48 protein-coding genes (1 of these 48 running past the window's edge) are annotated in these 57,671 nt (G+C 40.6%); 10 read left to right on the forward strand and 38 right to left on the reverse strand.

All coding sequences use genetic code 11. From position 1 onward, the window contains the following. Positions 1-208 precede the first annotated feature (208 nt). From JQC92_RS02190 to JQC92_RS02200, 3 genes are all read right to left on the reverse strand, one after another. A complete protein-coding gene (locus JQC92_RS02190; protein WP_204998107.1) occupies positions 209-1,189 on the reverse strand; it encodes an alcohol dehydrogenase catalytic domain-containing protein in 981 nt (326 codons plus the stop codon). A 138-nt stretch (positions 1,190-1,327) separates the two neighbouring features. After that, on the reverse strand, positions 1,328-2,074 hold the full coding sequence (pdsO, locus tag JQC92_RS02195; protein WP_204998108.1) for a sortase-associated OmpA-like protein PdsO: 747 nt from the start codon (positions 2,072-2,074) through the stop codon (positions 1,328-1,330). Between the two features lie 320 nt (positions 2,075-2,394). Then, positions 2,395-3,762 carry a hypothetical protein gene (locus tag JQC92_RS02200; RefSeq protein WP_204998109.1) on the reverse strand — a complete coding sequence of 456 codons (1,368 nt, stop codon included), beginning with the start codon at positions 3,760-3,762 and terminating at the stop codon, positions 2,395-2,397. 191 nt (positions 3,763-3,953) lie between these two features. Between JQC92_RS02200 and pdsR the strand changes: the two genes are divergently transcribed. The 9 genes from pdsR (at position 3,954) to JQC92_RS02245 (ending at position 14,881) form a co-directional block, all read left to right on the forward strand. Beyond that, positions 3,954-4,643, forward strand: coding sequence for a proteobacterial dedicated sortase system response regulator (gene pdsR, locus JQC92_RS02205; RefSeq protein WP_204998110.1), 690 nt, complete (start codon positions 3,954-3,956; stop codon positions 4,641-4,643). Further along, on the forward strand, positions 4,640-6,811 hold the full coding sequence (pdsS, locus tag JQC92_RS02210; protein ID WP_204998111.1) for a proteobacterial dedicated sortase system histidine kinase: 2,172 nt from the start codon (positions 4,640-4,642) through the stop codon (positions 6,809-6,811). Before pdsR ends, pdsS begins: the two co-directional genes overlap by 4 nt. Then, a complete protein-coding gene (locus tag JQC92_RS02215) occupies positions 6,811-7,986 on the forward strand; it encodes a cystathionine beta-lyase (RefSeq protein ID WP_204998112.1) in 1,176 nt (391 codons plus the stop codon). Before pdsS ends, JQC92_RS02215 begins: the two co-directional genes overlap by 1 nt. Before the next feature lie 262 nt (positions 7,987-8,248). Next, entirely contained in the window at positions 8,249-8,818 is a 570-nt protein-coding gene (locus JQC92_RS22880; RefSeq protein ID WP_276315771.1) for a type II secretion system protein, read from the forward strand. A gap of 145 nt (positions 8,819-8,963) precedes the next feature. Then, positions 8,964-11,012, forward strand: a complete 2,049-nt coding sequence (gene ppk1 / locus JQC92_RS02225) for a polyphosphate kinase 1 (protein WP_204998189.1) — start codon at positions 8,964-8,966, stop codon at positions 11,010-11,012. A 49-nt stretch (positions 11,013-11,061) separates the two neighbouring features. Further along, complete coding sequence (locus tag JQC92_RS02230; protein WP_204998114.1) at positions 11,062-12,549, forward strand: Ppx/GppA phosphatase family protein; 1,488 nt, start codon at positions 11,062-11,064, stop codon at positions 12,547-12,549. A gap of 37 nt (positions 12,550-12,586) precedes the next feature. Continuing rightward, positions 12,587-13,249: a glutathione S-transferase gene (locus JQC92_RS02235; RefSeq protein ID WP_204998115.1), complete on the forward strand. Its 663-nt coding sequence runs from the start codon at positions 12,587-12,589 to the stop codon at positions 13,247-13,249. Positions 13,250-13,312: 63 nt separating this feature from the next. Continuing rightward, positions 13,313-13,564 carry a hypothetical protein gene (locus JQC92_RS02240; RefSeq protein WP_204998116.1) on the forward strand — a complete coding sequence of 84 codons (252 nt, stop codon included), beginning with the start codon at positions 13,313-13,315 and terminating at the stop codon, positions 13,562-13,564. A gap of 111 nt (positions 13,565-13,675) precedes the next feature. Further along, positions 13,676-14,881, forward strand: a complete 1,206-nt coding sequence (locus tag JQC92_RS02245) for a multidrug effflux MFS transporter (protein ID WP_204998117.1) — start codon at positions 13,676-13,678, stop codon at positions 14,879-14,881. Positions 14,882-14,916: 35 nt separating this feature from the next. Here JQC92_RS02245 and JQC92_RS02250 read toward each other — a convergent pair whose 3' ends face one another. Together JQC92_RS02250 and ndk are read right to left on the reverse strand one after the other, a co-directional pair. Further along, positions 14,917-17,076: a bifunctional metallophosphatase/5'-nucleotidase gene (locus JQC92_RS02250; protein WP_204998118.1), complete on the reverse strand. Its 2,160-nt coding sequence runs from the start codon at positions 17,074-17,076 to the stop codon at positions 14,917-14,919. Positions 17,077-17,818: 742 nt separating this feature from the next. Next, the gene (gene ndk / locus JQC92_RS02255; protein ID WP_129947916.1) at positions 17,819-18,250 is read right to left on the reverse strand and encodes a nucleoside-diphosphate kinase; all 432 of its coding nucleotides are present in this window, start codon (positions 18,248-18,250) and stop codon (positions 17,819-17,821) included. Positions 18,251-18,495: 245 nt separating this feature from the next. Here ndk and JQC92_RS02260 point away from each other — a divergent pair, with 245 nt between their 5' ends. Next, positions 18,496-18,690: a hypothetical protein gene (locus JQC92_RS02260; protein WP_204998119.1), complete on the forward strand. Its 195-nt coding sequence runs from the start codon at positions 18,496-18,498 to the stop codon at positions 18,688-18,690. 25 nt (positions 18,691-18,715) lie between these two features. On the opposite strand, the gene JQC92_RS02265 is transcribed toward JQC92_RS02260, so the two are convergent. From JQC92_RS02265 to JQC92_RS02425, 33 genes are all read right to left on the reverse strand, one after another. Further along, positions 18,716-31,219 (reverse strand): LPD38 domain-containing protein, encoded by a 12,504-nt coding sequence (locus JQC92_RS02265; protein WP_204998120.1) that lies wholly within the window; start codon positions 31,217-31,219, stop codon positions 18,716-18,718. Then, positions 31,209-32,474: a hypothetical protein gene (locus JQC92_RS02270; protein WP_204998121.1), complete on the reverse strand. Its 1,266-nt coding sequence runs from the start codon at positions 32,472-32,474 to the stop codon at positions 31,209-31,211. The genes JQC92_RS02265 and JQC92_RS02270 overlap by 11 nt, the downstream gene beginning before the upstream one ends. Before the next feature lie 11 nt (positions 32,475-32,485). Beyond that, positions 32,486-32,722: a YMGG-like glycine zipper-containing protein gene (locus tag JQC92_RS02275; protein WP_239480292.1), complete on the reverse strand. Its 237-nt coding sequence runs from the start codon at positions 32,720-32,722 to the stop codon at positions 32,486-32,488. Position 32,723: 1 nt separating this feature from the next. Beyond that, positions 32,724-33,173 (reverse strand): hypothetical protein, encoded by a 450-nt coding sequence (locus JQC92_RS02280; protein ID WP_204998122.1) that lies wholly within the window; start codon positions 33,171-33,173, stop codon positions 32,724-32,726. Positions 33,174-33,175: 2 nt separating this feature from the next. Continuing rightward, complete coding sequence (locus JQC92_RS02285; RefSeq protein ID WP_204998123.1) at positions 33,176-33,751, reverse strand: hypothetical protein; 576 nt, start codon at positions 33,749-33,751, stop codon at positions 33,176-33,178. Between the two features lie 9 nt (positions 33,752-33,760). Continuing rightward, positions 33,761-34,174, reverse strand: coding sequence for a hypothetical protein (locus tag JQC92_RS02290; RefSeq protein WP_204998124.1), 414 nt, complete (start codon positions 34,172-34,174; stop codon positions 33,761-33,763). A 30-nt stretch (positions 34,175-34,204) separates the two neighbouring features. Further along, positions 34,205-37,771 (reverse strand): phage tail tip fiber protein, encoded by a 3,567-nt coding sequence (locus JQC92_RS02295; RefSeq protein ID WP_204998125.1) that lies wholly within the window; start codon positions 37,769-37,771, stop codon positions 34,205-34,207. Beyond that, positions 37,764-39,383, reverse strand: coding sequence for a hypothetical protein (locus JQC92_RS02300; RefSeq protein WP_204998126.1), 1,620 nt, complete (start codon positions 39,381-39,383; stop codon positions 37,764-37,766). The genes JQC92_RS02295 and JQC92_RS02300 overlap by 8 nt, the downstream gene beginning before the upstream one ends. 61 nt (positions 39,384-39,444) lie before the next feature. Then, positions 39,445-40,098, reverse strand: a complete 654-nt coding sequence (locus JQC92_RS02305; RefSeq protein ID WP_204998127.1) for a hypothetical protein — start codon at positions 40,096-40,098, stop codon at positions 39,445-39,447. A 3-nt stretch (positions 40,099-40,101) separates the two neighbouring features. Beyond that, positions 40,102-42,945: a hypothetical protein gene (locus tag JQC92_RS02310; protein WP_204998128.1), complete on the reverse strand. Its 2,844-nt coding sequence runs from the start codon at positions 42,943-42,945 to the stop codon at positions 40,102-40,104. Positions 42,946-42,947: 2 nt separating this feature from the next. Beyond that, entirely contained in the window at positions 42,948-43,601 is a 654-nt protein-coding gene (locus JQC92_RS02315) for a phage adaptor protein (protein WP_204998129.1), read from the reverse strand. After that, the gene (locus JQC92_RS02320) at positions 43,601-44,167 is read right to left on the reverse strand and encodes a hypothetical protein (protein WP_204998130.1); all 567 of its coding nucleotides are present in this window, start codon (positions 44,165-44,167) and stop codon (positions 43,601-43,603) included. Before JQC92_RS02320 ends, JQC92_RS02315 begins: the two co-directional genes overlap by 1 nt. A 2-nt stretch (positions 44,168-44,169) precedes the next feature. Beyond that, positions 44,170-44,616 carry a hypothetical protein gene (locus JQC92_RS02325; protein WP_204998131.1) on the reverse strand — a complete coding sequence of 149 codons (447 nt, stop codon included), beginning with the start codon at positions 44,614-44,616 and terminating at the stop codon, positions 44,170-44,172. Positions 44,617-44,683: 67 nt separating this feature from the next. After that, positions 44,684-45,067, reverse strand: a complete 384-nt coding sequence (locus tag JQC92_RS02330) for a hypothetical protein (protein WP_204998132.1) — start codon at positions 45,065-45,067, stop codon at positions 44,684-44,686. Between the two features lie 71 nt (positions 45,068-45,138). Next, positions 45,139-46,347 (reverse strand): N4-gp56 family major capsid protein, encoded by a 1,209-nt coding sequence (locus JQC92_RS02335; RefSeq protein ID WP_204998133.1) that lies wholly within the window; start codon positions 46,345-46,347, stop codon positions 45,139-45,141. A gap of 12 nt (positions 46,348-46,359) precedes the next feature. Next, positions 46,360-47,448: a hypothetical protein gene (locus tag JQC92_RS02340; protein WP_204998134.1), complete on the reverse strand. Its 1,089-nt coding sequence runs from the start codon at positions 47,446-47,448 to the stop codon at positions 46,360-46,362. A 141-nt stretch (positions 47,449-47,589) separates the two neighbouring features. Beyond that, complete coding sequence (locus JQC92_RS02345; protein ID WP_204998135.1) at positions 47,590-47,796, reverse strand: hypothetical protein; 207 nt, start codon at positions 47,794-47,796, stop codon at positions 47,590-47,592. A 2-nt stretch (positions 47,797-47,798) separates the two neighbouring features. Beyond that, positions 47,799-48,203 carry a RyR domain-containing protein gene (locus tag JQC92_RS02350; protein WP_204998136.1) on the reverse strand — a complete coding sequence of 135 codons (405 nt, stop codon included), beginning with the start codon at positions 48,201-48,203 and terminating at the stop codon, positions 47,799-47,801. After that, positions 48,203-50,299 (reverse strand): portal protein, encoded by a 2,097-nt coding sequence (locus JQC92_RS02355; protein ID WP_204998137.1) that lies wholly within the window; start codon positions 50,297-50,299, stop codon positions 48,203-48,205. Before JQC92_RS02355 ends, JQC92_RS02350 begins: the two co-directional genes overlap by 1 nt. Positions 50,300-50,303: 4 nt before the next feature. Then, positions 50,304-52,043, reverse strand: a complete 1,740-nt coding sequence (locus tag JQC92_RS02360; protein ID WP_204998138.1) for a terminase large subunit — start codon at positions 52,041-52,043, stop codon at positions 50,304-50,306. Next, complete coding sequence (locus JQC92_RS02365) at positions 52,040-52,807, reverse strand: hypothetical protein (RefSeq protein ID WP_204998139.1); 768 nt, start codon at positions 52,805-52,807, stop codon at positions 52,040-52,042. The genes JQC92_RS02360 and JQC92_RS02365 overlap by 4 nt, the downstream gene beginning before the upstream one ends. Next, positions 52,807-53,142, reverse strand: a complete 336-nt coding sequence (locus tag JQC92_RS02370) for a phage holin family protein (protein ID WP_204998140.1) — start codon at positions 53,140-53,142, stop codon at positions 52,807-52,809. The genes JQC92_RS02365 and JQC92_RS02370 overlap by 1 nt, the downstream gene beginning before the upstream one ends. Beyond that, on the reverse strand, positions 53,142-53,636 hold the full coding sequence (locus JQC92_RS02375; protein ID WP_204998141.1) for a hypothetical protein: 495 nt from the start codon (positions 53,634-53,636) through the stop codon (positions 53,142-53,144). The genes JQC92_RS02370 and JQC92_RS02375 overlap by 1 nt, the downstream gene beginning before the upstream one ends. 11 nt (positions 53,637-53,647) lie before the next feature. Continuing rightward, a complete protein-coding gene (locus JQC92_RS02380) occupies positions 53,648-54,076 on the reverse strand; it encodes a M15 family metallopeptidase (protein ID WP_204998142.1) in 429 nt (142 codons plus the stop codon). Positions 54,077-54,266: 190 nt separating this feature from the next. After that, on the reverse strand, positions 54,267-54,506 hold the full coding sequence (locus JQC92_RS02385; protein WP_204998143.1) for a hypothetical protein: 240 nt from the start codon (positions 54,504-54,506) through the stop codon (positions 54,267-54,269). Continuing rightward, complete coding sequence (locus JQC92_RS02390) at positions 54,503-54,868, reverse strand: hypothetical protein (protein ID WP_204998144.1); 366 nt, start codon at positions 54,866-54,868, stop codon at positions 54,503-54,505. Before JQC92_RS02390 ends, JQC92_RS02385 begins: the two co-directional genes overlap by 4 nt. A gap of 74 nt (positions 54,869-54,942) precedes the next feature. Beyond that, positions 54,943-55,509, reverse strand: coding sequence for a hypothetical protein (locus JQC92_RS02395; protein ID WP_204998145.1), 567 nt, complete (start codon positions 55,507-55,509; stop codon positions 54,943-54,945). Positions 55,510-55,515: 6 nt separating this feature from the next. Further along, positions 55,516-55,932 carry a hypothetical protein gene (locus JQC92_RS02400; RefSeq protein ID WP_204998146.1) on the reverse strand — a complete coding sequence of 139 codons (417 nt, stop codon included), beginning with the start codon at positions 55,930-55,932 and terminating at the stop codon, positions 55,516-55,518. Continuing rightward, complete coding sequence (locus tag JQC92_RS02405) at positions 55,929-56,231, reverse strand: nuclease domain-containing protein (RefSeq protein ID WP_204998147.1); 303 nt, start codon at positions 56,229-56,231, stop codon at positions 55,929-55,931. Before JQC92_RS02405 ends, JQC92_RS02400 begins: the two co-directional genes overlap by 4 nt. After that, entirely contained in the window at positions 56,232-56,708 is a 477-nt protein-coding gene (locus JQC92_RS02410; RefSeq protein ID WP_204998148.1) for a DUF1367 family protein, read from the reverse strand. Then, positions 56,701-57,015 carry a hypothetical protein gene (locus JQC92_RS02415; RefSeq protein WP_204998149.1) on the reverse strand — a complete coding sequence of 105 codons (315 nt, stop codon included), beginning with the start codon at positions 57,013-57,015 and terminating at the stop codon, positions 56,701-56,703. Before JQC92_RS02415 ends, JQC92_RS02410 begins: the two co-directional genes overlap by 8 nt. An 8-nt stretch (positions 57,016-57,023) precedes the next feature. Further along, on the reverse strand, positions 57,024-57,341 hold the full coding sequence (locus JQC92_RS02420) for a hypothetical protein (RefSeq protein ID WP_204998150.1): 318 nt from the start codon (positions 57,339-57,341) through the stop codon (positions 57,024-57,026). A gap of 1 nt (position 57,342) precedes the next feature. Then, positions 57,343-57,671, reverse strand: partial view of a hypothetical protein gene (locus JQC92_RS02425; protein ID WP_204998151.1) — the 3' portion only. Its footprint extends 100 nt past the window's final position; only the last 329 of its 429 coding nucleotides appear in the window; its start codon lies off the right edge, out of view — the gene reads right to left on this strand; the stop codon is at positions 57,343-57,345.

The raw sequence follows: 57,671 nt of genomic DNA on the forward strand, positions 1-57,671 counted from the left end.
GACATATGCAATGGTTGCATCAATATCAATGCCACTAACTTTCAAAATAAGCTACAACTCAATGAATGATATCAACAGCATGACATGATGATTAGATCGGTCAAATGATCGTGAAAAATAGTGTGTTGAGTGCAGGTATTTTGTTCATTTAACTTTCAGAGTGCTGAATAGTTACAGCAAAAGGTTGATACAATTCAATTTAGTACAACTAAAACTTCACAACAATTTTTCCAACTGTACGTTTTTCTCTAAGTTGTTTTAAAGCGGCGGGAGCATCCTCAACTGAAATTATTTTGAGTTGAGGTACCTGTATTCGACCTGTATTAACAAGATGTGTAAAGCGCCTTCCTGATTTTAAAATACTCTTTCGCCCCTTATCACCATGAGTATGACCGGAACCCAAGCTCACTTGATGGAAGCTTAGACCTCTACCAAATGAATCGTTATATTCTGAAGGCCTAATTGTTGATACCAGTTCGAGCATATGTCCTTCGTAATCAAGAGCATTTGCGCATAAAATATCATTATCACCACCAACACAATCCATTGATGCGTGAACTCCTTTTCCGTCTGTAAGTTCAAGCACTTTTTCTAATACATCATTACGATAATCAACGGTATGGTCGGCGCCTAGGCTTAACGCATATTCGTGATTTTTGCTTGAACAAGTCGTAATAATATTATCGACACAAAAGTGACTGGCTAATTGCAACGCAAAACCACCGACACCGCCAGAACCACCCGTTAATAAAAAGCTTTTACGAATATCAATATGAAGCTTATCAACCAGAGCATGCATGGCTGTCCAACCCGCACATGGTGTTGCCGCTGCAACTTCAGGAGCGACAATTGGGTGTTCAACAAGTGTGCGGCTGTCGTGAACTGCGTACTCAGCGAATGCGCCATGTTTGCGCCGCATATCACCATGGTAAAGCACTCGATCGCCTACTTTCCACTCTGTCACAGATGATCCGACTTGAGTTATTTCACCTGCTACATCAAGCCCAGGGACAAAATCATCATCCATATCCTCAACCATTCCATGCCAAAAATTAATTTTAGCATCAACCGGATTTAAGCCAGCCGCCAGCACTTTAACGACCACGTCATATTCAGTTTCAATTGTGGGAATGGGTAGGTTTTTAAGAGTAAACTCATCTGATTTTTTTTGATAGACAATCGCTTTCATACTTCATGGAAATTAAATAGAGTTTATTTAAACATACGCTTTTTAGAGTTTTTTTCAAATCAAATACAAGAATAAAGCTCGAATAAGGGGAGACTCGAGCTTTACCACTGGAAGGATTAAGTACCTAATTGGTAACCTTTAATTTTTGGCCATAACTCTTTCTTCAGCTTCTGGTGCGATTTTTAAGGTTACTCTTCGATCGAAAAAGTTATCCTCTAATGTAGCTTCGGCAGACAGCGGGGCTGTGTCGCCATAAGCTTGAGTTGTTAAACGATTATCTTCGATGCCACTTTTTACAAGGTAATCCTTCACTTGATGCATGCGTTTTTCAGATAATTGTTGGTTGAACTCACTGCTGCCTGTTCTGTCAGCGTAACCAGACAAATCAAGTTTCAAGCTTGGTGAAGATTTCATAACTTGTGCCACCTCATCCAGTTGGGTTTGGAAAATCGGCTCTATTTCAGCTGAGCCAGTCTTAAACTGTACATTCATCCCAAGAGCTAATTCATTTAATTTAACTTGATCAGCCTGGCTCAAATGCATAAGTTTTTTCTGACTGATGCTGTATCTATGCGCAAGATCATCATACTTTTCACTTTTATGCGTCAGCCGTGCAAGCCTCTCTTGCTGTTCCGAAATTTTAGCCTGTTGCATATCTAGCTTTGAATCATCAGCGACGCTTTTTCCTACTACACCACCAGTAAAGGCTCCAATAACCGCACCAACAGGTCCACCGACTACGGCTCCGAGCACAAGGCCTGAGCCAAAACCGATCAGTTGCTCATTTTCACCATGCTTTTTATCTTGGTCTGCTGACTGAGCAAAAGTGTTTGATGAAACTAAAAGGCTGCTGATTACAATTGTTGTGATTGCTAACTTTTTCATTTTGAACTCCTAGTTCTTATGTTGAATCTTTAAATTCGTTTGCTGTATAAGTACCTGACCATACGTTTCTTAAGATTTTATTGTGCCCAGTTTTAGCTCTCTACGGCGTTGCAACTCCAGTTACAGAGCTACGGCTATGCGCCCTACATTGCGCTTTGTATAGCACCGAAGCTGAACACAATAATTTTCAAAGAACTTATCGTCAGGTACTTATCGTTTCGATGAAGCTATTAAAGCAACAGAATTTGGCGTATTTCAGGAGCAAAAAAGGCAAAGTGAAGAACAAATGTGGCTAAAAAGTGGCAATCGTTTAATTATCCTTAGCCACGAAGTGTCATTCCTAGAAGTGGAATCACATCCTCTGAATAATCTCTGAGTTTAAAAAATTTTACTACTTTCCATTCCGAGATATTTAACTCGGGAATCATAGGTACTAAAGTTAAATAACTCGTTGGTCCTCTGCGGTACATTGAACAAACACTAACATGCACGTTAAATATTTTTTGTTCACCCAATTTTGCACCGCTGATACAAAGCGGGCACCTATAAGCTATGGGATCTATTTGATTTAGATTTACGAGTAAACCGATTCTTGGACTTGAAATAGGCTTGTACGCCCTTACCCCAACAATGCTCGGCTGTATTAATGGCATTGTGTTGTCGGTTCGTGAGGGTTCATATTTAACAGGCATAACTTGAAAATGAGATACTTGAAGTCGATCTTCATCCATGTATTCCAATGGGGGGCTTGTATTATCTAAGTGTACATCTGTTCCGGATGAAATTAACTCACCAGTGCCTTCATCAGTTTGATTTTGAGAAGCCTCCTGTTCATCTTCAGCTAAGGAAGTAGAACTATTTTTATCTTCAACCGCTCTATCCTCACTATTACTTAAGGCTTCTTCAAATTTAAAAGCCTCCCCTAGTGCTTCTAACCAGTTAATTTTTGCTAATAGATGAATAAACTTTTGCGATCTCACATCAACAATTTGGCTTGTCTCCATTAGTTCAAGGCAAGATTCCACTTCAAATTTTAGCCGTTCATCCTTTAAATAATATTGCCAATGTTCAGGGTTACCGTCTACTTTTTCACTCTCTTTAAGCAGCTCTAACAATGATATTTCTTCTTCTTTAAATACAGGTAATTCACACAGTTTTTCTTCTGTGTCTTTAGTAATTTCTATTACTCTCTCTTCACATTTCAACGTGTAAGGGACGAATGCAATTTGTGTTTTTTTTCTACAACTGTAATCGACAACCAGTAAACATAAGATTGATTGCTCTTCTTTATTTGTCATCAGCTCGACAACAAAACAATGTCTTGATGATGGGAAAAGATCTCTTAACCTATCTCTTAATTTAATAAGCTCGGTTTCATCACTTGGGTTAAAATAGACATTATTTATCGCCAGTGTCCTAGCGACACTTTCCTCAGATTGATTAACCGAGTAAGAAATTGGTTGCAATCTGTTTTCATCTAAAACTTCTTTTGTAAAAATAAACGCTTTATCTGATCGCTTAAAAAATCTTTCCCATAAGCTTCCAATTGGCTTTTTTGATGCTTTTTGAAAAACTTCATAATCATTTAATCTTTCCATTTCAACTTTTTTATGGGCAGGCAAAGCCTCAACATCAATTGCGATAAATTGAGTGTAATTTCGACTTGTTGAACTTAAACTTTCAGCCATAAAATAAAATTGTACTTAACCTGCGATATAAAATAACAACTAATGATGACTACATTGGATGCATTAACATAATTTAATTCTGTCAATTGGATGATCAAATGTGGCGAAAAAATGGCAATTAACGCTTTGTTATGAATTTTCAAATTGATTTGGGTATAGTTTGCTACATATAGAACTACGACGTATTGAAAATGAAAAGAATTGCCATAGTTGAAGATGAAGCAATCATTCGAGAAAACTATAAAGAGCTACTAGAAAGCCACGGTTATCAAGTTCAAGGCTTCGCTAATAGAAAGCAAGCGGTTGAAGCGTTCAATATCCGCTTACCTGATATAGCCATTATTGACATCGGACTTGAAGATGAGCTCGATGGAGGCTTCTTGTTATGCCAAAGTTTGAGAGCGCAATCTGCCACACTTCCAATCATCTTCTTAACGGCGCGTGACAGTGACTTTGATGTCGTGAGTGGACTGCGTTTAGGTGCTGATGATTATTTAAGTAAAGACACCAGCTTCCCACATCTACTCGCAAGAATAGCGGCACTGTTTCGAAGATCTGAAGCTGCATCCCAACCTGCCCAAACAGAAACAATAAGGCATCATCAACTGTTAATTGATGTAGATAAAATGCAAGTTTTCTGGGCCGAACAGCTTATTGAGTTGACTGTTACTGAATTTTGGATGGTTTATGCTTTAGCAAAAAGGCCTGGCCATGTTCGTAGCCGTAATGATTTAATGTCAGACGCTAAGATTTATGTTGATGACAGTACGATTACCTCCCACATTAAACGAGTACGAAAAAAGTTTATAAAAAGTGACTCAAAGTTTGACTGTATCAATACAGTTTATGGAATGGGTTATCGATGGGATCAATCTTCATGATCCGTTTTAAAAAATTACTTCATCCCAGAATCAGTATCAGAACCAAGCTTTTTATCATCGTTATCTTTTTTGCTGTGCTCCCTTGGTTTGGGTACCGATACCTTTGGGAAATTGATAATTATCTAAAACTCAGCCAACAACATTCGTTAACGTCAACAAGTCAGGCCGTTGCAACCGCTTTACATCAACGCCCTACTCTATTTTCTCAACTGAACAGAAATTTAGTCCAACAAAGAGAAAAGGATTTCTATAATTACTCATTAAAACAGGCCGTCTTTGAAGGTTCAATCGACAAGTTACTGCTGACGGGAAAAGACAAATTTAAATACTTTTCGTCCAGCTTCATTACTTACAAAACCAAAACAGTAAAAAAAGAAGATTATGCAATTAACGCCATGATTGGAAACTTTGATACTGATTCATACCTAGTTTTATCCGTAAAAACACCGAGTATCTCAACACAAGCAAAAGGCAGTTTTCGTTTCGATGTTGGCGACCACTTGATCATTGCAACAACAGATAAGAATGAGAATCTTAAACGCTTTATCGTCTCAATAAATCAAAATAAATCACTTAATTTAGCATTACTTCCAACGAACCCAGCGATGATCGTTCCTCAAACATTGCAATCTGACTACCAAGGTTTTTGGCGTGAGACGCCTATTGGCTTTGATTTAGTGTTGAGCATTCCCTCAAAAGAATTGGGCGATAAGTTTTCATTCTCGGCGTATTTTGCAAATAAAAACAACCCAACTGAAAGCAACGCTGTCTTGGCATCAAGTCCGATAAATTCAGTTCATAACTTAGGAAATTTAAACAAACCTTCAGAAACCATCGAGTCTGTTGTCAACGCTTTAAGCTACACAGAAGCCAGAATTTGGGTATTAAACAGTGTCGGTCAAGTGCTCGCTTCTGGAGGCAGTATTCATGATGCACAAAACAGCTGGAATACTGCAACCAATATTAAAAAATCAGAAAATTATTTAAGTGCTATGCTTGCCCCACTCTTCCGATTATTCGAGCAAAATACTGACACCAATTTTGTGGACCCATTCAACAACGCTACTCACATTGACTCACCAATCGTGAACCGTGCCATGAGTGGATTTACAATAAGTGAGAAGTATTATACTCCCGATAACAAAGCTGAAATTTTGGCATCAGCAACCCCGATTTGGCAACAGAATAATGTTGTCGGCGTTGTGATAGCAGAACAATCAACAATGGGAATTAGAGCATTACGTAACAATGCGATGCAATCTTTACTCAATACGGTATTTATCGTATTACTGCTCGCTAGCGCCGCCATTATACTTTTTGCTTCTAACATTTCAAACCGGATAACTCGGCTCAGAAACGACGCTAAAGATGCCGTTGATCATAAAGGAAAGTTCAACGATTTCACCTACCAATCTCAGACTCAAGACGAAATTGGTGATTTAGGTCGCAGCTTCCAAGAGGTACTTCAACAACTTGGGCAATATAACCTTTATCTTGAAAAAATGAGCTCACGGCTCGGACATGAACTCAGAACACCAATTACAGTAGTTCGTTCATCACTTGAGCACATTCAACTCACAGGCTCAAACCCACAAGCAGATAAATACATCGTTAGAGCACAAGAAGGTTTAAAAAGATTAAGTCTAATTCTCAACAGTATGACAGAAGCTTCCCGTATTGAATCCAGCCTACAAAACGAAAATAGAGAAGTGTTCAATTTAAGCGAGGTCGTAAACGGTTTAGTAGAAGGATATCAATTGGGATTTCCTGACTCTCTCTTTACGCTAACCAATAATACAAAAGTTGTTTATGTAGATGGTGTTCCCGAATATTTCGCACAATTATTAGACAAGCTCATATCCAATGCGATAGACTTCTCAACATCTAGACGTCCAATAGAGATTTCCGTAACTCAGGATTCTGATGCCGTTATTGTTTCAGTCACTAATGAAGGGCCAAAATTACCTCTTGGAATGGAAAACGAAATCTTTAGCTCACTCATTTCGATAAGAGAGAATAACTCAAATTCCCCCCCCCATTTAGGGTTCGGATTGTATATCGCTAAATTAATTGCCGAATTTCATAATGGCAGTATTTCAGCTAAAAATAGAACTGATGTTGACGGAGTTTTAGTTACCGTTTTGTTCCCAAAATATAGAGAATCATAATGACAAAAGAAAAGCACACTAAACAAACGAAAATTATCACTTCTGGTCGAAACAAAGACTGGAATAAAGGTGTGGTTAATACGCCTGTATATCGTGCCTCGACTGTGCTTTTTGATACTCTAGACGAAATGTATAACGCCGTTAAAAATGGTTCTGAGAATAAACTCGCTTATGGGCGCCGAGGAACCCCAACTCAATTCGCTCTTCAAGAAGCGATTGCTGAATTAGAAGGCGGTCATGCCACTGCGTTGTACCCTTCTGGTGCAGCTGCTATTAGCTGTGCTTTATTATCTTTTTTATCTGCGGGTGATCATCTACTAATGGTGGATAGTGTCTATGAACCAACAAGGCATTTCTGCGAAACAATTCTTAAAGATTTTGGTGTAGAAACGACTTACTACGACCCTATGATTGGCTCCGCTATAGGTACATTAATTCAACCCAATACAAAAATTTTATTTTTAGAATCTCCCGGCTCTTTGACGATGGAAGTTCAAGATGTTCCAACGCTTTGTAAAATTGCTCACCAATATAACATCCTCACGTTTTTAGATAATACTTGGGCATCACCTATCAATTGTCGTCCCTTTGAACTTGGTATTGATGTTTCAATTCAAGCTGCGACTAAATACATTGTTGGTCACTCAGACGTGATGATGGGAACAGCAACAACAACTGAGACGTTATGGCCACAGCTAAAAGCTCGATCTTATGCGCTTGGTCAATGTGTATCGCCTGACGATGCTTATTTAGCTCACCGTGGTTTAAGAACTTTAGCCGTAAGAATGAATCAACATGAACGCAGTGCGAGCGAAGTAGCTACTTGGCTACAAAAAAGGCCTGAAGTGGATCATATTCGCCACCCCGCTTTCGAATCTTGTCCAGGACATGAGTTTTTTAAACGTGACTTTTCCGCTTCAAATGGATTGTTTTCTTTTGTATTAACAGGAGTGTCGAAAACTCAATTAAAGCACTTTGTTGAAGGTATGACGCTATTCAAAATGGGCTTCTCTTGGGGCGGTTATGAAAGCCTAATCATCCCTGCTTTTAATTTATCGAAAATTCGCTCTGCAACACCATGGCCAAAAAATAGCTTTGTTGTTCGATTACATATTGGTTTGGAAGACCCTAGAGACTTAATTGCCGACTTAGAAGCTGCTTTCAGTCGATTATAAATTAGAAAGTTCTAATCAACAGAAGTTTGATCAATATCAGAATGCTTTAACGTTCATTTTGTAAAAATAACAATGTTATAGCTTATGAGGTTGTTAAAATGGAATGGATACTCTGGGCAACAAAAGAAAATCCACTTGTTGGCTTATCAATCGGACTCATTCTTTTTGTATTTCTTTTTTTGTTAAAGCCTGCTGTAATGTGGTTCTACAGTAAAAAAAATATTGGCAAGGATAGCTAAATAACGTTTATTTGAGGTTAGATTTGTCAATACGTGGTTTTACTCTAATCGAGTTAGTCGTAGTCACTTTGATACTCGGTACTTTAAGTGTAACCGCACTCCCAAAACTTGTTTCTATCAATTATGATGCGGGTTACTCCACAGCTAAACATGCATTAAAACAATTTGAAGTCGGTGCTTTGCATTTCAGGTATAAATGCATTTCTGCAGGGCTTTTAGGAATTAATTATAAAAATAGTGATCCTGGAAATGCCGAATTTGTCCGTAAAATTCATGAAGCCGGACTTTTAAGTCGGCCTAGCGGTCATAAAAACTGCTTTCCCGAAGCTGAAATAAATGATGGAAGAATAAACAGTTCAACCGACTGTCGAGTTACATTTAATGCGGTTGTTGATACTGAACTGAATGTCGTAAATTATGACCAATCAGTATCAAACTCAAACGGAGATATCATTGCGCAGTACGCAGGAAGAACAAGCCAATGCAATTTTTATTATAAAAAAGGATTTGAGAACTTACCTGATTCCAAAGTTCCTCACCTTTTTTATAATGCTAAAAACGGAAGCTTTACTCTACTAGGTTTCCCTGAATAAGCTAAAATTGTAACAAATGCATCATAATGTCATATTAGTGTAACGATTAAAAAATAGGATAAAAGTATTAAAAACAATAAATAACCATAAACGATACTCTATTAAGGGAGTCATTGTAGTGTCTAACTCTGATCATGTACAACTTATGCCAAAAGAGCTTTCCTGGTTATCATTCAACGAGAGAGTCCTGCAGGAAGCTTGCGATGAGAATGTACCTCTCATCGAACGAGTACGATTTTTAGGCATATTCTCGAGTAACATGGATGAATTTTTCAGGGTGCGAGTTGCAGCTGTTCGACGTGCAATTCTTATCGATTCAATTGAATCAAAAAAAGCCCATCACAACCAAACTTTAATGGCTCGAATTCAACAGAAAGTATTAGAGCTACAAGTTAGATTTGATGAAACATACAACATTTTAATGAGGGAATTGATCAGGAAAAACATCTTCCTGATAAGTGAAAAACAACTTTCAGAGTTTCAAAGTATCTGGTTAAAAGGTTATTTCAATGACCAGCTAAAACGTCATATCACCCCAATTTCTGTAAACAAAAATAGAGATTTAACCAAGCAGATGTCTGACACAATGACCTATCTTTTTGTCTGCTTACATAAAGAAAAAAAGCACCAATATATACTAATAGAAGTACCTACAAAAAGTGTACCTCGATTTGTATCCCTGCCATCAGAAAGCAGTAAATCAAAGAAATACCTTATTTTACTCGATAATATTATTCGTCATTGTGCAGATGAACTTTTTAAGCCTTTTTTTGATTATGATGATATCGATGTTTATTCGATGAAGCTTACCCGTGATGCAGACTTCGACATCACAGATGAGCTTGAACAAACTCAGCTAGAAAAAATGACTAAAGGCGTAAAAAAACGTCTTACCGCTGAACCCGTCAGGCTGGTTTATGACAAAGAAATGCCAGAGCATATGCTGCTGATATTAAAAAACCAATTAAACATTAGCTTAACTGAATTTCTAGTACCGGGCGGGCGTTATCATAGCTTCAAAGATTTTATTGCTTTTCCTAACCCAAGCCGTAAGCATTTAGAATACGATAAAAAAGTCGCATTAAATTCGGCCAGATTTGATCAATCAGCTAACGCTTTTGAAGCCATCGCAAAAAGTGATATTCTTTTAAATTATCCATACCATAAATTTGCCTACTTCACCGAACTCATTCGTCAAGCCGCCTATGATCCTGCAGTGAAGTCGATAACAATTTCACTTTATCGAGTTGCAAAAAAATCTCGTGTTATTAACTCTCTTATTGATGCAGTACGTAACGGAAAACAAGTCACGGTAATTTTAGAATTAACAGCCCGTTTTGATGAAGAAGCGAATATTGAATGGACAAAATTACTTGTAGAGGCCGGAGTAAAGGTACATCACGGAATTCCGAACTTAAAAATCCATGCAAAACTATGCTTAATTCATCGTCAAGAAGATAAGCAAACAAAGCTCTATTGTCATATTGGCTCTGGAAATTTCAATGAGAAAACGGCAAGAATATACACTGACTTATCTTTATTTACGGCTAACGAAGAAATAACAAAAGAAGTTGAAAATGTCTTTGACCTCATCCAACATCCATATAAACACTACAGATTCAACCATTTGATTGTTTCACCATACAACTCGCGAAAACGCCTAAATCGATTAGTTGATGATGAAATAAGAAGTGCTAAAGATGGGTTGGAAGCCTCGATAACTTTAAAGCTCAATAACCTCGTTGATAAGCAACTTATTAAGAAGCTATATGCAGCTGCGTCTTCTGGTGTAAAAGTAAAACTCTTAATTAGAGGAATGTGCTCTCTATTACCATGCAAAGATTCTGTGTCAAAGAACATTGAGATATACAGTATTGTTGATCGATACCTAGAACACTCTCGAGTGATGATATTTCATGGTAATGGTAAACAAAAAATGTACTTATGCTCTGCTGACTGGATGACACGAAACATTGATAATCGAGTTGAAGTTGGCGTGCCTATTTACAGTGAAAACTTGAAAATGATGATTCAGTCATTGATGAACATACAATTTAGCGATAACACTAAGTCCAGAATTCTCGATCATGCACAGTCGAACCCATACAAAAAACGAGGTAATAAGAAAAAAATAAGATCTCAAGAAGTTGTTTTCGAATTTTTGAGAAATCTAGAAAAGTCTACCTTGATTTAAAATCATTTTAATTCAAGAATGAGTGATATGGCTTTAATTTGGACAACAAATGACAGAACTTAAACATCGGCATAAACATTTTGTTGCCATTGACATGGGTTCCAATAGCTTTCACTTGGTCATTGCCCGTGAGCAAGATGGCAGTTTGCAAATTCTTCACAAAGAAAAAAAGCAAGTGCAATTGGCTCAAGGGTTAGATGAAAATAACAATTTAAGTAAAGAGGCCATTGCTAGAGGGATCAATTGCTTAAAAGAATTTAGATTAAGGTTCTCTGAGCTCACGGAAACTCAAGTTAAGCCTGTTGCAACACACACTTTAAGAGTTGCTAACAACGCCCACGATTTTTTAGAACAAGCTCTAGATGTCTTTCCTTATGAGATTGAAATAATTTCCGGTCACGAGGAAGCAAGACTCATTTATAGTGGGATTGCTCATAACCAAGTTTTAAGGCCTAAAAATTTAATTATCGATATTGGTGGTGGTTCTACAGAAGTTGTTATAGGAAAAAAAATCACTCCTACTCGCCTCTCCAGCTTAAAATGCGGGTGTGTAAGCTATCACGAACGTTATTTTCGAACAGATGAGTTAACAAAAGACAACTTTAAAGCTGCAATGATTGCGGCAGATAGCGAACTTTCTTCATTGTCAAAAGATTACCTTTCAGGCAATTGGGATTTGGCACTTGGTAGTTCTGGCTCAGTTAAAGCCGTCGCTACTGCATTAAAAGAAAAGTATCAACTTGACCACATCACTTTAAAATCGTTAAAACAATTAAAAACAGATCTCATAGCCGCTGGGCACACAAGTAACATTACCTTTGAAAATATTGACGATAGACGCAAAGTCCTACTGCCAGCTGCTATCGCAATTCTTATCAGCTTTTTCAAACGATTAAATGTAAAAAAACTCGAATTCTCACCTTTTGCGCTTCGTGAAGGCGTTTTATTCGAGCTCGCCAAAATTGGGCAATATCATGATGTGCAAATGAGGACGGTAGACAGCATTGCGCGTCTATACCATATTGATATGCCGCATGCAGGAAAGGTCTGTAACACCGCAATGGAGTTATTTGAACATGTTGCTGACGAATGGCAACTCAGGGGTTTTGCAAGGCTGTTACTTTTTGCATCTACTTTGCATGAAATTGGTATACACATCAACTCAAGACAGCATCATCAACATGGTGGCTACATAATACAGAACAGTGACTTACCTGGTTTTAGTGAACCACTACAGCAGCAGTTATCAGTATTAATTCGCAATCATCGAAAACGCCCGCATTTACCTTCTTTTGATGAACTTGATCCCGAATTAATAAAGAGTACTCGATATATATCCTCAATTTTACGCATTGCAGTATTACTGAATTTAGGGCGAGTGAGCCTTAGGTTTGATTTTAGAGATGCTAAGGCGATTGAAAATAAACTATTTTTAACGCTACCTAAAAATACTAAAAAAAACACCCTATTAATTAACGATCTACTTAGAGAGCAAAAGTCGATTGCCGATTTAGGTATTGAGTTGCATCTACTTTAAAACTAAACTTTGATCACAATTTAAATAATAAAACTCTATGCACACTAATATTCTTTATTCATTCAGACGCTGCCCTTATGCCATGAGGGCCCGACTTGCGATTCTCTTTGCAGGAGTAAAAGTTACCTTACGAGAAATTGAGCTTAAAAATAAACCTCAAGCAATGCTTGATGCATCGCCTAAAGGCACTGTTCCTGTGTTTGTAAAACTTGAGGAAAACACACCGATTCTAGTTATCGACGAAAGCTTGGATATTATGCATTGGGCATTGAACCAGAATGACTCGAGTAATATACTCAGAAAAGGGGATGGTCAACGTGTCATCAATATGGACAGCTTAATCGCACAAAACGATGCAGAATTTAAATTATGGCTAGATAAGTATAAGTACTGTGACCGTTTCCCCGAACAACCTCAGGAATATTATCAAGAACAAGGTGAAAAATTTTTATCTAGATTAGAAGCCTTGCTAGAAAACAATGTTTTCCTATATTCTAAACAGCCTTGTCTTGCAGATATTGCCATTTTTCCATTTGTTAGACAGTTTTCTCTCGTCGATAAAGCTTGGATTGAATCCCAGGAATTTCCATATTTGAAGAAGTGGTTAGCGTATTGGCAATCATCGAAAGAGTTTGAAATTGCAATGGAAAAATTCGAACCATGGCTTATGAATAACAAAGAATATTTATTTGGAAAATAAGCCAAATAAATGTACATTGTAAGTGGTTTTATTATCAATTGATCATATACGGAACTTAAGACAATGACTATGTTTGGAAATGTGGAGCTTCAAATTTGGTATATGGTCGTTTTTCTTTTAATACTCCATGCCATTTTTGCTATAAAACCCGCTATATCTGACGCTCCAATTCCACCAAGCAAAAAATTAAAGTGGTCTGTAATGGGAATTTTGTTCGGTCCAATAGGGTATTACATATACCAAGCATCTCTTCCTTTCGAAAATATTGAAAACCCGGCTGACTTTTTTAAGATAGAAGACAAAAAAGATCACTAATCATCAGCCAGATTTAAGATATAATCCTACCCTTGGATTTCAGCCCTAATAAACGCTTATTCCTCTAAACTAGAAGCGTTATTCGTTTTATATTTCTTTCTTAGAGTTTTTATGACTAATCTCCAATCTTCAAACCAACTTCCTAGATGGCTGCTATTGCCGTTACTTGCCAGTATTGTGGCAATTACACCTTTAGCTATAGATATGTACTTACCAGCATTAACCGAAATAGCTCGAGAGTTTGGTACCGACGTCACAATTGTTCAGCAAAGCTTGAGCACCTATCTAGCAGGATATGGTTTAGGAATGCTCTGCTTTGGGTATTTAGCGGATAAATTTGGCCGAAGGCCACTCGTTATTTTTGGTTTAAGCTGTTTTTGCCTCATCAGTTTGGCCTTAAGCTTTAGTAGCAATATGGATGTGTTTTTCATATTGCGATTTTTTCAGGCATTTGTTGGTGCAGCAGCTACGGTAGTCATTCCGGGTTACATCAAAGAGACATATAAAGAAAATACCGCTAAAGGCATGTCGTATGTCAGTTTAATCATGATGCTAGCGCCATTGATTGCCCCAGCAATAGGCACGTTAATTTTAGATGTTTTAAATTGGCATTGGATTTTTAGAATTCTATCGATTTACGCTTTTGTCCTATTGTTTTTTGTGCTTTTCAAACTAAAAATGTCGAGCGACAAAGATAAATCAGTAAGAACTGAGAAAAGCTTTTTAGGTGCATATAAAACAGTATTCACCAAACCAGGCGTCAGAGCATACATCGCTTCAGGCGTTCTGACTTCATTTGCATTCTTCTGCTATCTAACAGCATCATCATTTGTGTTTATGGAAGTTTTTAAAGTTGATAAGCTGACGTTTTCAACTTTATTTAGTCTCAATGTTGGTTCGTTAATGTTTGCCAATGTCATTAACTCCCGTCTATCTCCGAAATTTGGTTCTAAAGTCATGCTAAAAGGGGGGATAGTTATCGGGTTAATCACTGCGAGCGGACTAACGTTAGTTAATTGGCTGCAATTAGATTATATCTACACTATGGTATTCTTGATGCCTCTAATGGGTTCATTAGGAATTATCTCTGTAAGTTGTGACGCTATCGTATTGCTAAAATTTAAGAATGAAACCGGCACTGCTACGGCAGTAATCGGGACGCTGAGATTTGGTTGTGGTGCTCTTGCAGGCCCAATTCTCGCTATCTTATATACTGGAACAGCCGTTCCTTTTGCTGGAGTGATGCTAACATCCATTTTTATCATTGGCTTACTTCAATTCTTTTACAAAGGCAATAAAACAAAGATGACGAAATAAATTCGTCACCTTTAAACGTAGTGCTCTAATAACCTTTATTTAGGTTGAAAAACGAGTGTTGTGTTTTTCTCAGTGCTCGGAACAAGCTCTGTATCGCCTAGTGCTTTACTAAAGTTAATAAATGACTGAGCGTCGGAATCACAAAAGGTATTACCACTGCACTCAGGTTCACCCACAGGTGTGTAAGTTGTTTTGCCATCTTTCTCAGTAGCAGTCATTGTGACCGACTTGACAGCTGGCGTACGAACACTAGTCTTAGGATCTACGTCAAAGTACACATCTTGACGGTTCGTAGTTGTGCCATCGCCTTTTGCTTCAGCTTTTGCTAATTCACTCCAACCGTCATTACCATTAGCATTATAATTGCCTACTGCAATGGTATATGAGTCAGCGTCATTAATATTTTGCCATGAAACAGTACCATCCTCACTTGTTTGTTTCAGTTGCAACTGAGAGAAAGTACCTATTGTATTATCACTGGCTGACTGCACAAATGTATATCTCATACCTGCGACATATGGGAACTTACCTGCATGCGCAGTAGCATCTAATACAGGTGCGATCGTCGACATCAAGACACTTTTCAGTTCAGCCCCTGTAATCGTCATTACTGTTAAATGGTTTTTGAACGGCAACATCTCTAAACGGATATTCCCTTCATAAAACGCACCCGATTTTATATTGGTTCTCACACCACCAGCAGCAACTAGAGCAACATCTACATGCCTTCCATTTGTGGCATCAAGCGCATTTTGAACATCATCTGAGTTGAGCCAATCTAAGAATGCTTGACCAACAAGAGGAGCGACTTGTGAACCGTGATAACAACGTAATTTAGAACCTGTTGCTGAACATTCATTCACCGTAGTATCAATTGGTTCTTGATAGTTGCCAACTTCACTTAAATCACCAGGTCTACGTACTTGATAAATAGTATGCGCAGATACGCCAATTTGTGAGCCTATGGCATCTTGATATTGTTGGCTGTTCTTATAATCAGTATCTATTTGTGAGCGTAAATCAGGGTTTTCAGTTACTATTTTTAAATCTTTATTTTCTAAACCTGAAATATAATTTTCAATTTCAGCTTTAGTTTCATCTGTGACTTTAGTCTGTTGCGATTCATCACTATAAAACTCATCCGCTGAAAGTAATGTATTGTGACCTTGGCAAGTCTCGACATTTCCATCTTTATCAAATTGAACTTGAACTTCACCTACTGCTTGAGCATTGCTACCGGCTTGTACAATACAGGTCTTAGCATCACCCGTTTTTTGCGACAACATTTCTGCGTATTCACCGTTATCGGTTAAACCGATATTAGTAAAGTCTCCCAATAAGGTATGAGAATGCCCTCCAACGATTAAATCAATACCTGTTGTACCTTGAGCCAACTTTTTATCTGCCGCTAATCCAATATGAGAAACCACAACAACTTTATCAACCCCCAATATTTTTAGGGTATCAATTTCTTTTTGAGTGCTTTCAATTTCACTGCTGAACGTCACACCCGCAAAATTACTATCACTTACAAAGTCACCCATATTTTCAAGAGCAACGCCAATGACAGCGACAACAACTTCACCGCTTTTTGCATCTGAAACATTGCCTATCTTTCTCTTGCTTGCGCCTTTATATGCAAACAACTGATAAGACTTTATGGAGGAAACATCTTTTAAGTCATCGTTTTTAGATGCATCCATGTTGTCAGCCAACATCGGAAAGTTAACGGTAGTTGCTAGCATTTTTAGAGCGGGTGTACCTAAATCAAACTCATGATTACCTACTGCCATTGCATCGATCTTCATATTTTTCAGAAGATTGGCATTAGCTTCGCCATTAAATGTTTGGAAATAAATACTCCCTTGTAAAGGATCACCAGCATTAAGAATCAATGATGCAGTTTGTGACTTATCACTCGCAGCAATATCGTCATTAACTTGTTGCAACACTCTCGGGTAACCACCAAATGTAGTGTAAAACTTCTGTTTATTAACAGAGTCTTTCCCCATTAAAAACTGTCCATCAACGCCATCAAATTGTGAATGTAGATCATTCATATGAATGACATTCAGCACAAATGGTTCTTTAGGGTTTGGAGCGGGGTTTTTATGATGTTTGTGACTGCTGCCACAACCAAATAAAGCAAATACGACTGCCGTCGCCGTTAATGTTTTTATCAATTTCGTACTCATTTGCAAAAACCTCTTGGCTAAATAGCCTTGTTTTTAAAAATAAGTCAGCCCTGACATAGAGAATCTGAGTCGTAATCCATTAACTTAATTCAGTTCACAGTTCACGCTCAGGTTTAGTTGAAATTTTTCTCCTTAAGCTCTCCAGAGAGCTCAGTTTGTTGAAACTTTACATCCATGACCGGATTCATCTTCTGTATTGGGATAAACGATATCACTATCAACCAAGGGATAACCACTGACATAAATTGTATTGCTCGGAGCGCTAGCTTCAGACTAAAAGAAGTTGGAAAGCTTGCCCATATAAAAGCGATAAATTTCTGAAGTAGCTAGCCTTGACATAAGAATTCAATTAATTGGTTGTTCTTTAACTCGTCCAGATGAAGAACATAAGTGTTGACGAAAAAAATTGAATTCTATTTAGGGGAAAAATACTAACAGATGCCAATCAGGGATATGAGTAACAAAAAAGGCCATACCGTGTCACAGATCACAGTTTAGAAAACTAAATTACAGCGCTTACATTATCTTTAAATAAGGTTAATACTATTTGATACTCAGCATTACTTTTAAGATACATATTTCGCAATTTAAAAAAAGCATGTGGTACTTAGAAACACTCTAATTAGAATGTTGTAATCAAGATAAATAATCGTAGTGACTGAGTTGAATAAAGACAAAAATTAAGACGCATTAAATAAAAAACCCACTAAAAGTGGGCTTTTAAAAATTTATAACTCAAAAATTAACGAGTGCGTGGCTTGATTTCTTCTGGGCTGAAGAAATAAGCAATTTCACGCTCTGCAGAAGCAAGAGAGTCAGAACCGTGAGCAGCGTTCTCATCGATGCTGTTAGCAAAATCAGCACGGATAGTACCTTCAGCTGCTTCAGCTGGGTTTGTAGCACCCAAGATTTCACGGTGAGCTAAAACTGCGTTTTCACCTTCTAAAACTTGAACAGTGATAGGACCAGAAGTCATGAATTCAACTAATGCACCAAAGAAAGGACGCTCGCTGTGCTCAGCGTAGAAACCTTCTGCTTGCTCTTTAGTCAGGTGTAGCATTTTTGCAGCAACAATTTTCAGACCAGCGTCTTCGAAACGGCTGTAGATTGCACCGATTTTGTTTTTTGCAACAGCATCTGGTTTTACGATAGAAAAAGTACGTTCGATAGCCATGGTTAAGCTTCCTTTAAATAGCATGTTTTTGTAATTCGCGCGGATTATAAAAGACAACTTTTCAAAATGTTGTAAGTCATTGTATAGACTATAATTATAATCAGCCAGTTTAGTGATTTTGGTAAATATGTACTCAAATATGTACACACTTGAATTTTTGCCCTTAAAAATGATTTCGCCACAGCGATCGTTTTAAGGCGTGGTATTATCGGTTAGTTCTCACAAAATTAAAAGGGAAAGACAGGATGGATGAACAGAAAGACGGTTTTTTAGCTTATATAAAGGTGATCTTCTATTTCCCGTTGTGTTGGGTAGTCGGTGGAGTGCTGGCAATATCACTATTGCACTTTTTGGGAGTAAGCGAAAATCTGAAGATAGCCGCTTATTTTCTGGTGGGTATTGGTGGAACGGTATGGTTTGCACTGGACAAACAAAAATAGAGCCGCATCCTTGCGACCTTCCTATTTATAGATCTTTAATGCCTAGTTGCTTTTTCTTTTGAGAAAACTGCAATGACAATTCAATTTTCTTATTGTCGATTTTCTCTATCAGCTTTTCTTTCTTGGCTTCGTCCATCTTAGAACCCTCAATTTTACGTTTCATTTGATTAAGGTTTCTAAGCTGCTTTTCCAGCACATGACCATACGCATGCAACTTCAACTGACGATCATACTTCTGCTTATAGGCTGAACGCTCACTAGCTGGTAATGTTTTATATTCCATCTTGTAAGCATCGAGTAATGACTTATCATCATAAAAGTTACTGATGTTAGTTCGAGGATCTACTGCCTTATAAAATCTACGACTAAATGGAATGTCTCTGCGATCAACCTCTTCACCGCTTGCCACTTTTGCCGTTGAGCTTGTGGTTCTGGAAGCGAACTGGAATAAACCACCACCAATAAATTTAAGCATGTGCTGAATAGATTGCGGTGCAATACTAATCCCACCTTCTCGATATTTCGAACCACCAGTATTGTCATTTAACCAGGTAGTCATATCACTGAGCCATTGCCAAGTGCGATTATCCCCTAAATGGCCGTCCGACTTCTTCACCTTGTAACCCGATTGCTCAGGATAGATATTGCTCCCGAAGAAGTTTTCATTAGCCACTAACTCAACAATTGGCTTTCCAACCGTAGGCATTGCCGTTTTAAGTAAACCCGTTTCAATGTTTTGGCTATCGCTTGAGCCAATAGGCGAAAACACCGAAGTAGCTGTAAGCATTAATCGACTCGCCACTTTACCAACTGACTTGCCACGTTGAAGATCATCAAGCGCATGACCGATATTTGCAAAGATGTTGTAACCATAAGGCATAGGGATAGCAACATAATCCTTGCCTTCACCTAGCATGATCACAAAGTTGTTTGCTTTTACATAGTCAGGGATTTTGTCATAGTAAGGTTCACCATCTTCATCATCACCGCCAATCATGCGCATTAGGTGTGAAGCCGCAATCGTAGCCATAACGGTACCAAAAGCGATTTTTTGTGAAAGGTTATAACGTGCCGGATTCAAACGAGACTTGGTTACGTCTTTAGGTGTCGCAATCGCTCTAAGCATGTTAGCCGTACCCTGCACACTGGCATTAGCAAACATATATAAAGAGTTGACCGTGTTACCCCACTCGCCCTTGCGGTTAAAGTTAACGGTTAAGTTTTTGGCTAAACTGGCGGCTTGCTTTGCACTGACACCTTGCTTACGAGCATGATAGTAGGTACTGAAACGAGTAGCGTTCTCTACAATGTCGTTATAGTCAGACACAAAATCAATCACGGTATTGAAATGCTTTCTTGCTTTACCAGTAGCCGTATCACTAGCAGCAGCTATAGCACCATTTAATTGTTTGCCGAGTTCGTTAATGTCTTTTTGATTAACCCAACCCGTTTTTGCACCATGCTCTAAAAACTCTTTTAAATAACTGCCCCATTCACCTTCAAAGCTATTTTCTCTAAAGGCTTTTCGAAGTGTCACCATTGCTTTAGGTACAGACTTGATCATCTTCTTAGCAAGTTTCTCAGTGCCTTTCGCTTTACCGTCGGCAATTTGAGTTTCAGCCAATACATTATAAATAGCGGTCTGAATATCACGACTGAAGTTAGTCAGCATAAATTCAGGGTTCCACGTTGTCACCAGTGCGGACAATGTGCGAGTCACTTTACCTAAGGTTTGAGTAATGACATTGGTTTGCTCAACACCTAAGTTATTCATGGCTTTTAATATCAATGGATCCTTAACCTTGATATAACGCTCAACACCATCAATTTTAGTGGTGAAGTAATTATCAACGTCTTTAGCCATTTCAAAGCCTGACATTGGTACTTGTTCAACTTGAGTTTGACCGTTTACTTTTCTGGTACCTCGCTTCATATCTGGCTGTTCTTCGGTGAACACTTGCCAAAAGTCTGAATCAGGGTTGTCTTTAACCATTTTTATGAAAGTGTTACCAACTTCATTTTTTCTGGCCCTAATAATTGCCCTAGAAGTATCTGAAATAGTATGAAGCAACGGAGATTCAGCCAAAGACCTACGGCCTAATGCTTTTATCGTTTCACGACCTTTAACATTAAATCCTTTGCCAGTGCCGAACCTCTTACCTTCTTGTGACTTGGCATCATCTACAGCATAACCTTTCAATGGCACATAGTATTGATACTGCTCTTGCCATGAATCAATTGCATCTTGCGCTTCAAGGCCAGAATCAACCATACGTTGACGAGTTTCAGTCAGCATTGCATAAACATGGTTCGCCACTTCTTCTAACTGCAGTCGTTTACCTTCAAATACGGCTTTATCTAAAATGGCTTGCGCATCTTCGTTACTCATGCCTGAACCTTTACCCTGTAGCTCAGGGTTAATGGTATCTATATATGCGTTACGTTCTTCGGCATGTTTAGCAATCAGATATAGGTCAACTTCCTCTTGAGTCAGTTTATGTTTTGCCATTGATTCAGTGATTTTATCAACGTGGTTAACTTCCATTTCTCGCAGATCTTCGGTTACTTTACCGTGAAATGCTTCTTCAGCCTGGTAAGTATTATTACTTTCAGTGATAGAAAGCTTACCTTGTAAGACCTTTAACCTTCTAAATTTATCCTGAATTTTACGAATGCCTGCATCAACAAGCTTTTCATCAGCTAAGACTATTGAATCATCAGATCGACTAAACATATCCGTTGACGGTTTAAAACCGCCCTTTGGTGGTGGGTTATTATTCCCTACTTTGCCATTACGGATATTTTTAGCGATAGTTTCACCGAGTCGGTGCAGTTCGCTAGTTGATACTGGATATTTACTTAAGCCAATCTTCTTAAGTGCATGACGCAACCAAGAGGTAATTACATCATAAATACGTTGCGCTTTATTGCGTTTAGCCTCTACAACATGCGCAAACACTTCTTCGGCTTGCAATTCTTTGGATAATTTTTTGTAATGCTTGTTGTGTTCAATTAAAAGCCAAAGTTTTTTCAAGCTTGGCTCATTTTTAGAATCAATTATTTTCTGAAGAATATCTTTCTTAACATTTTCACCAAATAAGGTGAGTCCGTAGTGTCCGAGGATTTCGTGTCTGAGTGTTTCTCTCGCATCAGCCCTATCTGACAAATTGGCTGTGGCAATGGCAAATACCCCTCTTTCTCGATTGAATGAGCCTTTGATCCGTCCTTCTTTTTCGATGGTGTATTCTGGTCCATAGATTTCCTCCTGAGTTTCTTTTACTACATAATCAAGCTTAATGTTGCCATTGTAGTTATCAAGAAACTCCTTAACAATCTTTTCGCCTTCTGCAACACTAATACCTTTAGGCTTGGTCTTGTTTTTAGCTTTTACAATGCTAGGGATAGAGCTTTTTAACGCTACCTGTTCAATGTCTTGCTCTGGTTGCGGTTTCAACTTATCCAAGAAAGCATAATCCTGTGCCGGTATAGAATCAGGCTTTTTCTTAACTCCTTCAATAATGAACTCAGAATCTTCGCCTAAAATGTTCTGACCAACTAAGTGAACATAATTACCGTCTTTATCATAAGCTGGTTTAACTTTGCCTTTAGTGGTCTGAATATCTAAGCCTAATGTTTCAAAGCTTTCTCCGTTAAAAGTTACGGTTTCAGGCTTAATGCTAACGTCATTCGCTGCGGCCTTAACATTGCGAATTTCTTCTTTATCAATAAATCTGTTTGGCTTTTCGCTTCTGCGGATCTTGTCTTTAATATCGGCAATTTCCGTTTCTACTTCTAACCAAAGGTTTTTATCTTTCTCAGAGGTTAACGCTTTATCACTAGGTGCATTTTTCAAAGCTGGTTGAGCGTTTTTATAATCGCTTTCTAAACTTGAAAGGTTGCTTTTCGCTGCATCAAGATACTCTTTAATGGTTTTCTCAGTAACTGCAGGGTGAAGCGCAGAAACAACTTTAGGCGTTTTAAAGTCCTTTACATTGCGGCTTTCAGTTAAAGATATATTCGCTTTACCAAGTTTTAAATAAACTTCAGAGTTATACGTTTTATCTTTCTCACCAATAGAAGCCGTTTCAACACTAATACCAATAACAACATTGTCATCCAGTTTAAGCTCTTGCTCGATAGACTCACCTAAACGTAAGTCAGTGTCTTTTAAAGCCTGAGAAAGCGGAGCAATTAACTCATTATTAAGCGCCTTAGAATAACTGTGATTATGAGCATATATATCCTTTAGCTTTGGTCGAACTGGCTTTTTGACCTTTTTCTTTCTCGCATCAGACAGCATTTCCCATGCAGCATCCTCAATTTGATAAGCTTCAGCATCATTTGATTGTTGCTCAACGGCATCGGCAAGAACTTTCTTAAATCCAGCCATATCAAAGTGGTCAAATTTGATCTTAGATACCATATTAATAAAGCCTGATAACTTAGCCTTATTCTTGTCGTAGTTTCTAACCGTCTTATTGGCTGCGTCATACTCCATAGATTTAGAGGTGAAATCAGTCTCTAATCCAAGCAACTCACCGTCAGAACCAAGCTTCATCTTATAAATAGGATTGCCCGTAGTTTGCGCCTTAAAGTTTGCGTAACTATCCGCATCACTGTTTTGATCTTCTACAAATTCATCAATATCACCATTGCGGAATTGCTCAATCGCTGCGGCTTTTCTTTCCAGAATTTGCCACATAACCGGGTCGCTAGAACCTTCAGTAGAATAAGCATTGATCACAACTTCAAAAGATTCAGGCTTTCCTTTAGCTGCGGCTTGCTCATAAAACGAATTACCCTGACGAATAATGCGCCCTTCACGTTGTTCCATATCAGACGGACGCCAAGGCGCATCCATGTGATGAAGTGCAACCAAGCGTTTTTGTACATTCGTACCAGCGCCCATTTTAGAAGATGAACCAATAAGCACACGAATATCGCCTTCATTTACTGCGTCAAATAGTGCATCTTTTTTAGAAGGTGTGTTGTAGTCATGAATAAAAGCTATTTCGTTTTCAGGAATGCCAGACTCAATAAGTGTCTGTTTTAAATCATCGTAAACACTAAAGCCAGTATCAGCGGTTAATGTTGCCGCTTCCAAGTCTCGGATCATATCTTCCGCTTTTTCGGCCTTGTCTGCGTCAAGATCATGGTTACTTCTCACCATTTCAACGAGCTCTACCAATGTACTGGTATAAGCATTTTCCTGAGATTTAAGCGAAGTAGTTACAAATGACCGAGCCTTTTTATCGTCCATGACCAAAGCTGCCAACTTAACTAAATCAGCTTTGGCGTTACCCGCTGCGGTTTTAGTCGGTACGCCCATATCAGAGAAAACAAGCTGAGTACCTTTCTCTTTAGTCCACTTGTCGTAATTTTCTTTAATCGATTTAGCCGCACTTTTTACCTTACCAGTAGGATCTGCTTGCAGTGACGGATCAACTAAGCGAACATCAAGCGAAGCTTTACGGGCATCACTCAACACCCAAAGCGGGTTATCAATCTTAGCGTATTCTTTTCGCGCTTCACGACCAGAGATAGATTCAATACCTTCCATTCTGGCAATAAGATAATCATTGAATTCTTTTTGAGTTTCTGACGCTTTAGTGGTAACTAACTGCCTGCCGCCATTAGCAACATTAGGGATAGGGAAGCGGGTAGTTTCATTCGTACCTTCTCGCTCATTGCGCTCACCTACATCTTGAGCATAGATATTAACCATATCAGCTTGAGTAATAACATCAGCAAACTGTTTGTATTTAGCAATCAGCTCTTTAGCACTGTTTAAACCTTTTAATATACGTCTTTCTTTAACCGTACCTGTAGGCGTGTACTCGAGTGCAACCTGAGTATCAATAAACGAACCTGAAAATGCATCATAATGAGAGATATGATTCTCTTTCAGCATATCGTGACCGAGGTAATACATCATTGTATAAATCTCGACTAAGCTGTTTGATACTGGTGTACCTGTCATAAAGGTTACACCACCATTTTCAAGACCTTGAACACCTCTAGCCTTTATAAGTAAATCAAGCGCCTTATCACTACCTTTAGGGTCATTCATGCCCACAACACGATCACCACGGGTCGCATACATTAAGTTTTTAAACTCATGCGCTTCATCCATTACCATGTAATCAATGCCGAGATCAGAGAAGCTAAACCCTATACTGTCCTTTTCTTTCTCAAGCGCTTCCTTCTTAGCTTTAAGTTTATCCTTTAGCCCGGTAATACTCTTTTCCATTTGCGAAACAGAAGCACCACGCCCGCCCGCTTCCTGTTTCTCTTTTTTGGCTTTTTCTAACGCTTCTCTTAGTTCGTCAATTTTCTCATTGAACACCATTTCAGTGGATTCAAAATCATTAGGTAACTTTTTAAGATGAGAATGACCAATAATAATCGCATCATAATCACCAGTAGCCATTTGTGAGAAAAACTTTTTACGGTTTTTGGCATCCATCTGTTTATCAGATGCCGCCAAGACTCTAGCACCAGGATAAAGTTTGTAAAAATCTGCGGTAAACGAACCAATAATATGATTAGGCACAACAACAAGTGGTTTCTTGCTCATACCTAAGCGTCTACGCTCCATCACGCCAGTAATTGCAGTAAAAGTTTTACCCGCACCAACAGTATGATCAAGTAATGCGTTAGGCGTTTGAATCATACGCAAAGCACCGTCTAGCTGAGTTTTACGCATATCGATTTCAGGATTCATACCTACCGTTTGAAGATATAAACGTCCGTTAAACTTTCTAACCGTATGCGTGTTGACTCTATCGTTAAAGTTATCAGTTATCTGCTTTTTAATATCAGGGTTGCTATTCGACCAAGTGGTAAACAGATCCGCTAACTTGTTAACTAGCACATTGGCTTGACTGGTTTTTTTATCATTCTTAACTGAAGTTTTAGCATCGATGCGATCATAAATAACCAATGCCTTACCCGTTGCTGCGTGTTCAAATAATTTGCTAACACTTAAACCAATACCATTGTTAAATTGGTTAGCAAGCGTGGTTTTATCGGCTGCTGAGTGTTTTAAAATTTTGATTGAACCAATTGAGCGATCAACGGAAACATTAGCATTTACACCTAAAGCAGATAAAAACGACTCAAATACTCCTTCGTCCATCCAAGTCGCACGAATGGAAGGTTTAACCTGTTCTGTGGTTTTATCTTTAGGTAAAGCCGTTTTCAATAATTCTGCGTTTTTGTCTAAACCTGCATTTTCTGCGGCGGCAAGCTTGGCTTTAACATTCCCTGACAAATAATCATCAACAAATACATAATTGCCACTTTCAGGATCTTGAAGTAAATACGGCTTATCACCTTCAGTTAATAGCTTTTTCGCTTCAATCTTAGACTTACCCATTAAGTCAGCGATATAAGCTACATCAACAACGCCTTTCTCTTTCATCGAGAAGTTAACTGCATCATCAACATTATCCGCAGATTCAGGCTTAACGTATGGCTGAATCATGCGCTTATCAAAAATAGCGTGTTTAGTCACTTTCTTAGATGACTTAGAGACACTATCCAAACCAGACTCAATGTCTAAGTTTCCATTTAATAGGCCTAAGTTTTTCTCAATACTTTCAGGTTTAGACTTAGTCCCCATAGAAGCAAGCGCATCATAATCTTTATTAAGCTGCGTTCTCAGTGCTTCAACATTACTTAGGTTTTGCTTTTCAGCTTTTAGAAGTGCAAGCGCAGTATTACGGATCTTAAGAATCGCTTTAAGGCGCTTAAACTTATTAGGACCTAATTGAGCATTACCCAAGGCTTTTAATAGCTCACCTCTGAACTTGCCAAAAGGTACAGTGCCGTTTAAATACCCCTCAATCGCTTTAAAGGCATTAGTCTTATATGAGCTTTTTAATTTACCTGCAGCATTGAGCAAATGAGTTTTAGCATAAGCAGCAATACGCTGCTTATCTTTATCAAACGTCTTAATCGCTTCTAAATGCTTGCCGTTTTCAGTCCATACTGTATCTGGTGTAACTTTGGTTAATACTGCATTGCCTTCAATGTCGTCATCTTCACGTAATACAACATTATCGTCACCGTTAAGCACCATACCGCCAATAGACAAGTCACTTTCAGTTAAGGTAACTTCACCGCCAACTTTGTCTAAAGTTTCATTACTTACGGTTAAATCAACATTATCAGCCAGTTTAGCAATCGCATTAGACAGCGACTTACCAATATCAGCATGTTCAGCCGTTGGGTTAACCGTCAGTTCGCCACCTTCGGCACGACTCGCATACATAGTGCCTTGGTTAGACACTTCACCGAGGACATATTGCGGGTTTTGTTCGAACCATTTATTAATGCGAACCCCGTTAACCTGTCCTTGGGTATCATTCCAAACGGTATTGGTAGCCTTTTCACCCTCTTTAAGCTTACGGAATATCACCACATCGGTAGTAACCTCCGTTCCCGCATTAGACTTAAAGGCCGTATTCGGTAAACGAATCGCACCTACAAAATCCATAGTTTTAGACAATTCACTATGGTTAGCGTTTTTTGTGTCTAAGAATCGGCTAGTGATCACCATCATCATTAAACCGTTTTCGTGCAACAGCTTTGATGTTTTAGCAATCATGTAATTGTGAATAGATAAACCTGAAATATCTTTGAATGTGCTATCTGTAACAGTGAAAGCGCCAAACGGCGGGTTACCAATCGCTAAAGAGAAAACGCCCTGTTTAAACTTAGCATCTTGATAACCTTTAACCTGAATGTCTGACTCGTCATAAATCAGCTTGGCTAAGTTACCAGTGATTGGGTCAATCTCAGTAGCCGACCAATGCGACTGTTTGCGTAAATGTTCAGGTTGCCAGCCAATAAAGTTACCACTGCCGACACTTGGCTCAACCACATTCATAGGCTTAGTGCCAAGGCCAAACGCTTCAACGCCGGACCACATAGCCTTAACAATATCTTTAGACGTATAAAAAGCGGTTTGGATCGACTCCCTAACACCTTCATACTCTGAACGGGTTAAAAGTTTTTTAAGCTCAGCGTGTGCTTCTTTAGCGAATTTCTTGCGGGTCTGAGAATTGAAAACATCTTTTAAACCGCCCCAGCCAACATAACGGGCAAGAATTTTCTTTTCTTCAAGTGTAGCGGGTCTATCTTCTGCTTGAATTTGTTTAAGTAAGCGGATCGCTTCTAAATTGGTAGCAACTCGCTCACTTTCAGTACCGTTTGCAATGTTATCAACATCGTCAAGGTTTAAGCTTGATGTTCCAGAATGGTTTTTAGTGCTTGGCTTTGTGCTTCGTTCTTTTCCACGCCCACTTGTTGCAGCGCTTCCATTTCCTTCACTGTCATCCTTGCCAACGCCGCTGTCTCTACTTCCAACTCGTCCTTGCTCATTGCTTGATAAGTCGGGTTGCTGTCCAGTACGCTCTGTTTGATTATCGCTTGCAATTGTTTCATCTTGTTTTGATTCCGTTACTTGCTTAGTTTCAGTATCGGCTTTTGTTGCTGAGTTTTCAACGGCTTTAGCTTTAGCATCAATCACCCTGCCAAGGAAATCTCTATAAGCAACTTCGATGATAGGATCAAATTTACCATTTTCTTTCTGCCAAGCTGTATCGAAGTCGTCACCAAGCATCATATTGGTTTGGATTTCAGAAGAAAGCTTTCTAATGTGTGTAGCCATGAAGTGACCAGTAGCCGTTTTTCCTGCAAGTGCAATGTGAGTATCTTTTACGTCATCAAAACTTGGCTGGTTACTTGCACTCCGCTTTTCTTCAATTTCACCGTCTGAATTTTTAGCAACAGGCTTATGCCTAGATGTAGGTTTGTTTTCTATATTAGGCTTTTCCTGTTTCGCATCAACAGTAATGCCACGTTCTTTTTCTGCCTTAACCTCAGCACCTTTAAGTAGCTTATCGTTATGCTCATTAATACGTTCTTCACGAATAAACCAACCGTCCTTACCTTTGCGGAAGGAAAACGGATCAATCGCCTTAGCTTCATTGCGAGTTAAATTGTTATCAATAATGCCGGTTAACTCTTTACCCTTTTTAGTGGTATGAGTTACACGCTCAACACCATCAGCATATAAATCAGGTTTTGACTCGGCTTTAAGCTCAACGGGCTTAGTAGTATCACCGTCCTTAGCCCATGCCTTAAAATCATCAAGTGACATTTCAGCAATAGAGCCCGTACCTTTCCAGCCTTTAGAGTAATTCGATAAATAAGCCTTTTCAGCTTCCGCTTTAGTCTCAAAACCAAGCATGATTTTATGTTCGTCAAACTTTCTCGACTTTGAATCTACCTGGTTAACAACAAACACCTTATTGCTGTTATCAGTTGAAGGCTTAACGAATACATCAAGCGCATCTCCGTCTGCACCTTTAGTGCCTGTAATATCACCATAATGATGATTCATTTTTACAGACCATTCTTTACCGTCAGAATCAACACCTTTGCGGTCACTGCCTTGCGGGTTCTCGATGCCAATATCAAAACCACTGTGTTTAACTCGGCCTAATTTATAGTTATTCGCTTCTTTTTGCGCTTGAGTAGGTTCAGGTAAATCATTAAGTGGAGAAGTGGCCGCTTCGTGAGCTTGTTGGTCGATATTGGCTGAGCTGTCAGAACTTGCAACATCAAGCAATTTGCTCAACTTACTTTTTATATCTTCTGGTACTCTCGCCTTATTTATAGCTATTTTAATCGATTCAACTTTTCTTTGCTTAGCCTCGCTGTTTTGTTCTTTATCTAAGTTTTTAATTCTAGCAACAGCTTCTCTAGCGTTCTTTTGGCCTACAGAAGAAAGTCCTTCATAAGAAAAGTCATATTCCGATTGCAGTGTAGCTTCGTCAACTGTTTTAGGTTTAACTTGCTGATCGCCAGATACAGAAACGGCCTCTTGTGAGGCCGCTTGTTGTTCTGGTTTTACTTCTTGATTAGGTGGTGATTCATCTAATGAACTGTGGTGTAAATCGTTTCCAGATGATACAGAAGCAGTTTCTCCACTGTCTGACTCAACTCCGCTGGTATCGGCATTTCCTTGCTCATCAATTCCTGTTTGTGGAAGTATATCGCTACTTGGTGCGCTTCCTGATTGCTGATCACCTTCTTCGATAACGCTTCCAGTATCCAAGTTGGCGGGAGTAGCGCTTGCTGCTTCATCATCTGTTGTTAATTGCTCTTGGCTATTATCATTGGCGAATATTACACCCTTATCCTCAATGGCCAAAGGCTGCGAATTGACTTCATCGGCGATCTGCTGCTGGTATCCTTTGATATTTTGATCCTGTTCAAACGCTTGTTGTTGCTCTAATTCGCTCGCAAATGGATCATTAAAGTCTTTAGCTTCACTCAATAAATCGTCAACACTTGAGGCATTATCACCCGCTAAAGATTCCTGAACCTGACCAAAACCACCCTCTACACGTTGTTGGTGTAATCGCTCATTCATTGCAGCCCTACGGCTGGCAACATCATCAGCAACAGGCGTAAAGACTTCGTGATCAATATCGTATTCAAGCTTCAACGTTCGGCTTGCTACCGCCTCGGCTTGGACTTCTGTCATACCTTGCTTTATGGCTGAATCAATCAACTGCTGCCTAACTTGCTCAATCGCTTCATCCATGGGAACGCCTGATTCAACAAGCGATTCAATACCCGTTTTAGCAACTGGCTGCGCCTTTTTCTGCCAATCCATAGCAAGCTGAGCTGACTCTGAACCTGCTCTAATCGTGCCACCGACAACAAAACCGCCAACAAAAGCCTCGTCAAGATGATTAATCTCGCTTAAGTCTTTACCTGCGCCCCATTGAGCAAGTGCCTCTTGGCCTGTTTCTGTTGCACCTTCAATGGCAGCACCAAATAACACTCTACGTCCAAACTCTAAAGCAGAATCAGGGCGTTTATAAACTTCGGCAAACTCACCTTTACGAATACGTTTAGCGGTATTACGCAAACCTTCTTTTTTTACTGCGTCGTAAATCTGACCTGTAGAGCCTTTTAAACCAATGCGCTCTAATGCCATTTGACCAAAGCCAGAAGTAACAGCTCTAGTTACATTCTTTTCATCTTCTGGTTGTGAAGAATAAGCTTCTTCAGATAAACCACCACCCATGACAAAAGCACCTGCACCAGTAGCCGCACCTGCCATATAAGGCAAAGAGTTAGAAACTAATTCACCAGTGTATGAACCTAAGTCACCAAGTGAATCAATATCTTTATAGCTCTCGACCGTTGGCTTATACGCTTTTTGTTCTTCTTGGTTGCGCTTAATACCTTCATCAGCCCATTGTGACAACGTACCGCCTTGACCAATGGTTTCAGCAACAGAGCGACTAAATGAACCTTCTTCATAACCCTCTGTATTTTCGCCCGTATCAGTAAAACCTTTAACCGCACGATAACCAATCTCTTGCAGTTGATCGACACCAGCGCCAAAAGCGGCAACTACACCGCTTTCTGCTTTAGGTTGAGCAAATGGATCATTAAATTCAATTTCTTTTTCTGCAAACGGGTCATAGAACTTATTCGACATTCGATAAATATCCTTGTGAAACTGCGGCTTTGATTGCTTGATCTTTGGTCATGCCTTTGTTGCTTTCCATTATTTTCTGGATCACGTTATCTGGACTATAACCGTCTAGCTTACTTTTTAACTTGCTAGTATCAGGTGATTGTTCGGCTGCGCCTGTTTGCTTCTTCTCTTTAGGCTTAATCCCGTAACTTTCATCAATTGCCTTTCTGCGCTGCGAAAACACTTGCTCAACTCGCTCAACGGCTGCACTGCGACTTTCATCATCCATGTGATCATCACTGCTCATAATCTTCGCTTTCTGATTAGCTAAATCACGCTCAATAGCTGAAAGCTCTTTACGATAAGCCGCTTCAGTTTTATCAGAAGAAGAACCACCACGGCTACCAGCGCCCATTTTGCGACCAATACCACTCCAATAATCTGGCCGTTCCATCATATCGGCCATAACCGTTTTCGCTTTCATAGTCTGGATTAGCTCTTGCGGAGACATAACCTCTGGCGGATCTTTAGGGTCTGCACTTCGACCTTTAGACATTGCCTGTACGGAGCTATCACCGTTTTCATAATCAACCTTAAGCGCAAAGGTAACATCACCTTTTTCACCTACAGGAATGAAGCCATGAAAGTTAACGTCTTTAATGTTAGTGCCACGAACAGAATCAAATTCACCAACACTTCGCTTAATGCGATCTGAATAAATTTCATTGAACGCATTAATAACATCAGGCGAGTTGGCTTCTGACAGTTTGCCTGACTTGACGATTTCATTTACCCGCTTATCAAGGAACTTAACTTTTTCTCGATACTCAGGTTTCATAAATGTCATTGGAGAATAACCAGCATTACGCTCAAACATTTCTTTGTGCTCTGGTGAGATGTCACCATTTTGCATAAAGTAATCCCAACCAGCGCCCATCATCTGTTGATCTTGCTTCCACTGATCATTACGCTCAGTTCGTGATTTTTGCCAATCACGATTCTCTTTTGCCGCTGCTTGCTGTTGCTCACGATAATCAAGCGTATCTTGATAGCGATCTTCGTTGCGTTTATCCATTAGTGAGTATCGCTTTTGCGAGTCTTGATAGCGCTGCTCATTTCGGCTGTCAATGTCGGCTAGACGCTTTTGAGAATCAGCATAACGCTGCTCATTTCGAGCATCTATATCAGACAACCGTTGTCGTCTAAATTCGCTCTCCTTGTGGCGCTCAACAAGGTTGTAGCCACGTTCCAAACCCCTAAGTAATCCACCTGCCATAAAACTATTCCTTATAATGAGCCAGCAATGCCACCAATAACGCCACCAATGACCGCACCCCACGGGCCACCAAATTGAGCACCAATCATTGCACCTGTACCAACACCACCAAGAGTTGATTGCTTTTTCTGTTGTTTAATATTTTTATTCTGCGCTTCACGGTTCGCCTCTAAGTCAGACAAAGTTTTAAGCGACTGCTGAGCCTGATTCTTTGTGCTTGCGCCCATGCTCATGATTGAATATGACATATTAATTTTTCCCTATATCAGCTAGTTGAGCTCTTGCAGCTCCCTGTCCAGTGATGATCTTGTTTTGCAAGTCATCAACAGCTTGGCGGGTTTCATTGTTTACTGAGGCGGTTGTCAAACTTTTAAGCAACTGATTATTGTTCTTGCTCTGCTGCGTATCCAAATTACTAAGGCCATAGCGCCCCATTCTAATGGACTCGTTCTGTTCGGCACTGTTAAAAGAGTTTTCTATATTGGTTTCATTTCTAGCCAACTGCTCAGTTAATAGCTGGTCATTCTGCGAAAGCTCAAGTAACTCATTTTGTACAGGTAAAAAGCGATTTTTATAATCTTCCCATTGCTCACGGGTCAGATCTGCCATTGCATGTTGATACTTGTCCGTTCGAATGCCAGCGGAGCTTTGATTAGTATCGACTTCTTGATTTTGTTGGGTGAGTATTTTTCCTAACATGATTAATTACCCCCTTCCTTTTTCTTTTCAGGCTTATAGTAAGAGGCTGCTGCACCACCCAATGCGCCTACCGCTTCAAGTGTTGAATCACGGTTTTGCGCTGCAATACTTGCATCATGTACTGCTTTACGTTGTGAATTAATTGCAATGTCACTGAGTGAAGAAACAGCTTTTGTTGATTGACCATCACCCATAGCCATTACATTGCCCATTTTGTCTAAATAACGCTCTTGCCCTGAGACTTGCGCCCTGCTTGCCGAATCTGCTGTAGCTACCGCCTCCATATCTGACAGGCTATTTACAGCATTTTTGAACTTGCCACTATTAGGGTTCACACCACTTGCTGCGAGATTAGTCGCTGTTTTTTCACTGGCTTGTGCAAAATTGCGCTTATTGCTCAAATTCACATCATCAGCAATACTTTGGTAAACTGAAGCATCATTGCTGCTTTTTGCATCTTCAATTATCTGATTTTCAAACGGAACAATATTGTTTTGATAGTAATCCCACTTTTCTGAGTAGACTTTTCCAAGTTCTTTCTCAAATTCAGTTTCTTTGATTTCATCATCGCCACCCATGCGAACTCCTTAATTTAATTGATAACGCCAGATGGCGAGGTTTCTGTGACAACCAAACTTTGACCACCCAAGCTTTAACGCAAGGCGATCAAACCCTTTTCGTGCGGTATAAAACTGAACAAACTCAGCCTTACCCATACGGGATAGATTAATAACTTCACCTTGATATCGTTCCAACGCCTTACCGCCTTCGCAGTAAGCAACTGGAACACTGATAAATGTTTGTTGTCGGCAATGTCTAGGCCTTAGAACGATAAAACCGTCAGGCGCAAGAAATAAAAAAGCCCGTTCATCAGAACAGGCTTTGTTTATGGTTTCAAAAAGGTCAGGTTCGGCAGACATTCGGCCTATAGCTTGAATTTTCGGTTTTAAGCGTTCTCGATGTTCAAGCCAGTTTGAAAGGGTTAAAACGGATTTTTTCATATTGATAAAATAATATACGATTTTGGGGGGTTAGACAATGAAGCCGTCACTTTTACGGAATATATACATTGTTAAATGCGTTGCAAAACAACCAACTTCACTCGTTCCGACATCTTGTGTTAGCTTGATTTTTATTGAGACACTAAAGCTCCCAGAACCTTTAGGAATCACAATAGATTCCTTCCCTTGCTGACCATTGTTCAATCTAAAGTCACACGCAGAGTTTCCATATGTATAATTAAGATACTGTGGACTTCTTATCGCAGAAAATGGAACTGTTAACACCTGATCAAAGTTAGGGTTGCGCTTTACTCTGAACACAATTAAATTGCGCCAAGCTATTGGTTTTGCAGCAACTGCTGTTTGAGGAATGTAAAGCACATCCGCATCAACCAAGTCACCTTCAATCTTATTAGCGTAAATCTTGCCTGTAAAAATCGCACTACCGCCAAATAAGCTGTTGATGTGAGCACTATCAATGAACGTGGTAACTGCATTTTGCAAGCCACTAACCTGAGAAGTTGATACGCCGTTTTGAGTTGCCAAAGAACCCAAGCCACTCACTCTTCCATGAGAGATGCTGCCACCAGATGACATGACAACACTTCCGCTATTATCACGAATAGTTACACTTTTTAATTCAGCGTGATTACAGTGCATAGTGCCATTCGGTGAAATACTGAAGTTATTACTTCTAGCGCCAGTAGACGGATTATAGTTAATTGATGGCGTAGTGAGTCGAGAACCAACCATTAAGCGGTTTGCAAGTACATCATCAGTCACTAGCGTTTTAATAAATGCCTGATCAATCAAAGCGGTGTTCATTACCGATTTACCGCCAGAAACAGAGAAAACAGGCGTTAGGCTATCGTTGCCATTAATTACTGCAAACTTAGCGCCTTGAACCACGAACTTAGGATCAGAACCATCATTAATCAGACCAATAGAGGAAGTTAAGCCGTTAACCTCAGTTTTAACGCCCCATAACGCCCAAACGTCATCGTTGTTTTCAGCAACTGTTTGGCTAAGCGTTTGCAAGGCTGCACTATTATCACCAATAGAAGATTCAAGCACTTGATTAGCAATTGATATCGCACTATCCGTGTCGGTCTTGGTGTAATACTGATTGGTCAAGGTTGCAGATAAATAACCTAAACCTTCGTCTACACCGTCAATCTTAGAACTGAGTTCCTGATTGATTGCAGCTATCGCACTATCCGTATCGGTCTTGGTGTAATAATCTTCAGAGAGCGTTGAAGCTAAACTACTAACAGTGTCGCTCACTCCACTTATGCTTGAATTTAATTCTGTACTTAATGCTGATAACGCTTCATTATTTTCAGTCTTGGTGTAGTAATTCTCAGATAAATTACTAGAAACGCCCTCAATCTCTGAACTTAATTGAGTTGATAAGTTTGAAATAGCCTTATTGGTTTCAACTTCAGTTAAATAGTTATTCTCAAGATTAGCGTTTACATTGCCAATAGAGCTAGACAAGCTTTCATTAACGGCGCTGATAGCGTTACTTGTCTCAGTCTTGGTAAAGTAATTATGTTCAAGAGTCGCACTTAAGTCGCCAATTTCAGAACTTAATTCGGTATTTAGAGCACTAAAAGCAAGTTCAGTTTCAACCTTGGTTAAATAGTTTTGCGACAAATTAGCCGCAACACCTTCAATGCCGGCATTAAGCTCTACTCGCTGCTGCGCACTGGCTAACTTATCCTTTGCTACCGTCTTTTTAAACTCTGTGATATCAGCTTGTGAACTATTAAAATTAGCGCTTAACTGTTCGACCGATTCCGCTGTAGCTTCTTGCGCATTAGATAATGTTTCCTGTTTACGGCTAATACTGGCATTAACTACCCGCTGTCTATCGGTCTGTTGATCATTCGCTAGAGCGTTTTCAATCATGCCCTCAAAAGCGGGATCATAACTGCTGTTCAACTCAAAAAGCTGTCTAGCAATCGCTTGATCAGAATCAGTTTTAGTGTAGTAATCATTAAAAAGTGTTGCGCCAACACTATTACCTTGCGGATCTTCTATTGCTGATTGCAATAACTGGCTTGCATTGGCTATTGCTTCGTTTGCAGTAACCTTAGTATAAAAGTCTCTGGTTAAACCTGCGCCTAACTCTGAGCCTTCAGGGTTTTCAATAAACGAATCAAGAATGTCAGTAATACCGCTAATAGAACTATCAACATCTACCTTGGTGTAATACTTAGTTTGCAGTGTTGCGCCCAAGCTATCACCGTTAGGACTTTCAATCTCCGCTTGAAGTGTTTGCAGTGACTGAGCAAGTGAGCTTTCAAAGTCAACTTGGGTAAGGTAGTCATTAACCAAAGTCGCACCAATGCTATTACCTTTCGGATCTTCAATTGCAGCCTTCAATGCTTGAGTGGCCACAGAGATAGCTTCGTCCGTTTTTACACTGGTGTAGTATTGATTTTTTAAGGTTGCAGCTACGCTATTACCATTTGGGTCTTCAATGCTGGCTTTTAATTGTTGATCAGCAATTGCAATCGCTTCGTCTGCCGTAGCAATGGTGTAGTAAGTATCTTCAATTGTGCCATCAAGCGGAACACCTGCCGCTTCAACTTCTGCTCTTACTGTTTGTGCTGCTGCTGCAATTGCTTCTGTTGCCTCGGCCTTGGTATAAACCTCAGCATCAAGCTTAGCTCTGGTTTCACCAATTGAAGTTTCGACCTCAAGTAACTTAGTGGCGTTGTTACGCCAGTTAACATCATTACCAACAGCAATTTGAATTAAATCATCAGCAAGGGAAGATTGCGCCAACTCGATAGAGCCAACTCTTTGCTTGGCATTCTCTATTTCGGTTTTGGCATCATTTACAGCTTGATTGCTATCTTGCTTTACCTGCTCAACCGCTGCATTGACGCTTTCAAGTTCTTGGTTGAAATCGATTTTTGTTTGATTGATATCATCGTTAATACCCGCTAAAGCATCATTAATCGAACCAACACCCTCACCTAAGCCCGGTATTTTTCCAATTTCACCCGTTAAAAAATCACCTAAGTGACTTTCTTCAATCTGACCGCCAATGGTATCAAGTATTACCTCTGCACTTTCTTGAGTTGATACTTCAATACCATTAACGCCCTGAGTAGGTCCTTTCATATCAGCGACATTTACAAACCGAACCCAATAAAAATAAGTTGAGCCCATTTGCACAGAATCACTAAACACATCAGCCGATGCAGTAGCAATACGAACCGCCTTTGAAAAGTTGTTTTCCTCAGCTCTAAAAATCTCAGCGTAAGCATGGCCTCTGTAAGTCGGCTTACTCCAAGTTATCGCAATAAAAGTAAAACCGCCTCTACCTGACAAGTTAACAGGCGCATGAGGTCGCTCAATGGTTCCAACTGGTGGTTGCGGCAAGCTGCCAATGGGTTTAGTAACGCTATTAACTAAGGCTTGACGCTTTAACCTATCCAAATCTACCAAGTCAGAATAAAGTAAAGCTCTATGCTCTTTGCCACGCTGCCCCGTTAGGATTTCAATATTTTCAGCAACGGCCTCTTGCTCTGGTGATACTCTGCCACGCTTAGGAATACCCGAAAAAGGACTACGTTCAGCCATTAATCACCTCTTGTAATTCCGACATTGAAGAAGCAATAACCACGGTTTCCACTTCACCTGTACCAAATAATTCAAAATGCCAGTATTTACCCCTGACCGTTGGCAACCTAAAAGCACTATCAGGAATAGAGCCCACTGGCTTTTCAATCACAAGCTTACGATCTGCATAAAGCCTGAAACCTATGTTAGCAATATCGCCACGAACTAAGGCGCATGAAAAAGACGCATGATTAAATCGATACTCTTTGGATTGCCAAAAAAGTGGAAATAGATTCTCAGAAGATTCCCACTTATAGATTTTTCCGCTTTGCGCAAGGTATAACGAATCATCGATTAAGCTGTTAAAGCCACAAACCGCGCGAAAATCAAAGTGCCTAAAATCACCCGTTTGCGGATCGAAAATAAAACACTTATCTAAGCCTTCACCATAAAACCCTAAGTAACGTCTTTCTTGCTCAAAAGCTCGAATTGTTGAAGGCTCGAACGCTTGCCACTGCTCACGGGTTAAAATGCCCTCAGTGATAACCTGAGCACCATTGCCACTTAATGCAACCAAACCGTCAGGGCTGGCATACATCACAGCGCCATTAACCACAATTGCACTGCGCTTACTCACACAAGCTTGGTTAAGCTCTAAGTTCCGACCAGAAATAGATTCAGGCGAAGCGCCAGAAAACAGCCAAGGTCTACCCTCAGTCAAAACCGTTAACGAGTTACCAGAAGAAACGAGCGCAACAATGTCGTGATCCGTAGTGTGTTGATAACCACTAGGCCACGCATAAGGCAAATATGACTTACTAAAACACAAAGTATTATCAAAGAATCCCGCCATAATGCCGTTAGACATAGACGTTAATCCTTTCATATTCTCATTGGGTCTTTCGTAATCGTAGGTTTCAAGCGGTGAGCCCAGTTCGTCACCTTTTGCCCTATCATCATAAATCGTGGTTGATATCGGCACTTCCGCTACAAGCAAGTAATCAGCAATGCCGCCACCAGTTAACGAGCGATAAATGCGAATGTGGGTGATATTGGCATCATTCACATTAATACCAGGTATGTTTAGAGTAACGTAAGTACCTTCTTCCTCTGGATATCGAATTAACACCCTATCTGAAGCTTGAGCGGGTGCGCCTTCCTCACCTGCTTCGGTTACATAGGTGTAAGTGTAATAGCGTGTTTCATCATCATTTGGGTCAACTTCCTCAGTCGCATCTTCATTCACAACTGCAGTAATTATTGATTCAGGTGCAGGAACACCAAGACGATAACTATTAGCAGGTTTTACGCTGCCGTTAAAAATCTGGTTATTGGTCACTCTCGGAAAGCCATCACCCGTAAAATAAACACGTTGCCACGGATCGTTAGCTACTGGACTCACAACCGCATCAACATAGCCGTACCAAGTAAACCAATGCTCTTTTTCATACTGGAAAATGGTTTGAATGCTACTAGGTATAGTCTCAGGCAGAACTTCAGGTTGTTTTAGTGGTGATAGGTTGCCATAGTAAAAATGGCAGTTGCGAGAAGCTTGCGCAGCTTCATTAGGTAGGTGTCTAGGGTCGAGCCTTGGGCGCTCCCCTGAAAACGCATTAACAGAAATAACCGGCATAGTTTAGGCTCAAAATGAAAAGGTCGCTATAAAAGCGACCTAAGATGAAATGATTTATTGATTAATCTTGAAAAAAGCTTTGTCTAAATGGAATCCATACAGCTTGAAACGCTTGAATGTTATCTGGTGTCAGTAGCAGCTTATTTCCATTGTCAAAGCGAAAGTTAGTAGAACCGCCCATAGCGATTAACTGCTGAACAGAGTTTAACCCCCACATATCCTCTTTTGTGGCACTACACATCACACCTTCAAACTCAACGCCTTTTAATTTGGCTTGGCGTTCCATAACTGTTTTATAATCAGTAGCTGCAAGCACATCATCAACAGTTCGCTCAGTATGTTGAGGCTCGGAGTTCTGCCAGTTTGCTAGCAATTCTTGATAACGTTCAGGTGTAATACCATCAACATACAGCTGATTATTGTTTTCATCGGTTAAAATCAGCCCCGCATCATCACGCAATAACTCAGGTTCGCTAGGTTTTGAGTGCAACCAAAACAAGTATTCATCAAGGAATTGCCACTTCTCGCCATTTAAAACCGCTTTTGCTGCATCTTTGATATGTTCATCAACACCACGCTCAATAAATAGAGATAATCGCTCTAGCGACTCAATACGGCCTTTAGGCTTTAACTCAACAACAAGCCCTAGCTCAGCTTCAGTCTCTTGGTAAAACTCAGCAATAGGCTGTGGGATATCATTTAAAGTTTCAAACATGGTTTACTTCCTGTTTTTCGCCCAGCCTAGAGGGATTTTTGTTCTGGCTGTGCCGTATATAACTTTTTGACCGTTTAAATCAGTCATAACGCTTTGACCATCTGTGATATGAATCTTACTATCATCACCCCAATTTGAACCATTGTGCTGTAACTCAGTGTAGGCATACTGCATAAACAACTGACCATTATCTTCGGTTACATAATTGAGTGCTTTGACTGCTGGTGAGTTATTGCTAGGTGCAGCTAACATTATACTAGTATGTTGAGGGAGCATAGTTACATCGGGGTGAAATAACCCATTACTTTGTAACCAATAACCTAGTAGATGTTGATTCCATATAGCAATATTAACTGTAGATTTACCTATTAGGCCTATCAGAGACTCTTGTAATAAACAGCCTCCCGTGGGGTCGTAATGGGATGTAGTGGTTAATGTCCCCAATCCTTCTGCACCTCCATACACTACAGCGTTATCAGCATCTTCTGTAAATTTGGCTTGGGCTGTGTAGGTGTATATAGCTACATTATCTGGGTCATTTAAAGCATACATAGTGTTTTTAGTTGTATCCAAAGTAGCTGATACGTTACTCCATGTAGCCCCGTTGTTTACTGTGTATATTCTGGGTAAACTGGGTGCATTTAGCACTTTCCTAGTTAACCCTACCTCATCTATTAAAGAATCAGGTATCACAGGAATCCAACTACCTGCCCAACCATTAGCTAAATCAGGTGTAGCTAGGATGTTAGCAGGGTTACCTATAACATCTACTTGAGTGAACTGGTGTCCTAGGGAGTAGGGTAGTTCTCTTTCATGAACTACTTGCCCACCTTGCCTGCGAGAGGCGCTAGGTGCGAAGTTTATACCTACTTTACCTGAACTAGAATACACTGATGTAATAGTAACTTTGGTGTATATAGTCGCATCAACACTACTCTGTATATATATAGAATCACCATTACTCATCTGTGACTCTGAGAAAGGTATATCAGTTATAACACCATCAGTACTTACTTGGTCATCCGAGGTTTGTGTATGTACTCTAGTAAACCTAGCCTTCTCATACCCTCTGAACTCACCTGACTGCATACGCAGCAGTTGTCTACCAATCTCTGCCTTAGTCGGTTCATATACACTGTAACGTAAGTCTTGTTGTACACCACCTTGACCACCTGCGTAGATAGCATCATAGAAACGGTCGTCTGGCCTACCAGATTTACCTGACGAAATAAAGCCAGTATCGCCACGGTAACCTACATCCCCACCTGAACCTGTGGCATTATTAAAGCATTGACTTTGGCTAGTCACTTCAGGTGCACTATCATTAAACCAGTAAACTGATGTAGTATCGGCTTGGTTATTCCAGCGCCTAGCACCCAACTCATTAAAACTAGGGTGATAAGCACCTTGGTTAAGTCGTTCTACTGTCCCACATACTAGGAAGTAACACTCGTTGTTAGTACCGAATCCTGTTTGCTCACATGAGAATACACCTTGGAATCGCTTAACCGAGGGTAAGTTTATTGCATTGATTCCAGAATAAGTTCCGTTTGATGCCCCTAGGCTTAACCCTAAAGAGGTATTTTTAATTCCTTGGGCTTTTAATGATAACTTGGTATTGTCATCTACATTATTAAAGCCTAGAAATCGGTTATAACTAGACCCTGATTGAGTTGAGTCGATAGCCAACCAATCCCCATTACCTGCACCTGCAATAGTTCTCCTACGCCTACACCACTGCACAATGCGACCATCATTTAAAATATAAATATTCTGCTTAGGATCTGCGGCAATTCTAGCTTTATTAGCATCTGAAGCCGCAAAAAAGTCTACTCCTTCAGGTCGTGAGCTGGTATCACCATCATATTGCGCAGAATAAGTGATAGGTCTTGAGTTATCTGTAGTGGTTGCGACACCGTTAATATGGCTGGCCTTTGAATGAATATAACCGAAGTTGTAAACAAATGGGTGTTCGGGTGTAATTTCCTGCAAAAAGCACTCATGCCCACGCATATCTACCCGATTCATAACCACTTCGATATTATCATCTTCAGTAGCAAAAGCGCTGGCAGCATCGGCATGTTTAACATTCTTGCCTGTGTTTTTGTTATATGTCACCGTTCCGTCAGGTGCATCATTAAGCTTAATCACTTCTTGCACTTCACAGTGGAAGATTACCCCTGCAACATGCAGTATTGCGCCTCTGGTTTTACCCTCCATCAGCACATTGGGCGTTGATGTGTCGGTATAAAGTCCGGGTTTATTTGGGTCAACGGAAACGTCAGGGTCACTATCGCCAAACTCAACATAGCCTGACGCATCAAACTTATTAAGGTTCTGCGCTCTACGAGCTTCAAAGTCCGCTTCTTTAACCAGTGTAATACCACCAATCAACTTATTAACTGCATCAATACGGCCTTGAACGTCCTTTTCCATCTGGCTAGGCGTTTTAACTTCATGCTCAACACCTTTACCGTCAGTTAAAGTGGTTTTTTCTTCGTTGCTCGATAGCCACTCCGTTAATTCATCAAGGAATAGTTGCTTTTGGTTGAGCTGCTTTGCTATTTGGGCAGCAAGACTCGAATTAACAGTTGCAGAAGTATTGCGAATAATGGCGTAATTTAAGTTTGCGCCTGTGTTGCCTTCAAAATTTCTGTCAAGAACAAGGTTACTATCATCAGTGATAGAGATAATTTCATAAGAAGTTTTATTATCTACCGTGAAAATATCACCAAACTGAACCTTGTTTACCGCACTAACCCAACTTGTGGACGTACCAACAACATTCTTGCTACCACTTTCAACCTGAACTTTACCTGCTCGATACCAAGCGCCAACCGCAGCCATAGTTACTCCTTAATTTCCTGACCAGCCATTGAACCATCAGCTTGGGTCTTTTCGCCCATTTGTGATTTAAATGCGTTTAGGTGCATTAAGCTCTTATTGCTGTTAGCTGCATATTCAGCATCTTTCATGTACGCTCGGTACATTACCCATTCAATAATGGCATTAAGGTAAATGTCATCAAGTCCTATCACCTCACCGCTATCAAGTTGGTTTACGCTGATAACATCGGGCGATTTTGAATACACCAGTGTAATTTCAGTATTGGCCGCTACCGCAGGGTGTAAGTAAAAGGTTTTCGGGTTGCGCTGGTCATAAATGTAGTGCTCTGCGTAAGCTTGAGGCGCATCCGCATACCAATCAGGATAATTATCATCAAGCACTGTTCTATCAAATGGTCCTTTAATCGCTCGACCTGATGAATTGCGAGTAATATCAATCAACCTAAGCGCATCAGCAGGTAAACGCTGCTTTGTACCTTGTACACATTCAAAGTCGTCAATATCTACCGTGTGAGCATCAGGTCTGCGTAATACAATCGCCTTTTGCGCATCATTAAGGTAATTCAATAATTCTTCTTTAGGCCACCGTACATAGCCGTTATCGTTCAGTAGCTTATTGACTCTCGCTACAATTTCTTGCGCTGTGATGATAGCCATTAGTAAAACACTCGCTTAGATGATTGGTTAAGCTTGCTGTTATCGATATCAGATACACGCTCTTGAAACGCTTCCCGGTAACCTTCAACAAACTCACGTTGATAATGTTGGCTCAAGCTGAAATCCGTCCATTCTTGACTAGGCATTTTGCGAAGCGTGGAAGCCGCACCCGCTGCCAGTTCGTCAGGCCAACGCTCAAGAATGCGCTGCTCGATAGCAACAGAATCAGAAATGGGAAGAATTGGAGCGATGGAAAACGTGACTACTGCCTTATCGATACCTTCAACCAAAGTAATTTCTCGGTTATCAGTAACGATATAGTGAGTACCTTTGGTTAAGTCTCGACCGTCAATATCGTCAACACTTAAAACATCAAGAATGTAATAACCAGCATCAGGAGTTAACGTAAGCTCATTCGCCACCTTATCAACCGTTTGTTTACGAATAACAAACTTAGACTCGATACAGAATTTACGATAAGCCTTTTTCAAGTGGTCAATAGCTTGGCGATCAAGCATACCTTGGCATTTTTCACGCACTAACGGCAGTAAGTCACGTAACTCCATGCTTACTCCTCGCCAGAATCTGCCAGCTTTGCCAGCTCGTCACGAACAGCAGCTCGATATTTAGCAACAGGCTTTTTGCTGTCATTATCTATCACTAGGTCGTGCGCTTCTTCAAGCGTGGCTAACTGATTGGAATTGAACTTAGTGATATCAGTGTTCACACCGTCAATAATGGCGAAAACACTGTTATTGATGATTTCTTGTTTAAGCTTTTCCGCTTCTTCGGCTTTACGCTTCTCAAGCTCTTTAGCTTTTTTGATGCGTGCAGAAATCACATCTTTTGCGCTTTCAGTCGTTACCCATACCTTAGGGTAATCAAGCAAGCGGTAAGCGATATCTTCAACCACTTCAACAGGCTTATCTTTCTGGAACACTAGACGGCTTCCCGTAATAGTGTCTTTCTTAACTGGCTTTTCACCAATGTAAGTAATGCTAATTTTTGCTGACATTTTATGTCCTTAATGCGAGGCAAATAAAAAGCCCCGCATAGGCGAGGCTACATGACAGTAAAAAGGCTTAGTAACCTTTAAATCGATACTCAAGCTGAATAACCACTTCACCACTTGCGGCGCCCGTTCCGTCATTGGTTAATACCAAGTCAGAATGGCTATTACCGTCAAGGTAAATAGGTTTAAGCGGAACAACGCCTGAATCAGCAGAAGAACCGCTCACATCAAGCAATGTATGTGTATTGTCATCAACATCAACAAGCTCAACTTTAATGCCAGAGTTAGCGCCTAACGCTTCGTTGGCGTAGCGAATGCCTGTAATTTCTGTACCCAGTGGCACATCAGCGTGAATCACTTGTTTTTCACTAGCCGCAAGGCCGATAGGTACAACAATACAAAGCAACGACAAGTTACCCGCCGCACCACGATAAAATGTTTCTTGATTTTTCATTGGAAAATTCCCAAGTTATACAAACAGAAAAGACGGCCTAAGCCGCCTCAATTAACCATCAACCAAGCTAATTACTGAGTAATAGCTGTATCAAGGTTCAAAACACCAAAGTCATTAACACGACCAGTACGACTTTCGAAGCGGATCTTCTTTAATCCGTTCATCCACTGCATTACGATATCGGTAGAGTTCTCGTAATCGACTTTCTTAGTCATCATATTGAACTGAGCGCCACTTGCAGTTGCACCATAAGCACTCGCCAATGCTTGACCGCCTAGCAAAATCGCACGATCAATAGTTGTGCTAGCAGTAACTTGACGAGTTGTTGCTTTGTCGTTGTTTTCTGAAACCGTAACCGTATTACCAGCGTAGAAACGAACCGGCTTTTTATACTGACGGATAAGAATGTTGCGCCACATAAAGCAATCACCGCTAAAGATTTGGTGATTAAAGCCTTGCCTACGAGTTGATGCTGCCGCTTGGAGCTGTAACGCTTGCTTATCCGACATTGAAGCTCGGAAGTCAGCCCACTGACGAGGTGTGACAAATAACACATGGAATGGGTTCTCACCTGCCATTTTGTCATCTTCAAAACGAACAGGACGAATTGGATTAACCATTTCTTCCAGAGACAGTGCGATATCGTCAATTTTATCAAGCGTTAAAATATCCGCTGAATCGATGCCTTCAAAGCTTGTTGCGTCACCACCAAACAAGTGGCGATCGTACGTTGGAGGCGTAACTTCATTCACCATCAACTTTTTGAATTCATGATGAGATTCAAGCGGCATGATGATGTCATCAGCTTGATAGAAACCACGAGCACCCGCTAGGTGGTACATGGCTTGTTCGTCTTGATAGCGACCAAAAAAGTCTTGCATCAGCGTTTTACCAGTGCTTAACAAGTTATGCTTGGTACGCTTTTGTTGCATTTTGCCGCCAGATTCAACCATCTTACGACCTTGATCAATCTCAAGTTCGAACTCAGTCTTAGTCAAATCTTCACCACGACCTTCAAGGCGTTGATCGCCCATCGTTGGCAAACCAACTAAATCATGGAACAAATCAAGCTCAACGGTGGTTCCAGCTTGTTTTGATAAATCGGTAATACGAACAACTGGTGCACCAGCTTCGGTCTGGTCTTTACCGTTGTTCTTTTTGCGCATTGCTTGTTGTGGAGCTTTGCCCGTTAGCATATTAACGAACGTGTTTTGACGGTTAGCGTGAGTAAATAGTGCGGAACCAAATACTTTAGCCGCCTGAGCTTTAGTAACAGCCATCTTTAAAAATCCTTAAATTAGGTCTGATACATCTTCAAGTAGCGACTCAATAGCCTCTTGCGACATACCTTGCATTTGACCAGTGAGCGTATCTGCGTCACTTTCCAAAAGGTGTGCATGAGAGCTAGTGACTGTGCCACTGCCAGAAATATCATTAGGGGAATTGGGTAAAGGTGATCCAGTAGGTAATTTGCTTTCAGTCTTAGCCGCTGGTGTTTGTGTCTGGATTGGCTGTTGTTGTGGCAACGCTTCTCCAAACGCTAACTTTGTGCGCCTTTCAACTTCGGCAAAACGTACTGAATAAGGTTTATCTGCAAACGCTGGATCATCAGACAGCTTCTTGTCGATGGTTTGCGCCATTTCAAAGCGGTCTACATCGTTTTCATGCCAGTCTTTCAAGTGTGCGGTTTGATTAAATGCAGAATTAAACTCGTCAGGTGCTTGCGGCTCAGGTGTATGAGCTTGCTGTTGCTGTGAGCCTAAAGACTCTTTCAACTGCTCGACCTGTGCATTCAGTGCTGCAATAGCCTCACCAGCATCGGGATAGTCTGCTTTTAGACGATTAACAAAATCAGGATCTTGAAGCATCTGTTCAGGAAGCTTCTTAGGGTCAAGCCCTGCATCTTTCAATTGTTCGGTATGTAAATCTTTAACTCGGTTAAGCTCGTTAAGTTGCTGCTCAAGCTCGGCTTTCTCTTTTGCGAGTTGATCACGTTCTTGGCGGGCTAACTGCTCTTTTTCACGCGCAGACTGAACTACGTCATAAGGTAAGCTGTGTTGACCGTTTTTAGACTTAACGTCCGTTGCTTCAACGAATAATTTACCGTCTTGCTCAATGTAGTTAACTTTGCTTTCTTCACTAGCGGTTGACGACTCCGTTTCTGGTTTTACGTCTGTTTCAGTGTTTTCTTGCTCTGCAACTTGAGCGTTACCGCCTTGCTCTGGTTCATCAGCAACCGCTTCTGTCACATCAGTTTCAACAGGTGCTTCTTCTGAGGATTCGCCAACAATAGCTTCCTCTACGCCCATTTCTTCTAATGCAGCTTCAATTGCAGCTTCATCGCCAGATTCAAGAACTTCGTCAAAATCATTTACGTCCACTTGTTTCTCCAGTTACCAGTTATCGGATGGTTCCGAGGTGTTAAATTCAGGCGTGTCGCTGCCCATGCGAACTGCGCTAGGTTTTCACCAGGCACAAAAAAACCGCCTCGAATGAAGCGGCTTTGTTGTAACGGGTAAGGTCTATCTATTTGGGAATTGGTAAGGTTTGCGTAACCTCAACGAAACGAACCCACAATCAACGTATTTAAAGTCAATGCCATTGCGGTTCTTTTCTTTACGTCTGGTGTTCACTGGCGTAACGACACCATTAGCCGGTATTGTCGGTTGCCCATAAAAAAGGGCGCTCAATGCGCCCAGTAATACGGTTAAGATTGCTTTAATACCCATAACTAGCCACCTTGGTGGTCAACCAGAAGTTGATGCACTATCGTTTTGAATATATGGTCTTTTGCCTGTTGTTCTTTTGGAAGATCAGAGAAAGGAACAATGCAATGATGCGTTTTCTTCTTAGCGTTTTTAACTGGACCATAAGACCAACCATCAGCTAATTTTTGAGCCATCCAGCTCTCATGTGTAGCACTTGCACTGGCATCAGGGTTAAAGATATGAAAGCAGACTCCTAAGATTGCGGAGTCTCTTTGCCATTTAGGTGCAAGCTCCCAAGATAAGTGCTTTTCACCATAAGGGATGCACTGCGCTCGATTTACTTCATGACAAACCTTAGCGATTGCTTCAATCTGCTCTTTGTGTTCCGCTGGGATATCATCAATAGTGAAATTTTCTTTCTCTTGCATTACGCCACCTGTATAGAATCAAGTTGTTGTTGAATGTTGTTTGAAACGTCAGTCTTAATACCTGCTAACTCGGCTTGCTTCTTCTGGATATCAACCAGAATGCTCTCAACTTCTGCCCTAAGCTTGTCGTCCTTAACATCTTCGGTTTCTGCTTTCTTTTGAAGCTCAGCAATTTTCGCTTTCATTTGCTCATTCTCAAGAACCGCCCTTTCCATATTGGTTTGCAGTTCTTGCATTTGCATTTGCTTCATTTGCTGCGCTTCTTGCTGTTGCTGTTGAGCTGCGGCCTGTTCTTCTTCCGTCATATCTTCAGGATTTTTAGGAATGTTCATGGCTTGACGAATAGTTTGTAAAAATTCTTCTTTATTCGGTAAGTCCATCAACTCAACCAGCATAGGAATAACAGCAGATTGCGCTTGCTCTGGCAGCTTAGCCATTGCTTGAGTTAATAACGTAGCTTGTTGTTGTCGATAAGTCGGTGTTGCAGGTTGTGGCATTAAGGCAATGTGTCCACGCCAGCGAGTAACATCATTGTTACGCTTACCTGTTGCTTCATCAATGACATTCACGCCTATGACTTTGCGTTTGGATTTATCTTTGCGATTTACCGTCACTTCCTGATTATCTTGCTTTGCCATATCTTCAATAATGAAAGCCATGAGCGTTTCAGCGACTTTATTACGTGAGTAATGGAAGTTGTCGTTAATCTCAGCAAGTGTTGTTGTGCCTTGCTCAACCAAGTTCGCAATGGCAACACCAGAAGTAGCATTACTGTCCTGACCTAACATTGAGCCATAAACGCCCGCACAATCTTGGATAAGCTTAATGTCGTTTTGCATCAAGCTAAATTGCTGCGCTGCAATGCCGATATCATTCTGAACATTAAAAGCATCAGCAACATTGCCTTTGTTTTTACGCTCAGGGTTTAGCGGTATGTAACCATCAGGTTTTTCAACTTCTTCTTTCAGCTTTTCTACTGAAAGGTTTGTTGCATCTTGATCCGCAATAATTCGCCTAGCTTGCAATAAGAAGTTAAGACGAATAACACGCATGTTAATACCGTCTTGAGCGGGTATCATTCGGCTAATCAGTCCGTATGGCTCACCGCTTGAATCTTTTTGATAGCCAACAAAAGCAATTAAGTTGTCTTTACCATCTGGTGATAAACATGGACGGTCGATTATTCGATGTAAGCCAACAAACCAAGCTTCACGCAACTTAGGAAATGCAGCGCTTTCAATTTCAACCTTGCCACTTTCTACCGCTGCAACATGAACAGGGTTTTTCTCATCAAACTCAATCACACGACCATCTGACATTTTGATGATGTGCTTTCTCACCCAAGTTTTGTAATACACGACCTGTAGTAAAATTCGATGCCTTTCAGTGTCTAACCATTCTGATTGCTCTCTTGTCCAACTTTGCTCATTGCTCCAAGCAGAGCTTAAATGCGGATCTTCATCACCAAAGTCGGTTGTTTCTGCAAAGTCTTCCCAACGGTTAACGGATTGCTCAATCACATCTTTGTGATCGGGAAACGTAGAGATAGCTTTATCAATATCAATCCACTCTTTAAATACTTTCCAGCTACTATCGCTCTTATCCGCTTCTTCAGAGTACCAATCCCACCACACTTTTTGTCTACGAACGAAGCGCACACGATAAGGCGCAGCAAAAGGAATAGGATTACGGGTAACTTCAACCCATCCAATGCCAGCTTTAAGTTGTGACGCATAAGCATCAGAACATGCACGATCCGCATTAGCTAACCGCCAAGCATCTTTAAACTTTTCGTTAATCGCTTGTGCTAATTCTTCGCCTTGCTCATCATCGGCTGAAACCATCAAATCAGAACGGGTACGTGCTTCCATACCTAGCACGCCATCAATAGTAGGACCAATCATGTTATGAACAACATCAGGCTGACCACGTTTAGCTAATGTATCTTTCATGCCACTAGTAAGTTGATCGCCGTCATAGTACGCACACGCTTTAGCCGCAGGGGTTCGCCAGTCTGGTTGCGAGTCAATAGACCCCATTAATGCAGACAGCTTATGGAGCGTTAGCCCTTCTTTGTGCGAAACATGATCTGTCATTTGGTTAGACTTCCTTCCAATCTTTGCCGCTATGGTGTTCGATGTTGTTATCTATCTTTCTGCGCTTCGGCATTCTTGCTCTCATTTCCTGTGCAATCATGTAACTCATTACCTGATCGTCAAAACCGCCAGATTGAGCGCCCATGCGCCCCTTTTTATCGTAAACAAATATATTCAGCTCACCAGTCGTGCCTTTCCAAGCGATACCATCTGAATCATTTGCAAGTAAATCTTCTAAGCCTTGCTTTAAAATTGGCTTAGATTGCGCAGAAGTATGCCAACCGACTTTTGCTGTTTCTTCATCCGTATCTTCACGATCAATATATTCTTCTTTGTAAATACGGCTTGTCGGGTAAATATCAACAAACTCTTGCAAGACTGCGTGACCGTGGTTGTTTCGCTCGATACCCACAAACGCCTTTGAATACCAAAGCCCAACATGCTTAATGATATGAGCGAATCGCTTTGTATCGATATGACCAAACCAGTGAGCCACTTGCCGACCGTCAGACTTAGCCACAACATCAAACGAGCTTCTATCGCCATGTTCAAGACCTTCTGCAACGTCACCGCCGATAGCATAATCTTCATCAGGATCGGGCAGTTCCCAAACCAGAAGATAACCACTTGCGTTCTGTGTGAGCTTGTCAGCAGAGGTCACGCTTAAATCGACCTTACTGTTAACCTTGGTTCTTTTCCCGCTGTACGGCTCAATGTCGTACACAATTAACGGCTTAGAGCATCTGCCCTCGGCTCTCATTAAGTCATCAGCATCAAATACTTTACGGCCGGAAGTTAAAAACGCTTCCATTGGTGTAGATGGAAACTCTTGTTTCATCTTCCCTTTCTGGCTGCGTTCTTTGTGTATGTACCAGTTCTTTTGCTCGTCAGTGAGCGTAATGCTCATTGCAAGCTCGACCGATTTAAAATACTTATCTTGTGCCTTGGTGAGTTTTAGCCCACTTGCAGGAACATGAGCTACATACTTCGGATCGTCATACCAAGGATAAAAATGAAACTTAAAATCATGGTGAGTCAAATTAATGCCCGACTCTAGCAACTCCATGGCCTCAACGGACATTTCAAAGAAGTTACCCGCTGCGCCTTCTGCCGTTGACTCAATGAATATAAATGAGCCTTTGTGAACAGCGTTTAACGAGCCTGATTGAACTTCATCAGCCCTAAGCGGATATTGAGAACATATCTTGCCATATTCAGAAACGTGTAAAACTTGCAGCGTTCCTGAGCGAAATGAAACAGCAACACGAATAGAGCTTTCGTTCTTGAAGTAAATAGCTGCGCTTGTTTTGCTCTCAACGGCTCTCTTCCCCGTTTTTAACCAACTTGGTAGTCGTTCATACGGATAAAGAATTTTAGAACTAAAAATAGCCCCTGCTTCGTCCTTGCCCTGAGCGATAACACCACACTTACGGTTGTTATTGAACAGCGCATGATCGAGAATGAAAACCTGAATCGCAGTGCTAAACCCTAACTGACGAGCTTTCAAGATGATGTTTAAGAACCACATCACACAAAACAGAAGTGTTTGCGCTGGTCTACACCTAAAAAGCACCTCGTTACCTTTTTCATCAGCGATGATGTAAAGGTTATTGATTCGCCACCACCAACAATCAAGATACTTATGAGAACGCTTTAGAAGCTCTGCATCGTCTTTGCGAAGCTCTAGCCGTTCCTCTGGTGTTAACCAAGTGGACTCATCATATTTAGCTGTACTAGGTTTCATTCAGCTACTACCAAATCAACGTCACCATCAGCATTGGTTAGCTCATCAATGAAGTTATCAAGCTTGCTAGTGCCGCCCTGCTCTTTGCGCTCTTTCGCTATTTGCAGCTCAAGTAACTCAGTTTGCATAATACTTTTAGTCGAGTTCACATTAGCCAAACGAGCTGTGTTAGCCACACGTTCTCTATCAGCAATAATGTGTTCTCTACGTTCTTTATCGACTGCAATGCTTGATATTGTGCGGTTGATTGACTCAACTCTTGCAATATTCTTTTCAAGCACAATCTCAGCTTTCATCAAAGAATCAGCAATGCTTGCTGTGATTTCAGGCTTAGTTGATTGCGTTGCTTGCTCTTGAAGCTTTTTAATGACTTCAATAACATCGTGAATACGAGAACGACAAAGACTTAATTCATCTTCGAGTGTGGTTGCTTCAACCAGCTCCTCGATAGAAGGATCTTTAAAATACTTTGAATAGCCGCCATGTTTGCGACCATTTTGATTGCCGACCATGCTAGGTCTTTTAATCATTTTCTCACCAGAGCCGTTTTTATTCTTCTTGTCGTTAGCTCTTTGTGATTTTTTAACTGATACTGACGAACTCGCTTTAGCTTTTTGATCGTCAGAGGCTTTGGTGTTTTTAATGTAACGTCTAGCGGTCTGATAATTTAAACCATTTAACGCACACCAGTCTTTAGCACTAATCCCTGTCTTTTCATGCTCAATCAGGAATCTTGTTTGTAATTCTGCCCAATTCGAAGCCATTATTTATCACTTGAAATGCCTATGCGCTTTTGCACCCAAAGCTCAAGCATGAAGATAGCTCGACCGCCCATGTGACCAGCAATGCCCGCCATAGCACAGGTAAACATATAAGACATTCCCATTTCTTGGCAGATGAAAGCAGTTAACACGCCTGCGAAGGCGCTAATAACCCACTCACCTAGCAGCTCAATAACGCTAAATGGCATGGACTTATCTTTCTTTCTGCGGGTAAGGTAGTTAACAGTGCCGCCCCAAATGGCTAGAACAACTAACCACACATAGCCTAGCCCAGCTTCTACGAGCTGCTTTAAAATTGAAGCACTACTTTCAGGCATTACTTATTTCCTATCCCTAACTTGGCTTTGATTAATCGCTCAATGATAGGTGCGGCGTTTTTAAATGCTCTCTCACCAAACAGGAAGATAAGCACCAGGATATTGATAACCCACAAAGCTGATTCTTGCTGTGCTGTCAGTCCGGTGTACTCTCCCGAAAACCAACATAAATCCATGTAAAGCGTAGCGAATCCCCAAACTGGTCTTTGGCAACCGCGCAAAAAGATAATCAAGCTACCGACAATAGGTAAAGACTTTAAATCTGCCGCACTACCTTCAAGCACTTCAATGCGCCTGTTAAACTCTTTCTGAGCTTCATTAGTTAGCTTCTGGCCTTCAAGCGCTTTCTTATCTGCTTGAGTCTGAATAGCTAGTGAAAGATTGGCTTTCTCTTGCTCAGACATAGACGGAGGAAAATAGTCTTTCACACCATCAACAATCGCAGAGCCTAAGCCACCGCTAAAGAAATCACCTATTTTAGATAAAAAACTCATAATCGCCCCAGTTAAGCCGGTATCAGTTCAAAGTGCGGATAATCTTTAAAACTCTCGTCTAAAGTTCTACCGTCACTATCCCAATCACCGCCCCAACGTAGACGATGTTTAATTATTCCACGCTCTAGCAATTCCTCGGAAACACGTTTTACATATCCAGCGAACAAAGCAAAAGCACAAGCATCTTCCCAGCTTGTATTCTTGAGTTCTTTGAAATAAGGACCAGCATCAACCGCCATAGATGGAAGCAAGTTGTGTTTGGAGTTCGGAAACTGCAATTGTGAGTTACCGCTATTGAATGCCTCTTGTTGTTCTGCTTTCCCTCGATGACCGCAAAAAATAGAGCAGTCATAACGCTTAACCACTTCTTTGAAGATTAATTGCAAATCTATATGACAAGTATCTAAGCGATTATCAGAAGTCTTTCCAAATCTCGGCATTGTCAAATCTCCAAATAAAAAGCCCCGACCGGTTAAAGTCAGGGCTTTGGGTGCGTATGCAGTAACGTGTAAGCGTAGAAACAAAAAAATCCGCTACAGGTTAGTGTGCGGATTTCTTCAACATGGATAATTTAACTACAATTTTGGGAGGTTTGCAAATGTGATTGTTTTGAGTTTTGAAAATTAGCGGTTAAGTGTTTACTTGTGCGCCATCACTCATCGGCATTAAATTGCCCACACTCTCAACCTGCGTTGCATGGGTTGTCATTTCAATGTCACGGAATCGTTTCTTATTATTTCGACTCATACTCATTTGAAGCAAGTAACCATGAGAGCCGTGATTAAAAACCGCCACATCAACCCAGTTCGACCACCATGAAAGCTTGCTTCTGAATGTTGCACCTTCAACTTGGAGTACGTTTACTTTCATGTTGCAACCTCCACATAATCGGCTTTCATCCTCTCAAGTAATGCAATGTAAGCATCTCTAACAGCTTCCTCTTCCTTTTCACACTCAGGGTAATCACAATACTTATACTTGATTTCAGCAATAAGTAGGTCGATATCTTTAGGCTTCATGAGTTCTGGCCTAAAAAGAATATCACCGAACTGCCAAGTCAAAACATCAACAAACCGTTCACTACGGGTTTTAAAAGTTGGCAAAACCTCACCACCTTGACCGCTAGCTTGCGCATTCTCATCATTTGCGCAGTTAGATTGCGCACTGTGCGCAGTATTGCGCAACTCACTACCACCCTTAAATAATTTCCCAATATAATCAGACACTTTCATTTAAAACCCGCTTACACTTAATCTGTTAAACCTGCTCACATTCACCCAATTTACGTAAAATTCTTGCGCAGAACTTACTGCGCAGTTTCTCCATCCTCCATCATCGAATAAACATTTTTAAAAATCTTGGTTTCCCAATCGCCCAATAACTTACTAATCATTCTCGAAAGGCCGTCATGCTTATCGGTATAGCTCTTGTGGTCAATCCCAACCACTTTGCACTTATGACGCTTACTCATAAGCTTTCTGCCGTTGCCGTAACAAGTTCCGCAGATAACTTCATCTTCTGGCTTGAGCTTGATGCACCCTGTGCCTTCGCAAGTCAGACAAACAGGCTGCGTAAACTCAGCAACCGTCATACGAACGATGCCTTCAATGGTTTCAAGCTTGATTTTGCTCTTATTCATCTTTACGAAGATATTTGCGTAGGCCATTAATGCCTTGACCACTTTCTCTAATTTTTCATCGTGGCCACCGAAGCGATAAAACGCCCAATTGGTGATTTCAGGCGATAAACCTTTTAGTGAGTGCGCCGCTACCCTCCAATCAATAACATCGTCTACATTTGCCGTTCCGCTACCACCAGACTTATAGTTGATTGTCTTTGGTGACATTTTTGAAAGAACACGGGCTGGATTCATAAGTAATTAACTCCGTTTCTGTATCGCTAACTCTACCCACTGACGCATTAATCCATTTTTTACTTGCTCAGTAGTCGCTTCGATAATTAGCCAGCCTTCCAGTGCTGCCGTGTTCATTTTTACTCTATCTTCGGTAAAGCCTTTGCCTCTGTTGTGCCTTCCGTTTGTATGCACTCCACCATGCACCTCTAAAGCGACTTTGATTTGTGGCCATGCGTAATCCAATCTCCATCTTCTAATATCGTGAAACTTGTATTCCTGTTCGTAGTCAGGAAGGCCCAATAAATTAAGAGCCACTTTCTTTTTCAGTTCGATAACCTGAGATTTAACACTTGCTTTATCTGCAGTTGTTCTTGTGGCTTTCGGTTTGGGGTTGCCCCCACTTAATAATCGGTACTGTTCTGCGCTTAGTGATAACGTCATTCTGCTTTCAACAATCCCTTATCAAATAACTTCTGCTGCGTTTCTTCGAGTGCATCGAGTAAATCGCCCCAAACTTCATGCGCTGCCATGTGTCTAGTTCTTCTGTCAATCTCGTCATGACAACTTGAACAAGCGTAAACCCCAAAGTTATCACCGCACTTGATCGCTGTTCCCTTGTGTCTGCCTACGTGGGCAAACACCACCGTTTCGCTGTTGTGATTACAGATTCCAACCAATCGAACTGTGCAACTTTGCCCTTTGGCACTGTTTCTAATCTTGTTACTGCGTACTACTTTCATCTAAGCAAATCCATTTAATAGTTGGTTAACTGCGTGTTCCACTTCTTCGGGCGTTTTGAATATGCTTAACGCATTACTCATTAAAACCGTGATGACTTTCTGATAGAGCTCGCCGAACTCAATATCTTCCATATTCGCAAAACTAATTGATTTAGCTCTTAGTCTTACTGTGCCATCTGGATAACCAACAATCTCAAAGTAACCGGCTTGAACCGTTACCCATTTTCTAAACTCGTCAAAGTTCTTTTCTGGTGTAACTTGCTGCCCTCTGTATTCAACTGGCTGCGGTTCAAAATATTCAAAACCTAAATTGAGCAATGCGAAGAACTTCCTATGAAACTTTGGGTTTCTGCTTCGCTTAAACTCACACTTGATAACTTCACCAAGCTTTACCTTCTCACGAATCATCTCTTCGTCATTTGCGCTTAACGGAAGTAATAACCCTCCCGCACTTTTGACTAAAGCTAACTCAGCCATTAGTTGCAGAATCTTCGTCAATTTCAGGTTTTACCGCCGTGGTCGGCTGCTGTGTGCTGCAAATCTCTTTCAATTGCTGCGTCTGCTGAAGAATGCAAGTTCCCGCAAACATCAAAGCATTTCTAACTTCTGCTTCAACGTCTGTTTTCTCCATCATCACAGCACAAGCTTTATTCAATTCGACTAACGCATTGCTTGGGTCAATCGCTTTGCTCTGTAGCGCCTCTTGATTAACTCGCAGACCTGCAACAATCAATTCGCCTGTAGCTGAAATAGATTGCATTGTTGATTTGTTTTTAGTTGTCATTGCTGCCCCTATCGATACATCGTTGCTGCATCATTCAAATAAAAATTCGCTGCTTTGCGCCCTTTCGAATGAATTAATTTTTCATATTCAATTGATACCTGGTGTTTTAACTCTTTCGGTATCACGCTCATTCTTTGCATTACAAAACGCTTATCTGAGTTACCGCCTCTTGCATACCAGTGAAGCGGATAACTACGCTTTGGCTTAATGTCTTGTACGCTTTTATCAAACTTGAGCCTTTTAACTTCTGGTTCGTTACTTGGCTCACTAATAAAATCAAAAATGCTTGGTGCATCTTCTGGCAGTTCCTTTGCAAGCATTCCCATATCAAGCCGCCTCTTTGATTCGGTACTCGAAAGCTTGTGAGTTTTTACGTCTACGCTTTTCTTTGAACGGGCTGTGAATCTCACGCCATCTTGCAGACAAAGCCGCTTCGCTATGGTGAGAATCAAAGCGACTAATGCATTCGGCTCTGATTTCATGCAACGCTAAGAAACGATTGCCTGTTAGGATTTCAACAAGGCATTGCTTAGCGGTTTTCTTCTGTCTAGGCATGACTTGAACTCCACAAAATTTATCTTTGCAAACATTGCAGAAAGCTGGATTTATCGGCTTTCCCATGCAACCACACTGATTCTCTGCACCAGAGCAGCAAT

It is taken from the genome of Parashewanella hymeniacidonis (assembly GCF_016900895.1).
Taxonomy (GTDB): domain Bacteria; phylum Pseudomonadota; class Gammaproteobacteria; order Enterobacterales; family Shewanellaceae; genus Parashewanella; species Parashewanella hymeniacidonis.

Bases quoted from the DNA above. Each gene is read 5' to 3' on its own strand.
- JQC92_RS02310 (WP_204998128.1), bottom strand. From the start codon at position 42,945: ATGGCTGCGGTTGGCGCTTGGTATCGAGCAGGTAAAGTTCAGGTTGAA.
- JQC92_RS02295 (WP_204998125.1), bottom strand. From the start codon at position 37,771: ATGGCTGAACGTAGTCCTTTTTCGGGTATTCCTAAGCGTGGCAGAGTA.
- JQC92_RS02330 (WP_204998132.1), bottom strand. From the start codon at position 45,067: ATGAAAAATCAAGAAACATTTTATCGTGGTGCGGCGGGTAACTTGTCG.
- JQC92_RS02385 (WP_204998143.1), bottom strand. From the start codon at position 54,506: ATGAAAGTAAACGTACTCCAAGTTGAAGGTGCAACATTCAGAAGCAAG.
- JQC92_RS02400 (WP_204998146.1), bottom strand. From the start codon at position 55,932: ATGACGTTATCACTAAGCGCAGAACAGTACCGATTATTAAGTGGGGGC.
- JQC92_RS02315 (WP_204998129.1), bottom strand. From the start codon at position 43,601: ATGGCTATCATCACAGCGCAAGAAATTGTAGCGAGAGTCAATAAGCTA.
- JQC92_RS02280 (WP_204998122.1), bottom strand. From the start codon at position 33,173: ATGTTAGGAAAAATACTCACCCAACAAAATCAAGAAGTCGATACTAAT.
- JQC92_RS02275 (WP_239480292.1), bottom strand. From the start codon at position 32,722: ATGTCATATTCAATCATGAGCATGGGCGCAAGCACAAAGAATCAGGCT.
- JQC92_RS02375 (WP_204998141.1), bottom strand. From the start codon at position 53,636: ATGAGTTTTTTATCTAAAATAGGTGATTTCTTTAGCGGTGGCTTAGGC.
- JQC92_RS02245 (WP_204998117.1), top strand. From the start codon at position 13,676: ATGACTAATCTCCAATCTTCAAACCAACTTCCTAGATGGCTGCTATTG.
- JQC92_RS02355 (WP_204998137.1), bottom strand. From the start codon at position 50,299: ATGACAGATCATGTTTCGCACAAAGAAGGGCTAACGCTCCATAAGCTG.
- ppk1 (WP_204998189.1), top strand. From the start codon at position 8,964: ATGCCAAAAGAGCTTTCCTGGTTATCATTCAACGAGAGAGTCCTGCAG.
- JQC92_RS02240 (WP_204998116.1), top strand. From the start codon at position 13,313: ATGACTATGTTTGGAAATGTGGAGCTTCAAATTTGGTATATGGTCGTT.
- JQC92_RS02415 (WP_204998149.1), bottom strand. From the start codon at position 57,015: ATGACAACTAAAAACAAATCAACAATGCAATCTATTTCAGCTACAGGC.
- JQC92_RS02265 (WP_204998120.1), bottom strand. From the start codon at position 31,219: ATGTCGAATAAGTTCTATGACCCGTTTGCAGAAAAAGAAATTGAATTT.
- JQC92_RS02360 (WP_204998138.1), bottom strand. From the start codon at position 52,043: ATGAAACCTAGTACAGCTAAATATGATGAGTCCACTTGGTTAACACCA.
- JQC92_RS02320 (WP_204998130.1), bottom strand. From the start codon at position 44,167: ATGGAGTTACGTGACTTACTGCCGTTAGTGCGTGAAAAATGCCAAGGT.
- JQC92_RS02260 (WP_204998119.1), top strand. From the start codon at position 18,496: ATGGATGAACAGAAAGACGGTTTTTTAGCTTATATAAAGGTGATCTTC.
- JQC92_RS02285 (WP_204998123.1), bottom strand. From the start codon at position 33,751: ATGGGTGGCGATGATGAAATCAAAGAAACTGAATTTGAGAAAGAACTT.
- JQC92_RS02230 (WP_204998114.1), top strand. From the start codon at position 11,062: ATGACAGAACTTAAACATCGGCATAAACATTTTGTTGCCATTGACATG.
- JQC92_RS02190 (WP_204998107.1), bottom strand. From the start codon at position 1,189: ATGAAAGCGATTGTCTATCAAAAAAAATCAGATGAGTTTACTCTTAAA.
- JQC92_RS02380 (WP_204998142.1), bottom strand. From the start codon at position 54,076: ATGCCGAGATTTGGAAAGACTTCTGATAATCGCTTAGATACTTGTCAT.
- JQC92_RS02305 (WP_204998127.1), bottom strand. From the start codon at position 40,098: ATGTTTGAAACTTTAAATGATATCCCACAGCCTATTGCTGAGTTTTAC.
- JQC92_RS02215 (WP_204998112.1), top strand. From the start codon at position 6,811: ATGACAAAAGAAAAGCACACTAAACAAACGAAAATTATCACTTCTGGT.
- JQC92_RS02270 (WP_204998121.1), bottom strand. From the start codon at position 32,474: ATGGCAGGTGGATTACTTAGGGGTTTGGAACGTGGCTACAACCTTGTT.
- JQC92_RS02300 (WP_204998126.1), bottom strand. From the start codon at position 39,383: ATGCCGGTTATTTCTGTTAATGCGTTTTCAGGGGAGCGCCCAAGGCTC.
- JQC92_RS02325 (WP_204998131.1), bottom strand. From the start codon at position 44,616: ATGTCAGCAAAAATTAGCATTACTTACATTGGTGAAAAGCCAGTTAAG.
- JQC92_RS02395 (WP_204998145.1), bottom strand. From the start codon at position 55,509: ATGAATCCAGCCCGTGTTCTTTCAAAAATGTCACCAAAGACAATCAAC.
- ndk (WP_129947916.1), bottom strand. From the start codon at position 18,250: ATGGCTATCGAACGTACTTTTTCTATCGTAAAACCAGATGCTGTTGCA.
- JQC92_RS02335 (WP_204998133.1), bottom strand. From the start codon at position 46,347: ATGGCTGTTACTAAAGCTCAGGCGGCTAAAGTATTTGGTTCCGCACTA.
- JQC92_RS02410 (WP_204998148.1), bottom strand. From the start codon at position 56,708: ATGGCTGAGTTAGCTTTAGTCAAAAGTGCGGGAGGGTTATTACTTCCG.
- JQC92_RS02250 (WP_204998118.1), bottom strand. From the start codon at position 17,076: ATGAGTACGAAATTGATAAAAACATTAACGGCGACGGCAGTCGTATTT.
- JQC92_RS02370 (WP_204998140.1), bottom strand. From the start codon at position 53,142: ATGCCTGAAAGTAGTGCTTCAATTTTAAAGCAGCTCGTAGAAGCTGGG.
- JQC92_RS02420 (WP_204998150.1), bottom strand. From the start codon at position 57,341: ATGGGAATGCTTGCAAAGGAACTGCCAGAAGATGCACCAAGCATTTTT.
- JQC92_RS02405 (WP_204998147.1), bottom strand. From the start codon at position 56,231: ATGAAAGTAGTACGCAGTAACAAGATTAGAAACAGTGCCAAAGGGCAA.
- JQC92_RS02345 (WP_204998135.1), bottom strand. From the start codon at position 47,796: ATGGGTATTAAAGCAATCTTAACCGTATTACTGGGCGCATTGAGCGCC.
- pdsR (WP_204998110.1), top strand. From the start codon at position 3,954: ATGAAAAGAATTGCCATAGTTGAAGATGAAGCAATCATTCGAGAAAAC.
- pdsS (WP_204998111.1), top strand. From the start codon at position 4,640: ATGATCCGTTTTAAAAAATTACTTCATCCCAGAATCAGTATCAGAACC.
- JQC92_RS02390 (WP_204998144.1), bottom strand. From the start codon at position 54,868: ATGAAAGTGTCTGATTATATTGGGAAATTATTTAAGGGTGGTAGTGAG.
- JQC92_RS02235 (WP_204998115.1), top strand. From the start codon at position 12,587: ATGCACACTAATATTCTTTATTCATTCAGACGCTGCCCTTATGCCATG.
- JQC92_RS02365 (WP_204998139.1), bottom strand. From the start codon at position 52,807: ATGGCTTCGAATTGGGCAGAATTACAAACAAGATTCCTGATTGAGCAT.
- JQC92_RS02290 (WP_204998124.1), bottom strand. From the start codon at position 34,174: ATGAAAAAATCCGTTTTAACCCTTTCAAACTGGCTTGAACATCGAGAA.
- JQC92_RS02200 (WP_204998109.1), bottom strand. From the start codon at position 3,762: ATGGCTGAAAGTTTAAGTTCAACAAGTCGAAATTACACTCAATTTATC.
- pdsO (WP_204998108.1), bottom strand. From the start codon at position 2,074: ATGAAAAAGTTAGCAATCACAACAATTGTAATCAGCAGCCTTTTAGTT.
- JQC92_RS02350 (WP_204998136.1), bottom strand. From the start codon at position 48,203: ATGCAAGAGAAAGAAAATTTCACTATTGATGATATCCCAGCGGAACAC.